The sequence below is a fragment of the Acinetobacter sp. SH20PTE14 genome, assembly GCF_021391555.1.
Classification (GTDB): domain Bacteria; phylum Pseudomonadota; class Gammaproteobacteria; order Pseudomonadales; family Moraxellaceae; genus Acinetobacter; species Acinetobacter amyesii.
On record NZ_CP090068.1, the window covers coordinates 1 to 57,671 of the forward strand.

Consider the following 57,671-nt stretch of genomic DNA (forward strand, 5'->3'; position numbering starts at 1 on the left):
TTTTCCACTCTTGCACTTAAATTCATTAAGTTATCAACATCATAAATAATTGTTTTATATATGTTTTAAATGATAATACATATATTTTATAATTAACAGTGAAAAACATTCCACCATAGTGACAAATACTCCACTTTTAAGTGACAAATACTCCACTTTACAGTGACATATATTCCACTTTTAAGTGATCATCTTTCCACTTATAGAAGACAACTCTTCCACTTTAAGATGACAAACCCTCCACCTTAAAGTTGATATGGTATTGTTTTTAAATGAAAAATACCAACTTAATTATTAATTAACTTAATTATTAATTACTATTAATTATTAAATAAGCTAGCTATATAAAACTTTAAATTTAAAATTGCTTTAGCGTTATACAAATGACTGTTTTAAATTTAAAAGGTGTAGTAACTTAGCCCAAAGTTATTTATATTAATAGTAATTGTAAATATAGAATGATTTGACAAGTATGTCTGCAAAAATTATTGCTGTTGCGAATCACAAGGGTGGTTGTGGTAAAACAACAACAGTTGTTCATTTAGCCTCTGAGCTAGCAAACTTAGGAAAAAAAGTGCTTGTGATCGATTTAGATCCTCAAGCAAATGCTAGCTTGCATATTGGTTTAAAACATCCAAGTGAAATTGGAGTAACAACCGCTGAGTTATTAGTAGGTGATGTCTCATTACTTACTGACGCTTTAGAAGAAGATACTAATTTTGATAATGTTTCACTAATTTATGGTTCTCTCAATTTAGGAAAAACTGAGGACCAATTAAAAGAAGATGCGCCAAGACCATCAGAAGAACTCACTACAAAATTAGAACTATTAAAAGATCTTTATGATTTTATTTTAATTGACTGCCCTCCAAGTTTAAAACTATTGACGAGTAATGCTTTAGCATCTTCAACACATGTAATTATCCCGATTGAATCTGGCTCACAATATGGTCTATATGGTGTTACAGACTTACTTAATCATTTAGAAAAAATAAAGCGAATCAATCCGGAGCTACAATTATTAGGTGCACTACTTATTAAGCACGATGAGAGACAAAATGTTTGTAAACTCATTCGTGATGAAGCATTTAAGCAAGTGGGTTATATTATGGAAACGACTATTCCACAAAGTACAAAAGTAAATCAAGCCGCAATTATGCAGCAGTCTTTACTTAAGCTAGACAAAAGTGGAAAGGTTAGAAAGGCTTTTGAAAGTTTAGCTAAAGAAGTTTTAGCTAAAGTTAACTGATTGAGAATTTTATGGCAACTGCAAAAGAACTTTTAGCTCAAAAGCTGAAACAAAATACTCAAAAGCATCAATTAGCTCAAAAAGATAATATCAAGGAATTAAAGGAATTTAGACGAAATGTCCCCATTGAAGACATTTCACGGAGTCCTTATCAACCGCGTAGAAAATTTGATGAGCAGGAAATCAAAGAACTGGCTGAATCGATCGATGAAGTTGGTTTGTTGCAACCCATCACTGTTCGTAAACTTGAAAATTTAAAATTTGAACTGATTGCAGGTGAACGTCGATTACGTGCGCATGAAATTCTAAAAAAATCGACCATTGAAGCAATTATTATTGATGCAAATAATGAAGAGGCTTCACTACTTACACTAGCTGAAAATTTAAAACGCCAGGATTTAACAGACTTCGAAATCTATATTGGTCTAGTAGGCTTGGATGAAAATTTAAAGAAAAATAAACAACGTTTAGCGAAGTCTTTAGGCTTAAATCGCGAAGACATGTATAAATATTTATCTTTTGAAAAGTTGCCTAAAGCCATCTTGAATGATTTGGTAAATGAGCCCCAGTTATTAGGTCGAACTGCTGCAACAGCTTTTAAAAAATTTCTTGCAGATCACGACGAAATAAAACAACGTGCTGAAAAAGCCTTGTTAACTGTTTGGACAAAAGTAAAGAATGGCCAACTTGAGCAAACTAAGGCTGTTGCACAAGCTACGAAATATCTAGTTCAAGATAATAATGACTCTCCATCAACATCGCTTGTAAAAAAAATTGAATATGCTGGGAAAGTTGCTGGAAATATTAAATTTAATGATAAGTTATTAAAGGTTTCTTTAAAAATTTCTCATTTTGATGATGCTAGTTTGGAAAAATTAGAAAATCTATTGAAAGAGTTGGTAGAGAAAAATCAAGAAGTGTAGCAACTTGCTACACTTCTTTTCTTTAAAATATGTCTGATAGTATAATCTTGGTGATACCTAGTAAAAAAATTAATGTTAATTAAAAACAATTTTTTTATAATATATATTTATAAAAGTTAGATGCTGTTGACATTTGTTGTATAAAAAATAGTGAGAAAGTAAAATTCAATCGACAAACCACATTCCTTCTTGTTATGTATTACAACAATGCTGGCGCATAATCAATGGTCTAAGTCTTTAAATTATTATCAAATGATGCAAATCTAGAATAGGTTTCTATTGATGCATCTCATATGCGAGTGCATCAACATACGACCGGAGTGAAAGACCAAGCTATTTCTAATAACGTTGGTGGAAATAGTTCTAAAATCCATTTAGTTGTGGATGCGGATGGAAATCCTACTGAATTTATTATTGGTGATAGCAAGCCCCATGTCTGATTTAAAGAATCAGGATTAAACTCTTGATTCAATATATTCTCAGCAACAGGCATCTTGTGTTTGATGCTTTGGATTTAAAAGAAACAGAAATATTGTGTGCAGATAGGAGTTATGATTCAGAATTATTTAGAGAAAAATTGAGAAAACCGAAACCAAAGCAAATATACTAAAGAAATGTAAGTCTGAATCTAGTAAGCAACATATGGATTGGTGTTTATATAAAATTAGATATTTAATGGAAAATGCATTAACAAGATTAAAAATATTTACGAGGAACTGCCAATCGGTATGACAGGCTAATGCAGAACGGCTTTGTTGCACAAATCTAACCTAGAAGGTTTATTCAGTCCTATAATTTCAAAATGAATAAATCTGCTCCTAAAACCTATCGTACAACCAACTGGTCTTCCTACAATCGTGCCCTTATTAATCGAGGAAATATTTCTATTTGGTTTGATCCAAACATTCAGTGGTATGCACAACCACAAGCCCAACAAGGTCGAAGTCAAACTTACTCAGACACCGCTATTCAATGCTGTTTAATGATCAAATCTTTATTCAGACTCTCATTACGCATGGTCACAGGTTTTGTTCAAAGCTTGATTAAACTCTCTGGATTAAATTGGATAACGCCAGATTATTCGAACATATGCAAAAGGCAAAAGTATATTGATATTGCGATTAACTATCAAAAAAGTAGTGATGGGCTACCTTGCGCAATATATTGCTCATCATAGACTCAACTGACTTGAAGTTTTTAGGTGAAGGTGAATGGAAACGTAAGAAACATGGACCTGAATATCGTCGCCAATGGCGTAAGCTTCATATTGCTATAGATGCTAAAATTCTTCAAATACGTGCAGTTCAGCTCACAACGAATAATGTCAGTGATTCGCAAGTGCTCGAAGATTTACTTGCTCAAATTTCCTTGGATGAACAAATTGATTCTGTTTATACCGATGGTGCTTATGACACAAAGCATTGCCGACAAGTCATTTTAGATCGAGATGCACATGCTGTGATTCCTCCAAGGAAGAATGCAAAGCCTTGGAAAGATCAGCAAGCGAGGTCTATAGAGCGGAACGAATTATGAAAGACAATCAAACGGCTAGGTAGATCGCTTTGGAAAAAGTGGTCTGGATATCATCATCGAAGTTTGGTGGAAACCAAGATGCATTGCATCAAATCTTACGAAGCAGTGCTTCTCAGGTGAGAAATTAACAGCAAAGAGTTTTCCGAGTCAGGTGAATGAGATCCATGCACGCATAGCCGTATTGAACAGATTTACAAAATTAGGGCGTCCTCACATCCAAGTTACTACTTAAATTCTGTTGAAATCAGCAGAGTACTGTCTTTTAAATCTTTGTGCAACAAAGCCTTTTTGACTCCCTTTTCCTGAGAAAGTGTCATGAGTTATTTCCTTATATGAAAGATATCCGCAAATGCAATAAATCAAAAAATCCATGTAAAATTCAATAAAATTTGTAAAAAATAATGTGATTTAAAAGATATCTAATGACAAAAACCAATCAAAAAGGTATGTTTTTATACTTAAAAATATGTAGAAATATACATGTAAAAGTGAATATATTCTATATGCAGGGTCACGGAGTTTGAGGTTTTAGATTTAACAATAAATCTCGCTAGGAAGAGCGCATTAAAAGTGCTGGCGGTTAAAGGTTTATCGTGAACACATCATTTCTTGTTTTGATCAAGAAAATAAAGGAAATATGACTTATGAGGAACTTGAGTCATCATACAAGGATTGCATTACATGAATAGTTCTATAAGTGATCGACCAGTAGTTGTAAATAAGAAATCGAGCGTATATGCATGGTATGTGGTTTTACTCTGTATGCTGGCCTATATCTTTTCATTTATTGATCGGCAAATTTTAGCTTTAATGATTGAACCCATTAAAGCCGATTTAAACCTCTCGGATACTCAATTTAGTTTATTGCACGGTTTAGCATTTTCATTGTTCTATGCATTTATGGGCTTGCCGTTAGCGTACTTGGCAGATCGTTTTTCACGTCCAAAAATTATTGCAGCTGGAATTATTTTTTGGAGCATTGCCACTGCACTTTGCGGCCTTAGTAAAAATTTTATTCAGCTTTTCTTTAGCCGAATGGGTGTCGGTGTTGGAGAGGCCGCTTTATCACCTGCTGCATATTCCATGTTCAGTGATATGTTCAGTAAAGACAAATTGGGTCGCGCAGTCGCAGTGTACTCGATTGGCTCTTTTGTGGGCGGCGGTATCGCATTTTTAGTCGGCGGCTATGTAATTGGTTTGCTTAAAGACCTAAGCCTAATCGAAATTCCAATTTTTGGCGCTGTAAAAGCATGGCAAATGGCCTTTATTTTGGTTGGCTTGCCAGGGATATTCATTGGCTTATTGTTTATTTTAACGGTGCGTGATCCGAAGCGTAAAGGGCAAAGTGTAAATGCTAGTGGTGAAGTTGAAAAAGTTACCATCCGTGCTGCATTTACGTTTTTGAAAAAACATCGTAAAACCTTCACTTGTCATTATTTAGGTTTTACTTTCTATGCAATGGCTTTGTATTGCTTAATCAGCTGGTCGCCTGCATTTTTTATGCGTAATTTCAGTATGACGCCGACTGAAGCTGGCTATATGTTAGGTACAGTTTTGCTGGTTGCCAATACTCTCGGTGTATTTTGTGCAGGTTGGCTAAATGATTGGTTGATTCAAAAAGGACGTAAAGATGCCCCAATGATTACTGGCGTCATTGGGATTGTCGGTTTGGTATTGCCTTTAGTCGCTTTTACTCATGTCTCTGAATATTGGTTAGCAGTGACCTTACTCGCGCCTGCAATGTTCTTTGCATCTTTCCCAATGCCGATTTCAACAACAGCAATGCAAATGTTGGCGCCAAACCAATTGCGTGCGCAAATTTCAGCAATTTTCCTGCTGATCAGCAACTTGGTGGCAGTCGGAATTGGAACCACTTTGGTTGCATTGGTAACAGATAAAATTTTTGAGAATCCGCTGATGGTTGGAACATCTTTATCCATCGTGGGCGGCATTTCCTGCATCTTGTCCTTTATTTTATTAAAGAAAGGATGCAAGGCTTTTGCAGACAGTATGCAGCGAGAACATTCTGCTTAATGTTTTTTTAAGTATTGGGTTCAAACGACGGCATTTGCCAAAAACGTGAATTGAACGCTGAAAAGCCTTAAGCGATAAAATATGCAATTGCCCATTATTAAGACATGGGCTTTTGCATTTAATCAATGCCGATAATGGAGTGAGGAGATGAATCAATTGCTGAATTTTAATCATTTGCATTATTTGGATGAGTTTTTACTTTTTAATTCAGATGATTATCAAACCATTAAAGATCAGATCAGCCATTATTTATGTCCGCACCAGTTTGATGTTGAAGCGGTTGCCAGTTTAAATACGCGCTTAAATGGCTTTAGTTTTGGCAATTCAGCACTGTATGATTTGAAATATAGTGCGCCTGTGGCGATTACCATTGATGAGGCAGCACAAAATTATTTGTTTCGCATCACCTTGGAAGGCCAGTGCAAAGTTGAGCATGCACAGCGTCAGGTATTGCAGTCAGTTGGCATTATGACCGTGACGCATCCGAACAGTAAAAACCGAATTATTACCAATCACCGTTGCCGTAATATTATTTTAAAATTAACACAGCAAGATGTTGAAGCTCAGCTCTTTAAAATGCTGGGCTATACCAGTACAGAAGCTGTGATTTTTGACAGTGGCATACCGTGTACCGATGAAGGCTTAAGCTCCATTCTTGAAACGCTGAATTATTTATGTCATGCCTATTACAATATTCAAAATTGGAGCTTTATTTCTACAAGCTTTACCCAATATTTAATTGAATTGATTTTGTTAAAAGTCCCGAATAATTACAGTCAGCGGTTGAATGAACAGCGCCAGCGTGTACTACCTGCGTATATGAAAAAAGCCCAGCAGTATATTCAGCAGCACATTAAAGACAATATTGCTTTGCCTGCTTTAAGTGAGTTTTGCGGCGTGACAGGCCGAACGCTGCAAAAGGGCTTTAACCAATATTTTCAGCAAACACCGATTGAATATATACGCGACATGCGTGTTGAACTGGTGCATCAAGCATTGCTGAATAGCCATGAAAATGAAACAGTGACGGATATTCTGCTCAACAATGGAATTCAAAGTTTTGGACATTTTTCCACGATTTACAAAAAGCGTTACGGCTGCTTGCCTTCTCAAACCTTAAAAATGCGTGCGGCCTAATGGGTATTCTATACATTTCAGTTTCGTAAATTGAATAGTACATTCGCATATGGGGAAGTGATGAGTTAAGTAATTTTCTATCATAAATTTAGTTAATCAGGAGGATTCAAAATGAAAATTACAGTACTTGGCGGCGGTCACGGATGCTATGCAGCGGCTTCAGAAATGGCGGAAAAAGGGCATGATGTGGTGCTTTGGCGCCGCGATGCAGAGGCACTTGAAGCGTTGGCTGCAACAGGCCAGCTCTTTGTCAAAGATTTTCAGGGCGAACGGTCTGTCACTGTGGGCTTTGAAAACAGCCAAATCAATTTGCAAAATAATTTAGAAAAAGCAATTACTCATGCTCAGCTGATTATTATTCCTTTACCTGCAACTACACATGTGAATCTTGCTGAACAAGCAGCACCATACTTTCAAGACGGTCAAGTAGTATATTTGCCGCCAGGTACGTTCGGAAGTTTTGTCTTTGCAAAAGCCATGAAGGATGCGGGCAATAAGGCGGGAGTGGCATTTGCGGAAACAGGCACACTGCCTTATTTGGTGCGCAAACATGACGTAAATCATATTGTGGTCAGTGGTTATGCGACCCGTTTGCCGACAGGCGTGTTTCCAAATAATTTATCTGAACATGCATTTAAAATTTTGAAACAAGCGTATCCGAGTGTAGAGCCTATCGAGGATGGATTAAGCGGTGCATTGATGAATGCAGGGCCAATTATCCACCCACCGCTGATTATGATGAATGCAGGTCCATTAGAGCATTTTGAAGCATGGGATATTCACAATGAAGGCACTCAGCCATCAATTCGTCGCGTGACCAATCAGCTTGATGCAGAACGTATGCGTGTCCGTGAAGCTTTGGGCTATCCAGCGCCGCATTTTCCGCTGGCTGATCATTACAATAAACAAGGCGAAGGTGACGAGTGGATGTATGGTCGCGGTGCGCACGGCAAACTAACGGACAGCGGTGACTGGCGCGAAGACATTAACCTGCAAGAACATCGCTATATGCTTGAAGATACACGTTTAGGTTTATCCTTAATCGTTTCTGTCGGTCGTTGGGCGGGTGTACCAACCCCTGTGGCAGAGGGATTATTAAATATTGCATCTGCGGTTACTGGTCGAGATTTATATGCTGAGGGGCGTACCTTAGAAAATTTAGGTTTGGCCCATAAATCTAAGCAGGAAATGCAAGCGGTGCTGCAAGAAGGAGTGTAATGCAATGTCCCAGATTCAACACGTTGCCATGATTGGTGCAGGACGCATGGGTAAAGCAATTGCGATTGCTTTTGCCTATGCCGGGCTTCCAGTTAAATTAATTGATGCCAAAGTACGCTCGAAACAAGAATTTATCCAATATAGGCAGCAAGTTCAGCAAGACCTTGCTCAAGAGTTAACTTTGCTCCGGACTATCCAGTTTGTTCAAGCCGAACAAATTACCGCGATTCAGGCGAATATCCAAATTTTGGCCAAATTAGAGTCGACTGAGTTTTTAACGCAGTGTGATTTAATTATGGAAGGCGTACCTGAACAAACTGAGGCCAAACAGGAAATATTCAGCTGGTTAGATCAGTATATTTCACCGCAGTGTATTGTGGCTTCGACAACCTCTACATTTTTAGTCACGGATATTGCGCAAATGCTGTCCCATCCTGAACGAGTGGTGAATGCACACTGGCTGAATCCTGCTTATTTAATTCCGTTAGTTGAGCTGAGCCGCTCAGAGCAAACTTCTGATACTGCAGTTGAACAGCTCAAATCCTTCCTCACTGCGATTGGTAAAGTTGCTGTCGTCTGTAATGCAAAAGCAGGGTATATTGTCCCGAGGATTCAAGCCTTGGCGATGAATGAAGCCGCTCTGATGGTGGAAGAGGGGGTTGCTTCGGCTGAAGATATTGATATTGCAGTCCGTACCGGCTTTGGCTTGCGTTTTTCTGTACTGGGTCTATTGGAATTTATTGATTGGGGAGGAGGTGATATTCTGTATTATGCTTCCCAATACTTACAGAAAGAACTGGGTGAGCGCTATCGTGCACCGCAGATCATCGAAGATAATATGCAGAATAAGCGTAATGGCTTGCGTGAAGGTCAAGGTTTTTATGACTATGAAAGCATGGATATCGATGCCTATAAACTGAAAGTATTAAATACCTTCAATCGCCGTATAGAAACCGCCGAATTAAAGCCAAAATTCAATGTGTTGAAAAATTAAACCGCTGCTTGTCAAGGTTCCATTATTTGAAAAAAAAATAAAAAGCTCATCTTAGGATGAGCTTTTTAGTGCTTTAAAGACTTGAGTTTGTATTCAAATTTCATCTCAAGTATCTGATTTAAAAATATTTAACTCATCGGCATTAAATCAAACATTTTCTTTAATTGAGCATTTAAGTCACTTAACTCTTGATCATCGAAAGCGTTCAAAATGCCAGATAATGTTACTTGGCTTATTTGATTGATTTGTTCAACCAGCGAATCCCCTTTTTCAGTCAACTTCACCATTGAAATCCGTTCGTCCTGATCGGATGAAAACACTTCAACAATATCATCTTCAACCAGACGGTAAACTGCTTTGGTTGCGGTGGTCAGCTTCAATGTAGAAAGATTCGCAATTTCGGTAATGCTTGCTTGGCCTAAGGCATTGGCGCTTAAAATAATTTTACGGCGAGTATTATCAATACCTAATTTTTTTATAGATTTTTCAATAAGCTGGCTGTATCTGCCATTCACTTGAGATATCCAAAAAAAAGGATAATTTTTCAAGCTGTCAGGTTCATTATTTGGCAAAAACTGTTCTAAGTGAGTAAGCATAGTCAAATTGCGACTTTATAAACAAGGTATTGGCCCATTATACAAATTATTGAAATATTTTCTTTCTTAATTTGATTAATAGTCGCTTGACAATTACACGGAATTTTACGATATTTAATTTAAGGATAAAAATACATGGAAAAGTGAATGAATATTGTGGCAAAAAATATTCAATTAGGATCAGGTAAATTAACCGTGATGGTGAAAGATTCTATAGATATTCAAGGTATTAAAACAATTTCTGGCAGCCGTGCCTTGGAAGATACTACGCCAGCAGCTCGAAATGCTGAAGTGGTCGAATATATTTTAAATGCGGACTGTACGATTACAGCGAAAACCAATTTGCATGAACTCGCTTTTGGCATAACAGGTATTAATCAGGCTTATGGCACGCCCCTAAACCCTAGGTATCCAGCGCTTATTCCTGGAGGTTCATCTAGTGGTTCAGCTGCGGCAGTGGCAGCAAATCTTGCAGATTTTACTTTAGGCACAGATACAGGCGGTTCGATTCGCATGCCCGCTGCATGTTGCGGTGTATATGGTTTAAAACCGACCTTTGGACGGGTAAGTCGAAAGGGGGTGCTTCCAGCACAAAGTTCTTTGGACTGTGTAGGACCCTTTGCTAACTCTGTTGAAATGATTGAAACCGCAATGCAAATCATTGATCCAACATTTACAGCGCAAACCTTAGAAACATCATCTAGTACAGCCCCAAAATTCGCTTGGCTCAATGTGCAGGCAAATTCTGAAGTGAGTGAATGTATTCAAGACTGTTTAAGCCAAGCAAATCTAGAGGTCGAGCAAGTCGAAGTCGAAACATTTAAAAAGGCTTTTGATGCAGGTATGCAGATTATCAATTATGAAAATTGGCAAGCCTACGGTGAGTTAACTAAAACAGGTTTGATTGGTGCAGATGTCCAAGGACGTTTATTGAAAACAGCCGAAACCACCTTGGAACAAGTGCAGCAAGCAGAACAAGTAAAATCTGAATTTACTCAAGAAATCGATGCATTACTCAATAAGTTTGACGCTTTGCTTTTGCCTACATTGCCACAAATTCCACCTAAAGTCGCAGATGCTGAAAATACAGTGGCATTTTTAAATTTAACCAGCTTAGTGCGTCCATTTAATTTATCTGGACACCCAGCAATATCGATTCCACTCGAAACAAAACAAGGTTTACCTGTCGGACTACAGATCGTTACTAAGCGCAATGCAGATGAACACTTATGTTCAATTGCTAAATTTGTCGTGAAGGCAGCACAATAAATTACAAGGAGTTAGGTAATGAATAATTTATCTAAGGTATTTAGTTCAGACAATGCGCAGACAGTTGATGTTGAAGCATTGTGTACAGAAATTCGTGAACGAGCAATCACTGGCGAATTTGATCAACAAGCGTATGTGAGCCAAGACATTATCGATAAGCTAAAAAAGCTTGGCGTATACCGCGCGCTTGTACCAAAACGCTTTGGTGGTTTGGAAGTTTCACCGCGTGAATTTTGTGAATTAATTGAAAAATTATCTATGGCTGATGGTTCAGTCGGTTGGGTCGCAAGTTTTGGTATGAGCCCTGCGTATTTGGGTAGTTTACCTGAAGATACATTGAAAATTCTTTATAAAGATTCCCCTGATATCGTTTTTGCAGGCGGTATTTTCCCTCCGCAACCTGCAGAAATCACCGATGAGGGAGTAGTGGTAAAAGGTCGTTGGAAATTTTCAAGCGGATGTATGGGCGCGGACATTGTTGGTGTAGGAATTTCTCCACGCAAGGACAATGAAGCACAAGGTCTACCACGTATGGCGGTGATGCCAGCAAAAAAAGCCAATGTAGAAATGACATGGGACACTGTTGGTCTTAAAGGCACAGGCAGTCATGACTTGGTGGTTGAAGACGTACTAGTGGCAAAAGAATGGACTTTTGTTCGTGGCGAGCCATCAAAATTGCCTGAACCCATTTTTAAATATCCATCTTTGTCTTTGGCAACACAGGTGCTCACTGTAGTAGGGATTGGTGTTGCAGCAGCAGCTTTGGAAGAGTTCAAAAAACTTGCACCAGGTAAAGCATCTATTACAGGTGGTTCAGAAATTGCAAATCGTCCAGTCACTCAATATGAGTTTTCTCAAGTAGAAGCAGAGTTTAGAGCAGCCCGTACATGGTTCTATGAAACGATGGAAGTGGTATGGAATGAAGTTCTTGCAGGTGAAAAACCAACAGATCAGCAAATCAGTGATATGCGTTTGTCATGTACCCATGCCGCACGCGTAGCTGCTCGTGTAGCACGCAAAATGCAAATGTTGGCAGGGATGACCGCCATTTATACCAACAATGTATTTAGCCGTTTTGTGAATGACACCAATGTGGTGACACAGCATGCTTTTATGGGCGATGCCACTTTACAAAATGCGGGTTCAGTAAGTTTTGGTCTAAAACCAACACCTGGCTATCTATAAGTATATTGAAAACAAACGAGTTTTTACGGTGAATGACATGGACTTGAGCGTAATTTTAAACCGCTTAGCAAAACTCGAAGCTGAAACAGCTATCCGTAATTGCATTAATCGCTATATGGAAATCTGTGATGCTTTAGATGCCAATACTGATTTAAATGAGCTTATGGGTTTGTTTGATCAGGACAGTATTTGGGAAGGCATAGGTGAGAAATACGCCAAATCTTTTGGACGCTACGATTCTTGGCAGAGCATTTACGACATGTTCAAAAGCTACACCGAAAAAGAATCTCATTTTGTTATGAATGCTCATTTTATCAGCTCAGAACAGATTTATGTAGAACAGCAACAAGCCAATGCCTCTTGGCTCATGTTGCAAACCTCAACATTTCGCGACGGTCGTAGCCACTTAAATGCAGCAAAACTGAGCGTGAAGTTTCAACAACACATTGATGGTGCGTGGAAAATTAAACATTTCCAAACTGAAAATATTTTTAGTCGCCCTGTATCACACTGGAACAGTACAGCTGAATTGCCAGTACCTCACCAGAATTAAGCCAAGGATAAGAAAGAAGGATCGTGAATATGAATAGTTTAATTCCAATGCAAGATGCAGAACGTGATTATGATGCACTGGTACAAAGTGATCGTGCACATACCTCCCTATATAAAGATCCAGCCATCTTTGAAGATGAAATGGATAAGATTTTCTATAATTCATGGGTTTGGGTTGCACACGCAAGTGAAATTCCTGATGCAGGTAGCTATAAAACCATCAATATTGGTAAGCAACCTGTGGTTGCGGTACGTGACCGTAAGAAAAAAGTACATGTGTTATTGAACCGTTGCCGTCACCGTGCTGCCACTGTATGCGAACACAAAAAAGGAAAAACCAACAGCTTTGTATGTCCATATCACGGTTGGAGCTACGCACTTGATGGAAGCTTACGTGGCGTACCATCTCCTGAAAGTTATGGCGAATGTCTTGATAAATCAGAATTTCCTCTGATCAGCTTACGTGTTGAAGAATACAACGGCATGATTTTCGCGTCATTTAATCATGATGTAGAACCGCTAGTAGATTTTCTTGGTCCTGCGAAAAAGTGGATTGATTTATTCATGAAACAAGGTGCTGGCTATCCAGTAAAAGTTTTGGGTGAGCATCGTTTTACCTTCCCTGGAAACTGGAAAATTCAGTTAGAAAACACCACGGACGCTTACCACTTCCCATTGGTACACAAATCTTTCCTAAGCTCTGTCGATGAAAAAACAGAAGAACTATTCAACTTTGATAACCAACCCGGTTTTGTTGAAGACCTAGGTAATGGTCATAGTGTCATGGTGATGATTCCTGAATTGGTCGATCTAGACGAAGAACTTATGGAGCGTCCAATTCAAGAGCGTTTTGAAGATCTTGCTCAAGCATTACGTGATGAAGGTCATGAAGAACTTGAAGTGCGCCGTATTGTTCGCGCTGTAGGTGGTTCGGGCTTTAACTTAAACTTATTCCCGAACATTGCATGTTCAATGGCATTCTTCCGTGTGATGCAACCCATTTCAGTAGACAAAACAGAAATTCACCACTCAGTGATTACCATGGATGGTGGACCACAAATCGCCAACCAATACCGTCTGCGTTTACATGAACATTTCCAAGGACCATTTGGCTTTGGCACACCAGATGATGCAGAAGCTTGGGAACGCGTACAAAAAGGTGCAAGCGCAGGCGAAGACCTGTGGATCATGCTAAACCGAGGCTTACCGGGCGAAGTTAAAACTGAAGATGGTTTAAAAAGTGACGTGAGTGCGGAAACAGGAATGCGCGCTGCATATCAGCAGTGGAAAAAGTTGATGACGGCTTAAGGAGAAGAGCGCCATGAAAATTGATATTAATCTATTAAATGAAGTCACAGCTTTTGTATGGGCTGAAGCAGACATGCTAGACCATTCAGAACACGATGCTTGGTTAAGCCTTTGGAATGAAAAAGGGGTGTATATCATTCCCATCGATCCAGCACTGACAGATTACGAAAACAATCTGAACTATGCTTATGACAATCATCACATGCGTAAATTACGCATAGAACGATTGGAAAATGGAGAGGCCATTTCCACCTCTCCAAAAGCTAACACGGTACGCAGTGTGTCACGGATCCGCATTTTGAAAGATGAAGATGGTGAAATTGTTCTACGCTGTGCGCAAAACTTGCGTGAGTTCCGCAAAGAAAATTTAAAACATTATACCGCTGACGTGACCTTCCATTTGGTTCGTGATGCAGAGCAAGGTTTTAAAATTAACCGCAAAATTATTAACTTAATTAATTCTACCGATACTTTAGCGGGTATCAGTTACATTCTCTAGGAGAAGAAAATGAAACAAGTTGTTTTAGTGACTGGTGCAGCTTCAGGTCTGGGAAATGTAATTGCAGAGTATTTTGCAAGCCAAGGTCATCAAGTCATTTTATCTGCTAGTACATTGGAAAAAGCGGAAAATGCTAAGGCTCGCAGTCCAAATGCTGACAATATGTTCCCTCTAAAATTAGATATTTCAGTAGAGGACGATTTTCGAAATGCAGTGCAATGGATTGAGGAAAAATTTTCTAAACTTGATGTTTTAATCAACAACGCAACAGTGACTAAGGCAACACCTGTTTTAGAAATTACTGCTTCAGATTTTGATTGGGTCATGCAAGTGAACCAACGCGGAACTTTCCAAGCTTGCCAAATTATTGGGAAGTACATGGCCGATCAAGGTTATGGACGAATCATTAATATGGCATCGCTTGCAGGTCAAAATGGCGGTACTGCAACTGGTGCTCACTATGCTTCAACCAAAGGTGCGATCGTCACTTTGACAAAAATATTTGCCAAAGAGTTTGCTGCCAAAGGTGTGACCGTAAATGCAATCGCACCGGGACCAATGGAATCTCCAATCGTACATAGTGTTGTTTCTGATGAGAAAATGACACAATTCTTACAAAATATTCCCGTAAAGGCATTAGGTAGCATGGAATTTATTGCAGAAACATGTGCTTTATTGGCAAGTCCGAGTGCAGCTTTTGTAACTGGCGCAACGTGGGATATTAACGGTGGATTATTTATGCGTTAAGCCTTTTGCATAACGTATAAGAGGGAGAAAAATCATGACTACACTATATAAAGTTGTTGTCAAAAACCGTCGAGTTGAAGGTGAAAATGTTGCAGTCATGGAGTTTGAATCAGCAACATCAAAAGCTTTGCCTAATATTGAGGCAGGTGCTCATATTGATGTGCATCTACCGAATGGCATGGTTCGTCAATATTCACTCTGTCAAAATCCAAGCCAACATGGGGTATTTCGATTAGGTATCCTACGTGATCCTGAGTCACGTGGTGGTTCAGTATCTGCATTTAATGATCTAAAAGATGGCATGGAAATTGAAGTCAGTGAACCTAAAAATCTATTTCCATTGGTGCAAGCGAAACATAGCGTGCTAATTGGTGGTGGTATTGGTATCACCCCTTTGATCACGATGGCTTACCAATTGGCACAAGAAGGTGCCTCATTCGAGCTGCATTATTGCGGTTCAAGTCCAGAACGATGTGCATTTGTAGATGAAATTAAAAATGGTGAATTGGAAAATTTCACAAAATTTCATTTTAAATCAGAAGGTGCAAGCCACCGTGAATTTTTTGAATCGGCAATTAAAGATATAGACCCTGAAAGTCATATCTATACTTGCGGTCCAAATGGATTTATGGACTGGGTCATTAATTTAGCCGCGACGCAAAACTTTCCAGAAAATCAAATTCATAAAGAATATTTTCAAGTTGAAATTGAAACAGGTGGTGAAGCATTTGAAGTGGTCGCACAACAAAGCGGCAAAATTATCATGGTGGATGCAGAAGAAACCATTTTACAAGCATTGGCACGTGAAGGCATTGAGATAGAAATGTCGTGCGAACAAGGTGTTTGTGGCACATGTATGTGTGATGTGATTGAAGGTGAACCAGATCACCGTGATGTGTATTTTACAGATGAAGAAAAAGCCAGTAATGAACAGATTCTAGTGTGTTGTTCACGATCAAAATCGGCACGGCTGGTCCTTGATATTTAGGCTGTTAATGTAACGATAGAGCATATCAAGTTTGTGTGGAAATAGGGAAAACAAGATTCAGGAGTGAATAAAATGAATTCATTAAAAACAATGGAAAATGTCAAAATTGACCCAATGAAATTCCGTCGTGCATTAGGGAATTTTGCGACAGGTGTGACCATCATGACCGCACAAAATGCTGATGGTGAAAAAGTGGGGGTGACAGCAAATAGCTTTAACTCAGTATCACTCGACCCTGCTTTGATTTTATGGAGTATTGATAAAAATTCTTCAAGCTATCATGTGTTTGAACAAGCGACACATTTCGCTGTAAATATTTTATCGGGTTCACAAATTGAACTTTCAAACAAATTTTCACGACGTAATATCGATAAATATGAAGGTACCAGTTATCACGAAGGTGCAGGTAAAGCTCCAATTTTAGACAATTGTTCAGCGGTATTTGAATGTGAACGCCACCAGATTTTAGAAGGTGGAGATCATTGGATTATTGTCGGGAAAGTGGTGAATTTCCATGACGAAGGACGTAGTCCTTTAGTTTATCACCAAGGTGCATATTCTGGCGTTACACCACACCCACTATTGCAAGTAAAAGATAGTATTGAAGACACTGCAGATGTCGGAGAAATGCATCAAGGGCATCTATACAGTAATGTGTGTTATCTCATGAGTCGTGCATTTAAATTTTACCAAAATGACTATATTCCAAAGCAATTAGTGACAGGTTTTAGAACCAGTGAAGCACGGTTGCTCTTGGTTTTAGGCAGTGGAACTGCATCGAATAAAAATGATTTACCACGTGATATTGCGATGCCAATGCGTGAAGTAGAGCAATCAGCTGCCATCTTAGCCAAAGATGGGTTGCTTGAAGAAAGAGATGGTTTTTATCGTTTGACTGAAAAAGGTAAAAAAACAGCGCATTATTTATTTGATATTGCGGATAGTCATCAAAACGAGGTTTTAGCAAAATACTCGAAAGATGAACAGGACTCTTTTATCAAAATACTTAAAGACATCGCAGGCGTGATCTAATTCAAAAGCTATCTATAAGTTGACAGGCATTTTCTATATTTTGTCTGCCAACTTGGCTTTGATTTACGACAACAGATTGAAATGATTTAAGCTACAAAATACAGTTTTAAATGAAAATTACAGTTAAATTTAAATGATTAAAAGAGAGACATGATATGGCACTGGAAAAACAAGCGGTAATTCAAAGTACTGTTTCTTTACACGAACTGATCCAATCCGTTTTCAATGCAAAAGAAACAGATGAGCAATTGGCTCAAATGGTTGAATACTTTAGTGAAGATTTTGAAATGGTTGGTGCAGCAGGTAAGCGCATCCAATATGCACAAGTTTTACAGCTATTTAAAAACAATCAAGGCAATCTTTCTGATCTAAAAATTGAAATTTCAGATCCGGAAGTCGTTTTACTAAAAGATGATGCAGCTTTATTAAACTATACAGAAACACATCATCGTGATGCTGGAACAACAAGCCGTAGAGCTTCGGCTTTATTGGTTGAAGAAAAAGGTAAAATGCTATGGCGCTATTTACAAGAAACATTTCTTGTTTGATGAGCCTTAATTCAAAGAAAACATAGCCTGAAGTGGTTATGTTTTCAATTATTTCGCTTCAAACAAATTAACATTTAGTTCTGTTTAAAGTCGTCTTTTTCTTGATCTTAAATCTTCATATTTATTATCTGAGAGGATTATACAAATGATCACTAGATCCAGATAAAGATGCGAAAAACTCTATTACCAAAATTCAAAGTGAAATTAGCCATATGAATGTCCTTCAAAGATTCTTTGCAACTCTTTGAAGAACAATTTTTTAATTTATTCCATAGCCTGCTTATACATATTTTAAACCACAGGTTTAGCAATTTATTTCAATACATTCAGATTAATAGCATTTGGAGAATATTAATGAACCATGATCAATGGATTTGTAAAAGTATTAGTGAATTATTAGATGTGATTGAAAAAAACGAAGTAGACTTGGAAACGATCATTGATTCTTTTTATTCTAGAATTGAACAAAGTGATCCAGATATTCAAGCATGGCAGTTTCTTATTTCAAAAAAAGAATATTTAAATCAATATTATAGTAATGAGGAATTTTATAAAAATTCGGTTTTAAAAGGATTACCTTTTGCCGTAAAAGATGTGATAGATACTGCAGGCATCGAAACCCGTATGGGTTCAAAAATTCATAATAATCGTGTTCCTAACATGGATGCTGCCGTGGTTATTGCAATTAAAAAGGCTGGCGGCATTTTGATGGGTAAAACGGTAACTACCGAATTTGCTTTTTTTAAGTCTGGCAAAACGAAAAACCCACATGATCCGAAGCGCACACCAGGCGGTTCTTCAAGTGGTTCTGCGGCGGCAGTTGCTGCACATATGACACCGTTTGCATTAGGTACTCAAACAGCAGCTTCCGTAATACGACCTGCTGCATATTGTGGTTGCATGGCATATGTAGCAAGCCATTCAGAATTTTCACTTAGAAATATTCAACCACTCGCACAATCTTTAGATAGTTTGGGCATGTTTGCAAATGATTTCTCTGACCTACTATTGATGAGACGAATCATTCAATTACGTAGTGATTTAGATTCTAAGCAAATGGCTAAAGAGAATCTAAGAGTTGGCGTTTATTCTGGTGATCAATTAGGTGAAATAGAACCTGAAATGCAATATGCAATGAAAGGGTTTATGAGTAGTGTACAGCGTGAATCCATCACATTTGTACAACTCCCAGAAGATATCGACATTAAAGCATTGGCTGATCATCATTATAAGATTATGGCATTTGAAGTGGCGCGAAATTTACAATATGAATTTCATACGGGTTTAATGGATGAATATATCACTGAACTTATTCATACTGGTCTGAATATGGCTCATGCTGATTATTTAGAACATCTTCAATCCGTTGAAAAAATCAAAACAGACTATGTAAATTGGATGAACAAGGCATCTATTGATCTCACGATTGCACCAGCTGCACCGGGTATTGCACCACTTGGTTTAGAAAAAACTGGACAACCTTTTATGAGCCGTCCATGGCAAGTCATGGGTTTACCTGTAACAACTTTCCCTATGGCGCATCAGCAAAACATGCCACTCGGTATTCAACTGGTGGGTAAATTTCATCAAGATGATGAATTGTTAGAGCACAGTGATTATCTATTTAAATTGTCGCAATCTAAAGGTTGAAATTTAAATAAATAGCGAACCTTTAAAAGTCTGAAACATGAACAAATAAGATATTACAAATATTGAATATGTAATATATGGTAGTTATTACAGCGATTAATGATTTTTTTATTTGAAAAAAATGACTATTACCAAAACAGGCAAAGATGGGCATGTAAGGGCTTTGTTGCACAAAGATTGGAAATGCAAAACGCCCCTAATTGAGCCAAATTTAAGGCGTAACTTGGGTAAGTGGTCGACCTAATTCCGTAAATCTGTTGAGGACTGCTACACGTGTATGTATCTCATTCACTTGGCTATCAAAACTCCTTGTATTGAGTTTATCTCCTAATAATTTAATGCAGTACATCTTAGTTTCAACCAAACTTCGCCGATGATAGCCTGACCATTTTTTCCATAGTGTCCTGCCTAAACGTGTAACTGTTCGAAGTAATTCATTTCGCTCTAGCGAGCTACTCTTTATATCTTTCCATGGTTTCGCATTTTTTCTAGGTGGAATCACCGCATGCGCTTGCCGATCTGCAATGACCTGACGGCATTGCTTGGTGTCATAAGCTCCATCGGTATAAACAGAGTCAATCTGCTCATCTTGTGGAATCTGATCGAGTAAATCACCAAGCACTTATGAATCACTCATATTATTTGTAGTGAGTTGAATGGCGCGTATTTGAAGGGTTTCAGCATCTATACCAATATGAAGTTTACGCCATTGGCGACGATATTCAGGTCCATGTTTCTTGCGTTTCCATTCGCCCTCACCTAGAAACTTCATGCCTGTAGAGTCCATGAGTAGATGCAGCCCATCGCTACTTTTTTGGTAGCTGATTACAATATCAATATGCTTTTGTCTTCTACAAAGCGTGGTGTAATCTGGAGCTATCCAATTTAATCCGCAAAGTTTAATCAGACTTTGCACAAAGCCAGTAGCCATACGTAAAGACAGACGAAATAAGGATTTAATCATTAAGCAGCATTGGATGGCTGCGTCGGAGTAGGTTTGATTTCGCCCTTGTTTGCCTTTTGATGGCGCATACCATTGCGTAGCAGGATCAAACCAAATGGCAATATTTCCGCGACTCATGAGTGCTCGGTTATATGCGGGCCAATTGGTTGTGCGGTAGATTTTGTGTGTAGGCTTCTTCATTTGAAAATTATATCGCTGAAAAAAGCCTTTACAGATAGGTTTGTGCAACAAAGCCTTTTTAAATCCTTAACTGAAAGCTCCTCCCTTTTTTAAAGGGAAGTTGGGAGGGATTTTAAAAAGATGATTTATTCGAAAAATCCCCCTAAATCCCCCTTTGTAAAAGGGGGACTTCCTTTTTTATTTAGATGTCCCATCCACCAATTTTGCACCAGTCATCGACTGCAACTCTTCAAAGCTCAGACCGTCTACTTTTTCAATCACGGTCATGCCTGTAGACGTTACATCAATAACGCAAAGGTCGGTATAAATACGGTCTACGCATTTCAAGCCAGTAGCAGGGTAGCTTAATTCCGCGACAATTTTTGGTTCGCCTTTTTTGGTTACATGATCTGTGGTGATAAAGACTTTTTTCGCACCTACAGCCAAGTCCATTGCGCCACCCACCGCAGGAATGGCATCGGGTGAGCCTGTATGCCAGTTGGCAAGGTCGCCATTTTCAGCCACTTGGAACGCACCGAGTACAGCAATATCTAAGTGACCACCACGCATCATGGCAAATGAGTCGCCGTGATGAAAAAATGCACCGCCAGTCAGCATGGTGACAAATTCTTTGCCCGCATTAATCAGCTCAGGGTCTTCTTGACCTTTTTCTGGTGGTGGGCCAAAAGCCAACAGACCATTTTCAGAGTGTAAAAATACGTCTTTGTCTGAAGGTAGGTAATTCGAAATTTTCGTTGGTAAACCAATGCCTAAGTTCACATAAGCACCATCTGGAATATCTTGGGCCACACGCTCAGCAATTTGATCACGGCTTAATTTGATATAACTCATTTTTAAATCTCCGTATCCAATGATTGAGCAGGTGTAACTTGAACAACGTGTTGAACAAAAATCCCTGGGGTGATGATATGTTCTGGATCTAAGCCTCCCAGTTCAACCACTTCAGATACTTGCGCAATAGTTACATCGGCAGCCATGGCCATAATTGGCCCAAAGTTACGTGCAGATTTGTTGTAAACCAAGTTGCCCCAACGGTCGCCTTGATGTGCTTTGATGAGTGCAAAGTCGGCTTTGATTGGATTTTCTAAAACAAAGTCTTTGCCTTCATAATTGAGTGTCGGTTTACCTTCAGCTAAAAGCGTACCGAAACCTGTAGGCGTATAGATTGGGCCTAAACCCATCCCCGCCGCTTGAATACGACATGCTAAATTACCTTGTGGCACAAGTTCTAATTCAATTTTTCCTGCTCGGTAAAGTTCATCAAAGACCCAAGAGTCAGACTGGCGTGGGAAAGAACAAATGATTTTACGGACAGAGTCTGCTTTAAGTAGTTTCGCAAGGCCATAATAACCATTGCCTGCATTGTTATTCACAATTACGAGGTCTTTGATGCCAAGCTTAATCAGTCCGTCAATCAATTCAGCAGGCTGACCAGCTGTCCCAAAGCCACCGATCATGACAGTTGAACCATTTTTAATTTGGGACAGTGCATCCATTAAGGATGTTGAGCTTTTATCAATCATATGCCTACTCTTATTTGTATATGCTTAAATTGCTATGCGTAAATATCATTTCAAAAATACCTATGCATAAAAATTATTGGGTTGTTATCACTGTACAATTAGGAGCTATTTCAAGCTGCGCCTTTAAAACTCCTGTAATACATCTCAGTATATAAATTATAGATAAACCACCCTAAAAATTAGAGTGGTTTAATGTTCTGATCAGCTATCATTTTCACGAACTGAAGAAGGATGGCGGTTCAACGCTGTTACTTGAATATCCATATATGGGTAGAGTGGTAAACCTTGCAAAATGTTGTGCAACTCTTCATTGCTTTCAACATCAAAAATACTGATATTTGAATATTGACCCGTAATACGCCAAATATGGCGCCATTTACCTTGGCGCTGTAAATCTTGTGAATAAGTTTTTTCAACAGCTTTAATTTCATTGGCTTTATCGCTTGGCATATCTAAAGGGATATGTACGTCCATTTTGACTTGGAAAAGCATGATGGCTCCTTAAATTATTGACAACGTAGGTTGTCGATTTTATTTTCGTCCATCTCAATACCTAAGCCTAAACCTGTAGGGATTTGTAGCTCAAAGTTTTCATATTTAAGTGGCGTTTTTAAAATTTCTTTAGTCAGTAATAATGGACCAAATAACTCAGTGCCATATGCTAAATTGCTGAAAGTTGAAAATACGTGGGCTGAAGCAACTGTGCCTACAGAGCCTTCGAGCATGGTGCCGCCATATAAGTCTATACCGGCAAGATTGGCAATCTTTCCAACTTCACAGCCCTCAAGTAAGCCACCTGATTGTGCAACTTTTACTGCAAATACAGAGGCAGCGTTTCGTTTTGCCAGTTTATAAGCACTTTGTGGGCCCATAAGTGATTCATCTGCCATGATCGCAATATCAAATTTACGGGTTAAGCGTTCCATGGCATCTATGTTATGAATGGCACAAGGCTGTTCAATCAGGTCAATGCCGCCATCTTGTAGCATTTGAATGCCTTTAATTGCGGTTAACTCTGACCATGCACGATTGACATCGACACGAATCGAAATGTCATCACCTAAGGCTTTTTTGATTGCCAATACATGTTCAACATCTTGTTCAACAGGGCGTGAACCGATTTTTAGCTTGAAAACATTATGACGCTTGCTAGCAATCATCTTTTGCGCTTCAAGAATGTCTTTTTCAGTATTACCAGAAGCCAATACCCATAACACTGGAATACTGTCTCTTAGACGACCACCTAAAACCTCACTAAGAGGCACACCCAGACGCTGTGCTTTGATATCGAGTAATGCAGTTTGAATGGCACATTTTGCAAAACGGTTACCATTAATATTGCGATTAATGACCTGCATAATTTGAGCGACATTCACATCTTTAAATGTTTTGAGTAGAGGTGCGAAATAAGTTTCAATATTGGTTTTGACGCTTTCAGGGCTTTCTTCGCCATATCCTAAGCCACCAATAGTGGTGGCTTCGCCCCAACCGATAAAACCGTCGTCTGTGCTGATTTTAACCAGTACGAGAGTCTGAGTTTGCATTGTTGCAACAGCCATCTTATGCGGACGGATCGTTGGAATCTCAACAAGCAATGTTTCTATAGTTTTATACATTGCAAAAATCTTCTATGTTTAACTATTTGTATACCCTAAGTTAATGTAATATCTTAAACTAGAGCTAAATTGGTATTTTTGAATACTTAAAAGGTATATAAATGGAATTAAGACATTTACGTTATTTTGTGACGGTTGTTGAAGAACAAAGCATTACCAAAGCTGCAGATAAACTCTGTATTGCTCAGCCTCCTTTGAGCCGACAAATTCAAAAATTAGAAGAAGAATTAGGCATTACCTTATTCGAACGAGGATCTCGCCCAGTTAAAACAACAGAGGCAGGGATGTTCTTTTATGAACATGCTGTGCAAATTTTGACGCATACAGCTCAAGCGACCTCAATGGCACAGCGAATCAATGCTGTGGATAAGACAGTTCGGATCGGCTACGTCGGTTCTTTACTTTATGCTTTGTTGCCTCAAATCATTTATTTATTTCGTCAGCGACATCCAGATACACATGTAGAATTAATCGAGTGTGGCACGCGGGATCAGATTGAAGCCCTAAAAGCAGGTAAGATTGATATTGGTTTTGGTCGATTGCGATTATCCGATCCAGCCATCAAACGTTTATTATTACGTAAAGAGCGCTTAAAACTGGCGGTACATAAAAATCACTATCTGGCAGAATTTATTGATACTGGCGTTTACCTGTCCCAAATTGTCAAAGAATCCATCTTTTCTTATCCCATTGCGCCTAAACCTAATTTTTCGACATTAATTCAGTCTATTTTTACGGAATTAGGCTTAGTCCCGAAAGAGCTTATAGAAGTTCGTGAAATTCATTTAGCACTCGGTTTAGTTTCCTCTGGCGAAGGGATTTCGATCATTCCTGAAAGTGCCAGTGAAATTGGCATGAAAAACTTAAGCTATATTCCAATTTTAGACTTAGAAGCTTATTCGCCAATTTCATTATCGGTCAGAAATATGGATCAAAGTTCATACATTCCCGATATTTTAGAATGCATCAAAGAAGTATTCGCCGAAGAGGGGAAGCCAGTTCAACTCAATGATGATTAACATAATGGTTGGTAAGCTGCACTGAAGTTTTCATTAATGTGCTTATTTAGGATAGATTCAAAAGAGTCCTCTCTTTTGACGAATCAGAACTTGGCCGTCTTAAAAAATCGGCAATGTATTTTAGTTCTTGTTCATCATTGATTAAGCCCTGTTGGATGGTCTCAATTTGCTTTTCAATGTTGCTCAGCACGTTTTGACATTGCTCAATGACATCATCCAAATAGTTGTCTATTTTCTGCAATAAATCATTCGAAATTTCAGTATATAAACGCTCATTCCCAATGGCTAAGATGTTCTCACCCTCGTCTGCATATATGACTTCGTATGCCAAATGCTCCGAAAACTCTAAATGCTCAAGCGGCATAAATTTCAACTGATAATCAACCAAATGATTTGAAATGTGTACTGCCAGTAATTGATTGGTTTGCTGTGTAAGCGTGCGATATAAATCAGGCAAGGCTTGCTGCTCGGCAAATTGTTCTAATAGGCTCGGTAAAGTGGCAATAACGCTGCGCCAAGTCTGTGTCATGATTTGAGACTTATGCTGCACAAATACATTGCTTGCATTGTTCAAATACACCTGCAATTGATTGAGCTGCGGCACAACTTCAAGTTGTAACGGCGCTAAGATTTCTTCTTGCAAATGATGAAGCAAGGCTTCAGCAGGTTTTCGCTGTTTATAGGCCAAGGCGGGTTCAATTAAATGTAAAAGAGCATCAAATAGGCTATTAAATCCAGCAGATTGCATAGCTTGATCATTAAAATCTGCATCTTTTAACATTTGCGAAGAAATCGATACTGGCGCTTGCAATAAGTCAGGAGTAACTTTCATTTCTACCAGCTGTGCCGTGGCACGCGTGTAGACGTCCTGTTCCTGCAAACTGCGTTGAACCGAATTTTTATTGCATAAGACTTGGCAAATTTCTCCATCCACCTCGTCTTCTTCAAAATAATCACTTCTGGTAATCACAGGTAGTAAGGGTTTATGTCTACGTAATTCCTGTCCCAAAGCCATGAGTTCTTTGACTTGACCGGGTGAGGATGAACTGCTTAACCATAAAACACCATCGGCACTGTCTAAAAACCGTTGAGTTAGTTCGGCATTTTGGGGAGTTACAGAATGCAGTCCAGGCGTGTCTAATAAAATTAAATTATGACCGAGGCAAACACCTTGTAAACGTGAGGTAGTCTCTGTGGCACCTTCTTTTAAAGGTTTATCACTTTCGGTGATATTTCCAGCATCGAGATAAAAATAATCAACGCTTTGTTGTCGTCTACGGAAACTTTCAGCCAAGACATTACATAATGAACTTTTACCAGCATTAAATTTGCCAAAAATCAGTAAAATGATTTTATCTTCAAAATGTTCAGCAACAGACTGTGCATCTTTGAGTCGATCTAGATGTGTTTCCCAGTAACTTAGATAATGTTCAAGTTGGGTATTTAAAGCCACAATCGCAGTAGATATTTGGCTGGATGAACTCAATCCGTTACTGTTTAAACGTCGTTCATTTAGATTGGTTGCCAGTTGCTGATGCCAAGCCTGCATTTTATTTAAATGCGGTAGAATATCTTGCTCAGGCTGATCGAAAGCATCGGAACTTTGGATCAAATGTTGAATTGGACTTTCAATCGAAGTTTGAATCAAATCAGTACTCATAATGCTCCCTCCAAAGTTTCTGTTGCTTGTTGGGCTTGTACAATGAGTTGAAGTCGTTGCTCTAGATTCTGCAGTTGGTTTTTCAATTGCATGCGATCGGCCGAGACTTCAAAATAGTGTGTGAATTCACGTCGCAAACGATCACGACCTGATTCTTCGTCAAAAATAAGTTTTAAATCCTTACGCAGTTTGACCGAAACCCCCATGACCGCAACCATCACAGTATCCAAACTACGGACATTACTTTTTTGTGTATCAGGTAAACCAATCACACCATATCGTACTAAGTGACTGTTGATTTCGATACAAGCGCGAGAATACGCTACTTGAATACGGTTACGATCTCGTTTACCCGCAGTCACTTTATACATATTGGCAAAGGAATCTGGTTCTAAAGAATCGTCTTTTCCTGAAATCTGCAGAATGGGCTGTAAATCCTCACGAACTTTGTCTAGCACTTGATTGAGATCATGTAAAAAGGATTCAGATTGCTGTTCAAGTGTTGCAGTAACTTGATGGATATTGGTTTGAATCGAATTTTGCAATTCAGATGTTTCTGATTTAAGTTCAGTAAAGATCTTATTTTTTTCAAACTGGCGTACTGTTGATACTTTTTCAATCATGCTGTTGAGCTTTTGCTTTAGTTCTGGAATACCACTGCGTTGAACTAGGAGTGGTTTAGAATTGACTAAGCCTTGGCGATGACGCGTTGCAGAAACAGGCAGAACATTGGCATCTGGCGCTTGTTTCTTAATACTGTCAATAATATGTGCTAAAACATCTGCATCTGGTGCTTGGTCGATTTGTGTCAACACGAGTACGCTTTGGCGCCGTGTTTGCTGTTCATCCTGTTTGAATTGCTGAAATAAATGTAATTCATACGGATCGAATTCACCCTCACGAACCGAATGGATCATTAAGCGGATATCCGCTTCGGTCCACATCGCATCTTGCGCATATTGGTCGTCAATGGCTGCGACATCAGCATCTAAACCTGGTGCATCTAACCAGCGAATATTATGCTTTAAATGTTCAGATAGGGTGACGGTTTCACGTTTATCTGCAACAGAGAAAATGTCATCGCCAATGAGTTCATTTAAAAGTCGGCTTTTACCGTGGTTATATTTGCCAATCACCGTCACGGTGGGAAATTGTCCTGCTAATAAGATGGCACGAAGCCGAGCCAAAGTCCTATTTCGCTCTGGAAGAATGGCTAAAATTTCATTTTGTGCTGCATCAAAAATACGAATATCCATATAATTTTCTATTTATCCATAAAGCAAATCAGGCTAGTCCATTGCTGGCAGCCTGATTACAAGATTCAAAATTAGATTTATATTTGCATCAAGCTTGCAAGCGCGGGCGGTCTACCACTTGGTTATCAACTCCATCGACAAGTCGGCTTAATTTTAGATCAAAGACCATTTCAGCAAATGGACCTTCTACGCCGTTGGCTTGACTTGTCGCAGGATCGGTATGCTCAATCGCTTCAACCACTAGGCCTTCACGAGTTGCAAAAGCGAAGTCATCGTAGGTGTACGGGTCGCCAGCAACGTTAATTTGCGTAGTTAGTTTGCGATGACCATCTGCTGACACAAAAAAGTGGATGTGCGCAGGACGGTTACCGTGCCGACCTAATTGATTTAACAATTGCTGTGTTGGACCATTTGGTGGGCAGCCATAACCTGATGGCAGAATCGTTTGTACACGATAATGGCCTTGTGCATCCGTCATAATAGTACGGCGCATATTGAACGGTGTTTGTTCGCCAGTTGGGTCAAAGTGTGAATAGAAACCTTTGGTATTGGCATGCCAAATTTCAACTTGTGCATTTGGAATCGGTTGACCATCTGCATTGTAAATTGTGCCATGCAAAATAAGCGTATGGCCATTTGGATCGCTGCCATCATCCATACGGGCAAAGCCTTGTGACACAGGCGCGCCAGCCACATAAAGTGGGCCTTCAATGGTACGTGGCGTTGGGTTATCAATACCTAAAGCGGCATCCGCGGCATCCATACGCATATCGAGGAAATGGTCAAAACCTAAACCAGGGGAAAGCAATCCAGCTTCATGACTTGTACCGAGTTGGTTTAAATATGCAATTGCCGCCCAATATTCGTCAGAAGTAATTTCTAAATCTTCGATGGTTTTAAATAAATCAGAAACTACGCGGTGGATAATTTGTTTGATACGTGGATTACCACCTTCTTGCTCAAGACCACTGAGTAGATTTATAAAATTTTGTACTTCTTCCGTGTTAAAAATTTTAACATTTGCGGCTGTCATGGCTATCTCCTTCATGTTGCCATAATGCTGGTCCACTTCATAATTATTCAATCGTTGTATGAGTTAAGCCTGCATTGATTCTTAAATTGTATATCCGTTCATATATACCTTAATTAAATGTTATAACCTTATCTAGTCTTGTTTTGGTATCTTTAAATACTTAAAAGGTATATTTAAGGAATGTAGTTCTAAAAAATTAATCTAAGCTGGATAGTTCTTATTAACATAAAGCTTAAATGATCATGAAACTAATTAAGCTCATTTGAGTGCAATGAAATGACTAAAATTAGAAAAATCGAATATTGAAACTGGTCATCTAAAAGGGGGGTGACTAATTTATATGAGCTTTGATTAAATATAGGACTATTTTATTTACATTCATTTCATATCGATAGATGTTACATATTTAAGTCTTGCTAATTGCAATAAAAGCTTCTAATAAAACATCAGAATCAAGCAAACTAACTGATCATTACAACATCTTTAATCTATTTTATCGTTTGAAAACTTCATCTCCATAAAAAATATAATGTTTTGACTTATGAATATTCCTTTCATGTGAATAATTTAGGCGATTTTACTATTTAAGGTATATAAATATACTTAAAATAACATTGAATTTTCCATGTAAATAAACAATATTGATGCTATGCAGTCATAAAAAATGGTCAGAGATGGCATGAAGTATAAAGGCTAGCTTTGTCGGGATGACTTAACTCATTGATTGGAACAGATGAGAAAAATTCAATTTGATTTGTATTGTATAAGGATATTAAATGAATAAATTACCAGCATTAGCATTATTAACCGTCTGTTGTAATGGGGCTGTGTATGCTGATTTTGTCGAAGACAGCCAAACCACACTAAATTTTAGAAATTTTTATATGGAGCGTGATAACACAACGATCCCTAATGTAGGTAGCTGGTCACAAGCACTTGGTCTAAAATTTAGTTCAGGTTATACAGATACACCAGTACAGGTGGGATTAGATGTAACATCTAGCTATGCTTTACGTCTGACTGATCACAACGCTGAAAGACCTGATACGATTCTTCCATTCGACTCAATCAAAAATAAGCAAGAACGCAGCTATAATAAATTTGGCGCGACTTTAAAGCTCAAATATAAAGACTCTGAATTATTAATCGGTGAGCTGTCGCCACGTACGCCAGTCGCTTATATTGATGAGTCACGTCAATTGGCAACGACCTATGCAGGTGTTGCATTTGAAAATAAATCAATTGATAACTTAAAATTTTCATTGGGTCGCATCACGCATATTAATGCACGTAATGATGATGAGTTTGAGAAATTAAGTTTATTTGCCCCAGGTAAACCACACATGGAAAGTGATGGTTTGAACTATGTTGGTTTTGACTATAAATTCACTCCTGCAGTTGATGGATCATATTGGTTCGGGCAACTTGAAGATATTTATCAGCAACATTTTTTAAGTGCAGCGTACAACACCACTGTGGGTGCAACTAAGCTGAAATTGGATGCGCGTTATTTCCATAACAGTGAAGATGGTGATGCATATTACGGAAATATTGATAGTCAAACCTTAGGTGTTCAAGCCAATTTAAGTAATGGTCCACATTCATTCGCAGCAGGCGTACAAAAAAATAAAGGCGAAACCAACTTCCCAACATTTGATGGATATGCACCGCAACCATTTTTACATACATGGTCAACACTAGGGTTTATTAAACCTGAAGAACTGACCTATCACGCACAATATTCGTATGATTTTAAAGATGTAGGCGTACCTGGTTTGCGTACCACACTCCGTTATTTATACGGAACAAATATTGAACGTCCGGGTCTATCAGACAATAAAGAAACCGAAGCAAACTTTATCTTAGGTTACACCGTTCCAGAAGGTAAGTTGAAAGGACTTGGCTTAGAGTGGCGCTATATCGATACCACAACCAAATACGGTGCGGGTCATAGCGCAGGAAATGATTTTGTAGAAAATCGATTCATTACGACTTACAGCATGAAATTCTAATTGGATTCAACGTGTAGGTTAAAAGAATAGCAAGGAGAGAATAATGACTTTAAGTAAACTAGTATGTGCAACCAGTGTCTTGGCAGCCTCTATTGTTTGTGCACACGCTGAAATCAAAGTAGGCGTAATTACTTCATCATCTGGCCCAATCGCTATGGTGGGTATCCCTCAAAAAAATACCATCGCTTTACTGCCTAAAAAAATTGGCAATGAGACTGTACGTTATTTTTCTCTCGATGATGCCAGTGATCCAACTGCATCAGTAAAAGCAGTTGAAAAATTAATTAAAGAAAACAATGTCGATGCCATTATTGGTCCATCAGGATCGCCAAATGCTTCAGCAGTCATTGGAACAGTGGCAAAAGCACAAGTTCCGCTATTAGCACCAGTAGGTACAGCATCTGTAGTCTTACCGATGAATGCTCAAAAAAAATGGGTATTCAAGACCACTCAAAATGACGACATTATTGCTGCAGCTCTCATCCAAGACATGGTGAAACGTAAGTTCAAAACCATCGGATTTATTGGTACAGCAGATCCTTATGGTGAAAACTGGGGCAAGGTTGTGAGTGCATTAGCTAAAAAGCATGGCATTCAAGTCGTCGCTCAGGAGTCTTTCCAGCGTCAAGATACGTCTTTGACAGGTCAAGCGCTGAAACTGATCAGTAAAAAGCCACAAGCAATTTTAATTGCCGCACCTGGCAGTGCAGCAGTTCCGCCTCAAACAGCACTATTTGACCGCGGTTACCGTGGCCAGATCTATCAAACCCATGGTGCTGCATTGGATCAGTTCTTAAAACTAGGTGGTAAGAAAGTAGAAAATACAATCTTAGCTGCGAGTTTGATGCTGGTGATTAATGAAATTCCGAGCAGCCATCCGTCTAAAGCAGTTGCTACTAAATATATGAACGCCTACAAGACGCAATATAAACAGACTCCTGCGACTTTCGGGGCGAACGTTTACGATGCTGGAATTTTGTTGGAAAAAGCAGTGCCTGTCGCTTTAAAAACAGCTAAACCGGGTACTCCGCAATTCCGTGCAGCACTACGTAATGCTTTAGAAAGCACAAAAGAAGTGGCGGGTACTCAAGGTGTTTATAACATGACGCCAACAGATCACAGCGGCTTTGATAAACGTGGTCGTGAAATGATTATTGTGAAAAATGGTCAGTGGAAGCTTTTGAAATAAAACTGATAGAGATAAAAAGTTAAATTATTCGGGTGGAGGCGTCCCTTTACTCGAATATTGACTCACCCACAGGAAAGGCGGGGAGACGTTATGGATTTAGATATTGCCTTGGTACTTGCACAGGATGGCATCACCAGTGGTGCGATTTATGCCTTATTGGCACTGTGCATTATTCTTGTATTTTCAGTGACACGAATATTATTAATTCCTCTGGGCGAATTTGCAGTTTTTGGTGCACTTACTTTGGCATCTATTCAGGCCGGTAAACCAAGTTTAATTGTTTGGTTGGTGGCTGCATTCTTTGTGGTAAATACTTTATTAGATCTATATGCCAAAGTCAGACACAACAGTATTTTTAATATCAAGCTATTTGCCGGAAGCCTAATTTATATAGGTGTTTTATTACTGGCTATGTATAAGTTGGACCTTGATCAGTTACCGATGTGGGGACAAATTATATTAACCTTAGCGGCAATTATTCCGTTGGGCCCTCAAATTTATCGCACTTTTTTCCAACCTTTGGTTAGCGCAAAACCTTTAGTTTTACTGATTGTTTCTATTGCGGTGCACGTGGTTTTGGTGGGCTTAGGTTTAGTTATATTTGGCCCTGATGGTGCGCAAACCCAATCCTTTAGTGATGCAACGTTTAATCTTGGATCTTTAACGGTCAATAGCCAAACGTTGGTGATCATCGCGGCATTCTTTATTTTGATCCTTGTATTGTGGTATTTCTTCGAGAAAACCCTTTATGGCAAGGCATTACACGCCACTGCAGTCAATCGTATTGGTGCACAGCTTATGGGAATTTCACCCATCTTTGCTGGAAAACTCACTTTTGTTATGGCGGCATTTATTGGCGCGCTTTCAGGCATTCTGATTGCTCCAATCACCACTTTATATTATGACTCTGGATTTATTCTAAGTTTAAAAGGCTTTGTTGGCGCCATTATTGGTGGTTTGATCAGCTTTCCTTTTGCGGCCATTGGCGCTGTTGTCGTCGGAGTTATTGAATCGTTCTCTATGTTTTGGGCCAGTGATTACAAGGAAATTATTGTCTTCACACTCATTATTCCATTTTTACTGTGGAAATCCCTAACGACACGCCATGTAGAGGAGGACGAAGAATGAAATCTAAATACTTAATTTTAATTTTTGCTCTAATCGTATTCATCAGTCCGCTTATTTTACCGACCTATCAAGTGACGTTACTCAATTATATTGGCTTAAATGCATTGGTTGTCCTCGGTTTAGTTCTGGTCACTGGTGTGGGTGGAATGACCACCTTTGGTCAGGCTGCACTTGTCGGAATTGGCGCATATACAACGGCCTACCTAACCGTCACTGAACAGCTGCCAAACTTTTTGGCTTGGACAGGTGGCAATCCGTGGTTTGGTCTGTTGTTCGGAATTTTAATTACCTTATGTTCTGCACTATTGGTTGGTGGACTGACACTCAAGCTTTCAGGACATTATTTACCTTTGGGCACCATTGCTTGGGGCATTTCTTTATATTATTTCTTCTCTACCATTGAGTCTTTAGGCGGACATTCAGGGATATCCAATATTCCAAATATCTCGATTGCCGGTTATGCCTTCGATTCGGGTCATAAAATGTATTACCTCATCTGGTTGGTTGTTTTTGCTGCCATTATTGTCACCAAAAACTTGCTCAATTCACGTGAAGGTCGTGCGATGCGCGCCTTAAAAGGCGGTCAGGTCATGGCAGAATCAATGGGTGTGAATACCTTCCGCTCTAAAATGATTGTATTTATGATCGCTTCGATATTTGCCTCCGTTTCAGGATGGCTATATGCGCATACACAAAGCTTCATCAACCCAACACCGTTTGGTTTACAAATGGGTATTGATTACCTATTTATGGCGTTACTGGGTGGTGTAGGCAGTATTTGGGGTGCAATTTTAGGCGCGGGTATATTTACCCTTGTTCGACAATGGTTACAAGACTTCCTGCCAATTGTTTTTGGCGCAGAAGGGCATTATGAAACCATTGTATTTGGCTTGATTATTATTCTATTAATGCAAAAAGCGCCTTCAGGTTTATGGTCATTCATCACAAAACTTGTGCCAGCAAAATTTAAACCCGTAGATATCCATCCCAAGGTAAATCCCGTTTCTCAATCCTTAGCCACGCCAAAGTTACCTGAACAAGGCAGTGTGATTTTAGAGGCTAAAAATGTCACCAAAAAATTTGGTGGTTTAGTTGCCAACAATGACATGAATTTATCGATTCATGCAGGTGAAATACTTGCACTCATTGGCCCGAATGGTGCAGGTAAAAGTACCATGTTCAACCAAATTTCGGGTGTGGATGAACCAACCAGCGGCGAAGTGATATTTAAAGGGCAAAAGATCAATGGTATTCCATCACGTGAAATTGCGCGATTAGGACTGAGCCGAACCTTCCAGCATGTCAAAATTTTGCCAGAAATGACGGTGCTAGAAAACACGGCAATTGGCACGCATTTACGCGGTGAAAAAGGTATTTTTTCTTCTATGTTCTATATGGACCGAGATGAGGAAAATATTTTACTCAATGAAGCGAAAACACAGTTGGAACGCGTTGGCTTAGGCGACTATCTGTATACCGAAGCGGGCAGTTTAGCTTTGGGACAACAACGTATCTTAGAAATTGCACGTGCATTATGCGCAAGCCCAAGTTTGTTATTGCTTGATGAGCCTGCAGCAGGTTTACGTTTTAAAGAGAAACAAGCCTTGGCCGCTTTATTGAATAAACTAAGAGCAGAAGGCATGGCAATTTTACTGGTCGAACATGACATGGATTTTGTGATGAATTTAGCAGACCGTATTGTGGTAATGGAATTTGGTCAAAAAATTGCAGAAGGCTTACCAGAGGATATTCAAAAAAATCCAGCGGTGCTTGAAGCCTATCTTGGAGGTGCTGCATGAGTGATGTCATTCAAAATGCTCAAGGAAAGGCTTTACTTGAAATTTCCAATCTCAGTGTTGCCTATGGCAAAGTTGAGGCATTAACCAATTTCAATATGCGCGTAAACGAGGGGCAGATTGTCTCTGTGGTTGGGCCAAATGGTGCAGGAAAAACCACATTACTTTCAGCCATTATGGGCTTGTTAAGTTCTAAAGGTAATGTTGAATTTGATGGTGCGGTTGAGCAATGTCCTGCAGTAGAACGTATGGTCGTCAGAGGCTTAGGACTGGTGCCTGAAAAGCGAGAGCTTTTTAGTTCAATGAGTATTGAAGATAACCTGATGCTTGGCGCTTTTCAGCGCTATCGTCAGGGGGATCGACAACTGAGTCAAACCTTAAATGAAGTGTATGATATTTTTCCTCGCCTTAAAGAACGCCATAGCCAGCAGGCTGGCACATTATCTGGCGGTGAGCGCCAAATGTTGGCGGTAGGGCGTGCACTTATGGCAAAGCCTAAACTATTAATGTTGGATGAACCGAGCTTAGGTCTTGCACCGTTAATTACCCGTGAAATCTTTAAAGTCATCGACCATTTACGTTCGCAAGGCGTGTCTATTTTATTGGTTGAACAAAATGCACGTGCCGCATTAAAGCTTGCAGATTATGCCTATGTGTTAGAAATGGGTGAACTGTCTATGCACGGTAAAGGCAGTGATCTTGTAGAAGATCCACGCATTATTGAAAGTTATTTAGGCATCAATAGCAAACATCAGGATATTTTAGCGGTGTAATTTAATACCGCTCAACAACATTGATTTGCATGGAGGCAGAAGTGAATTCAGATTCAAAAATTCTCGTCTATGGTGCAGGTGCAATTGGTTGTGTCGTGGCTGCAAGGCTTATCCTTGCAGGCCACAATGTACGTTTGCTCGCACGTGGCGAAAATTATCAGCACATTAAAGTACATGGAATTCATTTAGAGGACTTAACCGGTCAGCATCATATTTATCCTGTGCAAGTGGTCAGCGATCAAGATGATTTAAGCGATCAAGATTATATTTTTATCGCGACTAAATTTCAGGCTTTAACTGAAATTATGCCCAACTTGAAACGTATGCTGCATGAAAAGACTCAAATTATTCCTTTAATGAACGGGATTCCTTTTTGGTATTTTTATGGCATTACCGAACAACAGCCTTTAGCCACAATCAGAGCTTTAGACCCGCACAATACCCTGACTGAAAATTTTCCTCTGCAACACTTGATTGGTGCCGTAGTATTTATCACGGCACAATTGCAGGGGCTGGGGCAGGTCAAATCTACAAATCCGCATTTGCTGATTTTTGGGGAGCCGAATCATCAAATGTCAGATCGGCTACAAGATTTGGTGAACTTATTTGAAAATAGTGGCATTGAAGCACGGCCAGTCGAAAATATTCGCGATCAAATCTGGACGAAAGTGATTGCCAACCTCAGTTCAAATCCATTGTCTGTGGTCGCCAATACGACTTTAGAGCAAATCTACTCAAATACTTATTTAAGTCCAATTTCCAAATCCATTACTCAGGAAGTCAGAAGTGTAGCCGCTTGCTACAGTGCGCGGATTTCAATTGATCCAAATACCTTTATGCAGCTGGGTGCAGAAATGGGCTCAATTTATACATCGATGTGGTATGACTACCAAGACAAGAAAACACTGGAATTGGCAAATATTGCCGATGCAGTGTTTGAGTTAGCTGAGCGCTACGGCTGCGAGTTGCCTGTGACAAAAATAATTTATGAACTAAGCCATTTTTTAAGTGCTCAGTCGATAAAAAATGAGGGATCTTCAACATGAATAATAATTTTCAAAAGCCAATGGATGTCAGTCAGGAAGAATGGGATTTACGGGTAAAGCTGGCCCAATGTTACCATTTGATTGATTTTTTTGGCTGGACCGAGACAATTTTTAATCATGTTTCAGCTCGCTTACCGGGCAATGAACACTATTATTTGGTGAACCCTTTTGGTCTCAATTACACAGAAATAACCCCTGAAAACTTACTTAAGGTAGATTTGTCTGGGAATAAAGTAACGCCCTCTGAATATGATGCCAATCCTGCTGGCTTTGCTTTGCACAGCGCGGTACATGGGGCGCGACATGATATTCGCTGTTTAATCCATACGCATACTACGCCAATCAGCGCAATTGCACAGAAACAACAAGGGTTTAAAAACGATAATTTTTATGGCGCTCAATTGTTTGGCCGCGTGGCTTATCATACCTTTGAAGGGATCACATTATTTGAAGATGAAAAAAAGCGCATGATCCAGAGTTTAGGACAAAAACATATTTTGGTTCTGAGAAATCATGGTGTTGCTGTTGGTGAAAATAGTATTGAAAAAGCATTCTTTTTGCTATGGACGGTTCAGCGCGCGGCGGAAATTCAATGTTTAGCAGACTCCATGCAAAGTGTAGATGTTTTGCTAGAAGATACCATTAAACAAAAATGTGCAGATTTGACCCAGATGCTGATTCAAGATGGCGGATTTGCTGATAAATTTTTTAGGGCAATGGTTAGAAAAATGGAGGAGAGAAGGAGGATATAAAAATAGAATTTTTGAAATGGCACAAAATTATGCACTTGAAATAACAGAAGTTGATATTGAAAGGCAAGAATATGTTGATGAAAATTTCAAACCTATTCTGATGATTAAATCCTTATTCCGTCTGTCTTTACGTATGGTTACTGGATTTGTCTAAAGTCTGATTAAGCTTTGTGGATTAGATTGGACAGCGCCAGATTATTCCACACTGTGCAGAAGACAAAGGCATATCGATATTACAATTGGTTATCAAAAAAGTAGTGGTGGTCTTCATCTACTACTCGTAGACTCTACTGGGCTAAAGTTTTTAGGTGAAGGTGAATGGAAGCGTAAGAAACATAGACCTGAATATCGTCGTCAATGGCGTAAACTACATATTGGTATAGATGCTAAAACACTACACGCTATTCAGCTCACAACCAATAATTTCAGTGATTCACAGGTGCTTGATGATTTACTTAATCAGATTCCACAAGATGAGCAAATTGACTCTGTTTATACCGATGGAGCTTATGACACCAAGCAATGCCGTCAGGTCATTGCAGATTGGCAAGCGTATGCAGTGATTCCGCCAAGAAAAATGCGAAACCATGGAAAGATACAAAGAGTAGCTCGCTAGAGCGAAATGAATTACTTCGAACAATTAAACGTTTAGGCAGGACACTATGGAAAAAATGGTCAGGCTATCATCGGCGAAGTTTGGTTGAAACTAAGATGTACTGCATTAAATTATTAGGAGATAAACTCAGTACAAGGAGTTTTGATAGCCAAGTGAATGAGATACATACACGTGTAGCAGTCCTCAACAGATTTACGGAATTAGGTCGACCACTTACCCAAGTTATCACTTAAATTCTGTTCAAATGAGCAGAGTGTTGTCTTTTAAATCTTTGTGCAACAAAGCCCTTTCAAGCTAAATAATAATGGGTATAAGCATGGAAATGTTGATTCAGTATCAAACAATAATTTAATTTCGTTCTCATTAGATATCTTTTGTTCTAAATGAATACTTTTAACTTCAAACATAGTGTGAACTTCATGAACTACAATTTAGGTCAACATATCATATTTTTGCTTAGGAGTTTTATTTGTATAAGTTATTGATATTATGTAAAATAAGTACAAATATGAAGTTAATGGATGGTGTATTATATTTAACATAATCTATATTATACGAAATGCTTCTGTTAGAACCCATTTAAAGTGTCTATATTCTCACCAATAAAAATGTCTAGTTTATGATGGTTTTTATCACCATGGACTGGATATAAATATAGATGCTGATCACTATGTCTGACAAAGAAATTCAACGGCTTGCAGTTCTGCAAGACGTTCGAGATCATCGTATTACCCAGGTCCGTGCTGCTGAAATCCTAAATCTTTCCACCCGTCAAATTACCCGGTTATTGCAGAAGCTCAATCAAGATGGTGTCTCAGGTATGGCACATGCCAGTCGTGGTCAACCTGGCCATCGTCGCCATGATGACTTGTTAAAATCAAAGTGCCTTTCCATTATTGCTGAACATTTGCTGGGCTTTGGACCCACCTTGGCGCATGAGAAGCTCAGCAGCATGTTTGACCTGAATATCCCGGTAGAAACGCTTCGGCGCTGGATGACGCCAATGACCTGTGGATTCCGCGATCCAAGCGCCTGAAGCGTCCATATCAGCCACGTTATAACCGGGATTGCTTCGGTGAACTGATCCAAATTGATGGCTCATATCATGACTGGTTTGAAGGTCGAGCTGCAAAATGCTGCTTGTTGGTTTATATCGATGATGCTACTGGAAAGCTGTTGCATCTGCGCTTTTGTGAGGCTGAAACGACCTTTGACTACCTGCTTTCAACCCGAGCCTACATTGAACAATACGGCAAACCTCTAGCCTTTTATAGCGACAAGCATTCGGTATTCAGAGTTAATCAGAAATCCAGGCAAGACAGCCAGATTACGCAATTTGGGCGGATTCTGAATAATTTGAACATCGATATTATCTTTGCCAACTCACCCCAAGCCAAAGGTCGTGTGGAGCGTGCCAACAGAACCCTTCAGGACCGTCTGATCAAGGAGATGCGCCTGGAAGGCATCGGTTCGATTGCAGAGGCCAATATATGGTTACCCTGCTTTATTGAGCAGTTCAATCAGAAGTTCGCCAAATGTGCGCGAAACTCAAAGAACCTGCATCGGCCATTAAGCGAATCTGATCTTGAACTGGATGATATTTTTACCTGGCAGGAACCGCGTAAGGTCACCAAGAATCTGACCCTGACCTATGACAAGTGTATTTATATGCTTGAACCGACAGAGCTGAATCATAAGCTTGTTGGGCAATACATTTCATTTCTGGAGTACCCGGATGGTACTGTGGCAATCATGCATGAAGGACGGAAGATCAACTATAGCGTCTTCAATAAACTGGCTGGACTACAGCAGAATGATGTGGTTGAGAATAAAAGATTAGGTTCGGTCCTGGCCCATATCCAGCAGCAACATGAGGAATTGGAGAAACAGAATAAACGTTCCCGTCTCAAGAAAAGTATGCCGAGTCGTAAAGCTCAGAAAGTTGTTATTGAACAAAGAAATTTAAATCCTGTGCTTGACTCTTGTAGTTAAAAACAGGACATTTTAAATGGTTTATCGCATAGACATTTCTACTTGGGAATAACAGGTTTTGTTAGAACCCATTTAAAGTGTCTATATTCTCACCAGGCTTTGTTGCACAAAGATTTGAAATACAAAGCCCCCTAATTGAGCCAAATTTAAGGCGTAACTTGGGTAAGTGGTCGACCTAATTCCGTAAATCTGTTGAGGACTGCTACACGTGCATGAATTTCATTGACTTGGCTATCAAATTTTCTTGCACTGAGTTTATCCCCCAATAATTTGATGCAATGCATCTTAGTTTCAACCAAACTTCACCGATGATAGCCTGACCATTTTTTCCATAGTGTCCTGCTTAAACGTGTAACTGTTCGAAGTAATTCATTTCGCTCTAGCGAGCTACTCTTTGTATCTTTCCATGGTTTCGCATTTTTTCTAGGTAGAATCACCGCATGTGCTTGCCGATCTGCAATGACCTGACGGCATCGTTTTGTGTCATAAGCACCATCTGTATAGGTACAATCGATTTGTTCATCTAAAGGGATTTGAGCAATTAAATCTTCCAGTACCTGTGAATCACTGACATTATTTGCGGTGAGTTGTACAGCACGTATTTGAAGGGTTTCAGCATCGATACCAAGAATAGCAGTATCGGAGTAAGTTTGATTTCGTCCATGTTTGCCTTGTGATTGTGCATACCACTGGGTCTTTGGATCGAACCAAATAGCAATATTCCCACGATTAATGAGGGCTCTGTTATATGCGGGCCAATTGGTTGTGCGGTAGATTTTGTGTGTAGGCTTCTTCATTTGAAAATTATATCGCTGAAAAAGCCTTTACAGATAGATTTGTGCAACAAAGCCCTTAGCAATTTAAAAAAAGTTATTAAAAAATGGAGATTTAGGCTCCATTTTTTATGTTAGTTCGTATAACGTGTATTATGTTAATTTTAGTTTTTCTTTACTTTAAAATGAATGTCTAAATACACTAGAGAATGGTTCTATGAATATGAAAACTGAACCTTGGATTGAGGATAATGATCCCTTAAAGCCCTATTATGGAAAATTGAGTAATAAGGAATATACCGATATTTCTAATATATTTACTTTATGGATTAATCATAAGAATTATATTGATCCTTCAATAATTTCTAAAAATAAAAAATTAAATTTATTAGATTTTTCAAATAGATATAAAGAAAAATTTAATCAAGCCTTATATGAGCTGCTATGTGAGAGCCTAAAGCAAACAGATGGATATCTCTATTGGCTACCTATGAACAATGTAAAGAGTGAAAATATCTTTGCCGCATATTCTCCAGCAATGATTGCTAAGACCCCAATAGAAGCCAAGTATTTAGATTATACTTCTCGCTCTTTTCTGCAAATGCAAAATGGTGGATATGCCATTGTTGAAAGCAACCTAAATTTTATAGCCCTGGTTATTGATGGCTACTATATGCAGGTAGCATTACATTCAAACTTTATGAATGAGAAATTTCAAGAATATCTCGATAGTTGGAACGAGATCGAAAAAAACCTTGATGAAATTACAGCACAGTGCCTTTCACACGCTCATTCTATACAGTAGAAATTAAAGAGGAATGAAGTATGTAAGCACCCTATTTAACATAATAGCTGTTATACAAAATGAAAAAGCCTAGAGACTGGTCTAGGCTTTAAAATTTAAAAAATAAATAAAAATCAGCATCATATACTCTGTTTTAAAACTTCGTATAACGTGTATTATGTTAATTTTAGAAATATTAAAAATAAAATTTTAAAAGGAATGCAGATGGATCTTTATCATAGAAGAGTACTTTTAATTGGAGCACTTTTATTATTTTTTTTATTTTTTATTTTTAAAATTTTATTTTCTATCTTTGTATCAAAAATGGTAGATAAACAATATGAACAGGGAAACTTTAAAGTTGGAGAAATGTGTTATCTAGGTTATAAGCCCCATTCAAGAAAATCTACAGGAGCATATATCTCGATAGATAGTTATTATTTTTTAGTTGATGGTTTAAAGAGCCAGAACTTAGTTAGACCCTATTTTCCATTTAAGAAGCAATTTCCAAATTTTATAAACAAAATGGATAGAACAAAATGTTATAAAGCTGAATATATAGAAGTAAATATTTTATTCTACAAGCAGAGAATGATATATCAATTAATTGATTTTAATGACTTTGTTTTGCAGATTCATGATGAATACCCTATAACTTCTAAATGAATAATTCTATGAGTCGAGCCTTTTATCATCGATTTAACATAATGGCGATTATACGAAATTTTTAAATTTCTTTAATTATCATAAGGATAATCTCATTTTTTAAATTTCGTATAACGTGCATTATGTTAATTTTAGGGAATCTAACCGTTTCTTACTTATTTAAATTTTGGAAAAATGTAGGCTATTTATGTCATTTGACTTCGTAAAAATCTTTAAAGAAATTGATCTTCATAAAAATGATCTAGATATTGATAATTTCATGACAACGATCATCAATCATTGTCATGAAATGCAGCCAAACAAAAGTTGGGACCTATTCAAAGAATTAGATTACACAACAGAAGTTAAAAGTTTAGCAGCCCACGTAATTGACTCTTTAGAAAAAGAGGCTTCTCCCTTTATTGAGCAAGGGTTTTGGTTTGGTCTTTCTGATAATGGATATCTATATTTTGCAGTATCAGATCAATACATTGCAGAAGAGGATAACTTAGATTGGATGTCTGAAGCTAGAACATACTATCCTGAGCAAGGCACTTTTAGCTCTGAAATTTTACGATCTATTGAAGATTTAGCAGATGAAACAGAACTGGATAATTATGCTGAATATCCTTTGTTCTTAGCTTATGCACTTAAACTGGCACAAGCGTCAATGAATCATTATAAAACCGCTTACCCAGAAAGAAAGGTTGGGTACTCTATTGGATATGATTCAGGAGATTTTATTACTGGAGGATGGATCTAATCCCCCCATTTAACATAATGGCTGTTATAAGAAATGAAAAAGCCTAGACTCGGATCTAGGCTTTAAATTTTAAAAAATACATAAAAATTAAGGCGATAGTCCCAATTTTTTAGCTTCGTATAACGTGTATTATGTTAATTTTAGAAAAATTAAAAGCTAGGAGCTTTGTCTAACCAATCTTTGAAATTTTTAAACTTTACGTGATGTGGCATATCACCTAGATCAAAAACAAAAACTGATGGATCACCATCAATATCATCACCATTAAAATATGCAGTCCAATCCAATAAACGTGCAAATGGTATTAGGTTAAGACCTTCTCTTTTTCTGAATTCATATGCTAAAGACCCTGATTCTGTTTTTGCGTCATAAATCACCCAATTTTAAATATTAAAATAAAAATTAAAAAATATTATTTTTCTACAAGATCATAAATATACCTTCTTTCATAAAATAAAAAATAAACTTTTACATATTTAACCTTATAACACTTATTGCTTACATTTATTTCATCTTTAAAATAATAATACCTACTACCAAATGGTAAGACACTACTAACCAAATTAATTAAATAAAAGCTCTTTCCATCAACTTCAACCACATACCTAAAACCATCATATTTCGTATGATATTTCCCAGTAATAACCATACACCCATCAATAATATTATCCTTATCTTTAATCTTATTTTTTAAAATAAGATTATTATAAAAAACAGTATAAAAGATCATCGATAACAGCAAAAAAGAAGTTGATAAAATCAATTTCATATTAATTTCTCATACCTGCTAAAATAAAAATCAGTGAATATTTAAGTCCACTAGTATATTAATAGTTTTTTTGGCCTTACTTTCTCAATTTCACTAAATAAAGGCTTTGTTGCACAAACCTATCCATAAAAGCTTGTTTAGTAATATAGTTTCCAAATGAATAAGCCCACACCTAAAATCTATCGTACAACCAATTGGTCTACATACAACCGAGCACTCATTAATCGTGGAAATATTGCCATTTGGTTTGATCCAAACACTCAGTGGTATGCGCAATCACAAGGCAAGCAAGGTCGAAATCAAACTTATTCTGATACTGCTATACAATGCTGCTTAATGATCAAATATTTATTTCGACTCTCTTTACGCATGGTCACAGGTTTTGTTCAAAGTCTAATTAAACTGTGTGGTCTAGACTGGACAGCACCAGATTATTCCACCCTTTGCAGACGACAAAAGCATATCAATATTGCGATTAGCTATCAAAAAAGTACTGATGGGCTACATCTGTTCGTTGACTCTACTGGCTTAAAGTTTCTAGGCGAAGGTGAATGGAAGCGTAAGAAGCACCAACCAGAATATCGTCGCCAATGGCGTAAACTTCATATTGGTAAAGATGCTGAAACCCTGTAAATACGTACTATTCAACTCACTACAAATAATGTGAGTGATTCACAAGTGCTTGAAGATTTACTTGATCAGATTCCACAAGATGAGCAAATTGATTCCGTTTATACCGATGGAGCTTATGACACCAAGCAATGCCGTCAGGTCATTGCAGATCGGCAAGCGCATGCTGTGATTCCTCCAAGAAAAAATGCAAAGCCTTGGAAAGATACAAAGATCAGCTCGCAAGAGCGAAATGAATTACTTCGAACAGTTAAACGTTTAGGCAGGACACTATGGAAAAAATGGTCCGGCTATCATTGCCGAAGTTTGGTCGAAACTAAGATGCATTGCATCAAATTATTGGGGGATAAACTCAGTGCAAGAAAATTTGATAGCCAAGTCAATGAAATTCATGCACGTATAGCAGTCCTCAACAGATTTACGGAATTAGGTCGTCCTCAGACCCAAGCTGTCTCTTAAATTTGGAATACTTGGGATAGTTCAATCTCTCAAATATTTATGCAACAAAGCCTTTTGATTCTATCAAATACCTTAGAAATAGTTTCGATTTAACATAATGGCTGTTATAGGAGATGAAAAACCTAGGCACTGGCCTAGGCATTAAATTCAAAAAACACATAAAAATTAAGGTTATAGTCTCAATTTTCCAACTTTGTATAACGTGTATTATGTTAATTTTAGGGAAATTTAATAAATAGAAGACTTTCATTATGAATGCCATCAGAACTTTTATTATTTTAATACATTTTACTGCTATATGTGGATGTACTGACTCTTCAGAACCTAGGTCTAAATCTTTATCAGAAAAATCGGATATTGAATATTATAAAGATATATCAAAATCAGGGGATTTAGTGACTTGGGGGATTTCATCGGATTTAATTATAAAAACAGTTGTAGGTGGTAAAAAGAATATTGAGCAAGGCATAGTTTTAAGTAACCCTTTTCTTGGGCAGTTTCCTATTAACTTCATTCCTACAGTAGAAATACTAAATGACGATGATAAAATTGAGAACGTTGCCGATTTTCAAAAGCCTATGCAATTTAATCTACTTTTGAATAATGCTAAGAATATAAAAATTAATAACTTTTATGATAGGAGTTATCAAGATCAAGTAAAAGTGCATCTACAAAATTTCAGTACACTTGATCCCATATCTTTTAAATATAAACGAACACCAAGAGAATGGATAAACTATTTAACATCACATAAATTTGTAAAATATGAAGATTCATTTAAAAAATTTGATTTAGAATGCTATTCAATAAATTTGGATTCTGATATTTCTTATCATTGTTTAGGTCATGCATCAGATCCATACCATTCTGAATTTTTAATGACAATTAATCGTAATCTTACAGACCAAATCGTAATAACCACAAAATCTGAAACACCTCTCTATCCTAACGTGAATATTGAATGGAGAATGCCTTATGAATCATTAAAAGATTGGAAAGCTGTAGATCAAAATATTTGGCGTTTATTAAAAGCTTGGAATGCTAATCAATAGAGTAACTATCGCAAAACTTCCAGTATTTTTGAGTCTATTTAACATAATAGAGGTTATACGAAATGCTTCTTAAAATATCCTTGTTTTTCATACAGTTAAAAATTTTTCATCCCCCTGAAAAACAATAAAAAACCGACTTGGAAACAAGTCGGTTTCTTTTTGAGCAATTTTGATACTTCTTGCCAATAAAATTGATCAATATTTAATCAAATTGTCATTTTTCTCTGCGTTATCAAGCCAGCGCTGGCTTAAATTATCCCCAATTTCTGCGGACAACTCTTGGGATAAAAATCCACCAATTTTGTACGCCTGAGCGCACATGAATTTAGGGGTTTTGCGGATATTCACAATCCCTTGTATTCAATATCATGAAGTCATAAGAGAACAGGACGTTCCGCAGAATAAAAATAAATAATCGCACAAGGATCGGCGGTACGACAGGAGTCATGCCAAGCGAACCAATACGAAAAAGCCCGACAGGATGTCGGGCTTTTTTATGTCTTGAATCTAGATTTCGTATAAGAGATTTTATGTTAAATGAATATTTGGAATATTGAAGAAAAATCTAATTTAAAACTTAAATTTTTCAACTTTCTTTTTTTACAAAGTAAAGTTTGGTTTGACTAGGGCACATATACCTTTAGTTTTATATTCATACCAACAATGCTCTGCTAGTTTTCCATACAAAATATTGGAAATCCACAATAGTACGCAAACAAATATTCCGATAATAAATGATTTTATCACGCTTATTTTTTTATATGTGCAAGTATAGAAAATTGCAGGGAAAATTAAAAAGTTTGGAAGAAGTATTACCCCACAAACTATAGACACAATGAAAACTGTAATATGTGTATAAATGGAAATTTTCTTCGGTTTAAATTGAGATTTAAGCATCTAATAATTCCTAAATTATTTTTACTTATAATTTTTTGCTTTTAAATTAAGATACTGATTAGTTTAAGATAAAAAATGAGAGCTTAAGCTCCCATTTCTATTGATGATTTTTTAATTCTTTAAGCATAGCATCCCGTAAAATTTCATTCATTCGTGTTTGATAACCTTTACCTTGTGCTTTGAACCAAGCAAGCACATCAGCATCTAACCGAATAGAAGTTTGTTGCTTCACAGGGCGATAGAATTGATTATGGCGTGCAGCATTACTCCAATCAGTCATTTCAGGAATATCTGATAGATCTAGCTGATCATCAGGAACTATACCTTTAGCAAGCAAGCGTTCAATTTCAGCATCTTGCTTGTCGCTGAATTTTTCATTCAGCTCTTTGCGTGAGTATCTAACCATGCTCATATTTATCTCGCTCCGCTTTAGTTACCTGTCTTGCACTAATGATTCGTATGATTTCACAGTCATCTTCATCAAAGATGGTATGAGCTACTAAGAGCATTAGTACGCCTTTTACTTTTCCAATGGTCTGCCAACGTTCTTCGCCATCGGTATGTCTGTCCTGGATTGAGATCCGTAGTGGATCTTCAAAAACAAGGCTCGCAGTTTCGAAAGAGACATCATGCTTTTTCTGATTCTTTCGATTCTTAGCCTCATCCCATTCAAAATACTGTTCCATAAAAAACATTCAAATTTGTATATACAATAATGTATCATAAAATTGTATAACTCAATCCAGTAAGTGTAATTTTTAGTCAAAATTATTGTCAAGAAGTATCAAAACCGCTCATAAAAAATCCGACTTGTTTCAAAGTCGGCTTTTTGCTGTTTTTGAGGTCGATTAAAAATTTTTAACTATATGAAAAACAAGGATATTTTAAAAAGCATTTCGTATAACGCCCATTATGTTAAATGGGTTCAACTCTCAACAAAATTATCACTTAGTTTTAATTAAACCTAAGCCATAAAGAGGCCACTTATTATCAGTTTTAACATTGTTTACGACAGCAGCAACCAAAACTAAAGCTATAGATCCTAATAAGACAGGAAAAACAAGGAAACTCCATTCATAGTTAATGGAATTTGCTGTTAAAAGTATAACTAAAGGATTGGCTCCTGCTGGTGGATGTACACATTTAAAAACTTGCATTAATGCAATTGCACAACCTACAGATAAAGCTATGGTTAGATTAGATTCAGGGAAAAATTTCAGAAAAAATAAGCCAATAAAAGCTGAAATGAGATGACCGAATATAACATTTCTGGGTTGTGCTAATGGCGACTGTGAAACAGCATAAAGAATTACACAAGTAGCCCCGAATGGAGCCATGATATAAAGATTCCCTGTTAACTTAGTCAGTGTAAGTAGAAGGAAGATACTAATAGTTCCTCCAATTAGGCTTCTCAGAACTTCATTTTTTTTGGGAAATGTAGCTAGTTTTTCCTTTCCTTCTAAAATAGAAAACATTTTTTGCATCTCTTCAAAATATTGTTTTCAAACCATAATACATATAAAATAAAAATAGTACAGATCTGTACTATTTTTATTTGTAGGATGTCTTGGATGTCAAAATCAGCATTAAAAATTTTAGATACAGCGGAAAGATTATTTAATGAAAATAGCTTTGTTGGCGTTGGTGTTGACCTAATTCGAGATGAATCAGGCTGTTCTAAAACCACTATGTATACTTATTTCAAAAATAAAAATCAGTTGGTTAAATCTGTACTTACAGCTCGTGATGAAAAATTTAAACAAAGTCTATTTCAATACATTGGAGCAGCTAGAGGGATCTATGCAATTAATAAAATTTTTGATTGGCACATGGAATGGTTTCAACAAGATTCTTTCAAAGGGTGCTTATTTGTTCGAGCTGTAGCTGAGTCGAGTCAAAATGAGCAAGATATAATTTGCGTTTCTAAAAGGCATAAGCAATGGATAAAAGACTTAGTATCAGAACACTGCATATTCGCAGACCATCAAGATTTATCTGAGCTAATTTATACTTTAATAGAAGGGCTAATTAGTAGATTTTTGGTAGATGGATTTGATCTTAATATCGCTATTGCTCTAAAGAAAAATATAAATAATTTATTTAAGAGCTGATTAAGAATTTCTAAAATTAACATAATACACGTTATACGAATGCAAAAATGGGAGCTATAAGCTCCCATTTTTAGTCTTTAATGCGCTTTTTAGCTTCGTCATAAACTATGCTATCAGCTCGTTTCCCGACTGTGATGAGCAAGATAACTACCTGATCATCTTTAACTTGATAGACAAGTCTGACACCAGCTTTTAATAATTTAATTTTATAGCAACCTGCAAGATCGCCTCTAAGCATATTCTTTGGAATATGTGGCTGCTCTATGACTTTGGCTAGTTTCTTCTTAAATTGATCTCGTATAGCAACAGGGAGTCTTTCCCATTCTGCTGTAAAGTCCTTGTGACGTAAAAGCTTATAAGTCATCTAATGTGACTTCCTCAAACATCTCTTTAGGGTCATTAATGCGCTTACGGACAAGAGCTAATAATTCTTCGTCTTCTTCTGAAAGCAAAGCTTTTTTGACAGGTAGTTTCCCAGTCGTAGCAACATACTCAAGAATACTAGTAAAGAAATCTGTAGGTGCAATACCTTGTTCTTTAAGGATTGAATAGGATTTTTCTTTAAGGGCTTCATCGACCCTGAAGTTAACAGTAGCCATCATATCTCCCAGTTATTTAATGTACTAGGAGTACTGTAATGCAAATTGCATTACAAGTCGACTTCGTATAACAGCCATTATGTTAAATATGAGCAATTTTGTACTAGATAATTTTAATTATATTGATAAGTTAGATTTTTGAATTTCTTAAAGGCACAACTTTGAAAACAATTGGTTTATTAGGCGGAATGAGTTGGGAATCTACAGATCTTTACTATCAACAAATTAATAAAATGGTTCAAATGAAGCTAGGAAAATTACATTCTGCTAAGGTTGTTCTTATCAGCGTTGATTTTTCTGAAATTGAAGAATTACAGCATAAGGGACTCTGGGATGAAGCTGGACTTTATTTAAAAGATAAAGCTATTCAACTAGAAAAAGGAGGGGCTGATGGTATTGTACTTTGTACAAATACGATGCATAAAGTGGCTTCTTATATTGAGAATTCAACTACTATTCCATTTATTCATATTGCCGATGCAACAGCTACGGAAATTTTAAGTCAAAATATTAAAAAAATTGGTCTGCTTGGTACAGCTTTTACTATGGAACAAGATTTTTATAAGAGTAGATTAGAAGAAAAAGGACTTGAAGTAATAACGCCAAATGAAACAAATAGAAAAGTTGTGCATGATATTATTTATAATGAATTATGTTTAGGGGTTATAAACAACGAGTCTCAAAAGAAATATATCAATGTTATCGAAGATTTAATATCTTCTGGAGCAGAAGGAGTTATCTTAGGATGCACAGAGATTTGTATGCTTATCGGAGATATTAAATTTTCAGTCCCTCTCTTTGATACTACTTCTATACATGCAAAAGCAGCTGTAGATTTTGTCTTATCATGAAGTTTCTCTAAAATTAACATAATACATGTTATACGAAATGCTTGAATTTACCTATAATTATCAATATCTTAACTAAAGCCGTTCCAGTAAACAGCGCACTGGAACGGCTTTTTTGTTGAATTTTACTGTTCCACGCCTGTTCTTTAATCAAAGTTCCACATCTTTGTGTAGTTTCATTTAACCCTAAAGCAGAAAAAAATGTCCAGATAAAACAAGAATAGATGTCCAAGTATTATTGATTTTACATCAAGAGACAGGCTAGCCTAATTCTAAAGGATTAAAAATCCTATACACATATGAGCTCTATTCAAATAATTTAAGGCAAAATCGAACCCTATAAATTCAAAGGTATTCAAAAATCACTATAAAAGTTTGCTATATAGCGAACAAATTTCTAGGGTTAGAATTGATATGGCTTCAAGAGAAGAAATAGGTAAAGAAATACGTTTGGCAAGAAAAGCTCTGGGCTATACACAGAAAAATCTTTCAGAAAAAACGAACGTTAATAAAACAACAATTTCAGAGATAGAAAATGGCCACTTTACAGGCTCATTTAGCATATTTGAATCTATACTTAATGCAGTAGGCCTGCAATTTGAAGTGAATAAAAACAAGTATAAATTTCCGCACTGGGATGAAATTGAAGCAATGTTTGCGGAAGATGATGAATAAATTGTAAATCGGTACTGAATAAGGTATCAAGAAAGGCAAAGAGCTGCCCATCGACCTCATTACTCCAGACCACTTGTGTCAGATATTCCAGATTGAACTGATAGCAAATCACGGTTCCTCGCGACACCACGCGAAACTGATTGAGCTTAAAGCAAGTTGTTAGACTCTATTAGATTGTAAATGTCTAATTAGACTTCTTTAATCTAATAGGATCTAATCAGGCCAATAAAGTACCCTCCTTACCGACTAAGTCGTTTTATTTTATAACTCCATTATTTTGTGGTTTAATACACATATATAGACATAAGACCCAATATTATGGATTTAATATTCAAAAAACCTGAAGAAGTTGTTACTTTATTATGTGAAAGGCTTCGTAAGGAACGACTTTATCTGGAAATGACTCAGGCAGACGTCGCTACACGTGCTGGTATTGGTGTAAATACAGTATCTAATTTGGAAGCTGGTCGAAATGTTTCATTTGAAAATTTAGTACGCGTTGCCATGGTACTGGGTCGATTAAAAGAATTAGAGGAACTCTTTAAACCTCATTTAAACAGTGTAGATGACATTCTCCGCTATGAGAGCAATACGGCTCGCCAACGTATCAAAAGGAAATAAATCCATGCTCAAAAAACTTAATGTTTACTACAATGGATGGGGTGAATATTGGCTTTGGGGTACACTGGTCTCCTCAACCGCAATCACAGGTCGACCATTAATCGCCTTTGAATACAGTGCAGAAGCGATCAGTAAAGGTTTAGAACTTTCCTCTTACCTACTTCCGTTAAAAGGTGACCCATTAAGAACGAACTTTCCTGCACATCAAATGGGATTGCCAGGTCCTATATATGATGCCCTACCCGATGGTTGGGGCATGCTCCTTATGGATCGCTTATTTAAAAAAAATGGACTCAATCCAGCACGGATTGGGCCATTAGAAAGACTCACGTATATTAATACACATGCGATGGGGGCATTATCCTTTGAACCTTCAGCACCTGAGTTAGCATTAACTGAAAATATTCCACTGCTTAAACTCGCCCAAGAAGTCCAGGAAGTTCTCAAAGGAGAAGGTGCTGAATTTTTACAGCATTTATTAGTTATGGGTGGATCACCACAAGGTGCAAGGCCAAAAGCACTCGTCTATCGTGATCCTGTCACCAACGAATTCTCAACAGTTAGCTCACATCAACATGAAGCCTGGCTGATCAAATTTCCCGCTCAGCAAGAGCATCCTGAAGTTTGTGCAATTGAAGCTGTTTATGCAGAATGTTTACGTCATTGTGATATTGACACCCCTGATACTCAATATTTTACTCTTCCGAATGGATTAACCGCATTTGCATCAAAAAGATTTGACCACCATGATGGTATGCGTATCCCTATGCAAAGTTTAGCTGCCTTCACCGGAGCTGATTTTAAATCACCAGGGAGTTTAGACTACAGTAACTTTCTTCGCGCTGCACACTTTTGCACCAATGATGTTCGCGAAAAAGCAATTGCATTCAAGCGAGCTGTTTTCAATGTAGTCTTCAATAATCGAGATGATCATTGCAAAAACTTTTCATTTCTGATGTCCCAAAATGGGCAATGGAAACTCGCCCCTGCCTATGATGTTACTTTCTGTGAAGGGCCAGGTGGATATCATCAAATGGATATCATGGGTGAGGCACTGGATATTCCTCGACAAGCTCTTGTAAAACTTGGTACTCAGGAAGCAGAACTTTCTGCTCAAGAAGTCGATGAAATTATTGGCTCTATTTGTAAGGTTGCAATCCGATTCAGCAATATCGCTCATGATCTATTACCTGGACAAATTCAAGCAGAGACTCTCCAAATGATCCAAAATAGGATTGAGCATAATATTCATTTATTGAATTGAATATAAAACATTTTCATGAGGATTAAGAGTCATTATATTAAATTATATATTATTTTTATTTCTCATGAAAATCAGTATCAAAACATAGGTGACTTTTATAAACTAAAACGTCTAAAATAAAGTGACTAAAACAACATTAAATGATCTAAATTGATCTAAATTTTAGCCCACCAAAAACCAGATATTACCAATTAAATCATATACCTAAAAATAAAGTCATTTAATGGAATAAATCTCGGCGACCTTGCCAAGGTTGAGGTTTCAGCAACCTGCTCCTTGACGGCATCAGTCACCTTGGAAATGAGCGTTGGAGATACATCAGCATCGTACATTTCCTTAAAGGTAGCAACAATTTCACGGGTAGTCATACCTTTGGCATAAAGGGATAGAATCTGGCTATCCATTTGCGTGATACGGGTCTGATTCTTTTTAATCAGTTGTGGCTCAAATGGGCTTTGTTGCACAAAGATTTGAAATACAAAGCCCCCTAATTGAGCCAAATTTAAGGCGTAACTTGGGTAAGTGGTCGACCTAATTCCGTAAATCTGTTGAGGACTGCTACACGTGCATGAATTTCATTGACTTGGCTATCAAATTTTCTTGCACTGAGTTTATCCCCCAATAATTTGATGCAATGCATCTTAGTTTCGACCAAACTTCGGCAATGATAGCCGGACCATTTTTTCCATAATGTCCTGCCTAAACGTTTAACTGTTCGAAGTAATTCATTTCGCGCTAGCGAGCTGATCTTTGTATCTTTCCATGGTTTCGCATTTTTTCTAGGTGGAATCACCGCATGCGCTTGCCGATCTGCAATGACCTGACGGCATTGCTTGGTGTCATAAGCTCCATCGGTATAAACAGAGTCAATCTGCTCATCTTGTGGAATCTGATCGAGTAAATCACCAAGCACTTGTGAATCACTCACATTATTTGTAGTGAGTTGAATAGCGCGTATTTAAAGGGTTTCAACATCTATAGCAATATGAAGTTTACGCCATTGGCGACGATATTCAGGTCCATGTTTCTTGCGTTTCCATTCGCCCTCACCTAGAAACCTCATGCCTGTAGAGTCTATGAGTAGATGCAGCCCATCGCTACTTTTTTGGTAGCTGATTGCAATATCAATATGTTTTTGTCTTCTGCAAAGCGTACTGTAATTTGGTGCGGTCCAATTTAATCCACAAAGTTTAATCAGACTTTGCACAAAGCCAGTGACCATACGTAAAGATAGACGGAATAAGGATTTAATCATTAAGCAGCATTGGATAGCTGCGTCGGAGTAGGTTTGATTTCGCCCTTGTTTGCCTTTTGATGGAGCATACCATTGCGTAGCAGGATCAAACCAAATGGCAATATTTCCGCGACTCATGAGTGCTCGGTTATATGCGGGCCAATTGGTTGTGCGATAGATTTTGTGTGTAGGCTTCTTCATTTGAAAATTATATCGCTGAAAAAGCCTTTACAGATAGGTTTGTGCAACAAAGCCCCTGTTTATTCAAATTTGTACAAGCAATTAAGCTACATATAACAATGCTTATAGCGGAAATAAACAGAACTTTATTTTTGAGCATTATTATGCTATCTCTTATAAATTACAGAAAATTATTTGAATACTTACTGTTTTATCTTTTCTTTAGCACTTGAGATGCCTTGCTCATATGCTTTATTAAAGTAAAATTGAGATAAACTTTCATTTAACTTATTATAATCTGGAGATGAATATATGACCCCTAAGTTATAAGATGCTTGTCCTTTACTCATTTTACTAGCTAATTCAAAATACTTAATAGCTCGATCCACATCTTTAGTGATACCATTACTATTTATCAAATTAATACCCAAATTTAAAGCAGCCTCAGCATTATTTAATGATGCAGATTTTTCCCAGTAATTATTACAAATTTTATAGTCTTGTTTAACAACCACACCTTCGCAATATATCAACCCTAACTCAAATAATGAAAGAGCATCATTTTTTTCGGCTGCACTTTTTAAATAATTTAACCCTTCTTCAATATTTCCTTCTTCAATATAAATAGAGCCTATAGAGCCCATTGCATCAACATCATTCAACTTAGCAGCTTTAAGATAATATTTTTTTGCATTTTCTATACTTTTTTGAACTCCAGTTCCAGTGTAGTACTTAAAACCAGTATTATACATAGCGGAGACATTTCCATTATCTGCCGATTTTTTTGTCCACTCAAATGATTTTTTAGTATCATAAGTTCCACTCAGCGCTTTAAAATAAATATCTGCCAATATTAGTTGAGCATCACTATTCCCCTCTTTTGCCAAGTTTTCATAAATAGGTTCGAGTCTTTTATAATATTCTTTCTTTTCATCAGAGTTTGATGGTGCAGCTTCTGCTTGTGATCTTAACTGCTCAGCTTGTTCAAATGTCATATTTAAATCAGATGATGTATTTGAAGCATTACAAGCAGTAATACATATACTTACAGCTAGACTCACTAATAATTTCTTTTTCAGCATTTTGTACATAACCTCTTAAAAACTCATTTTGTTAAAAATGTCATTAATGTTGACATTATTTGGCGGAATATGTGCATGAGAGCGAGGATCATACTCAGGAATGGTTTTGGGATCGATATATGATCGAGGCTTTGGTTTAGGTACACTTTTTTCACATCTACCATTTCGACCATTACAAATGGGCCCACGTGGGTCATTTGTAAAACAAGCTTCAACCTTATAGCTAGATAAACTAGGTATAACATGTCCACTTGAAACTCCAGCACTAGCAGCGACTCCTCTATCATATGTCGACATTAAGCCATCACTAGATGCTTCACCTAAACCAGTTTTACCAAAACCTATACCTCTAAATAATACAACACTAGCACTTACATCTCCCCACCCACCATTCAATGCGTCTTTATAAACACCATCATATGGGTCATGAAAAGTTACTGATCTACTTCCTGCCGCTCCTAAAGTGCCCCCCCGCCCATATGAGCCACCACCAACAACTATTGATGCGACACCTCTTTCATTATTTAGGCATTGGGATCTTAAATCATATTTAATTCCTGTTCCGGCAAGAACACTAACTTGATAACTTGAACCAGTCCATTCAGTTAACCCCATCGGATCAACCCATTGGGTTGGATCACTTACATAAGCAGAAGTATTCATTCCTCCATTTAACCCAATTGGGTCTTTACTCACATATCTTGCACTATGCGGCTCATAATAACGGTAACGGTTATAATGTAAGCCTGTTTCACTATCGTAATATTGGCCTTGGAAACGAATATTAGTGTCTTCAAGCAATGCATTAGTGGCTTTTATTTCTATAGCTTCACCCCATGCATCCTGTTTTATTTCCCAAACACACTCACCTAATTCATTAGTTAATGTTTGCGGCGTACCCACTTGATCACAGTGATAAAAAAGCACCCGTTCCAATTCAGCTTTATTTTTTCGTGTTTCCGTTTTCCATAGCGGATCTTTATAAACCGAATAATCTTCATGCTGAAATTGAGCATAATCTGGAGTTTCTAAAAGCTTGATAAAACCTGTATAGCCCGTTTGCAGCAGCGGTACAAAACTCTGTGGTTCATAGACATAATGCTTAGTGTAGTCTTCTCCAACATTATTAGATTGCTGTGACTCCCAAATCATCAGGTCACCGTCCCAGCCGAATAAGGTCAGGGTTTGCGCATTTTGATTTTTCTTGTATAAACGCCTTCCAAATACATCATAACCATATTCAGTCGCCTGACCATTAAGCTCACTTTGGATCAAACGGTTCAGGTTATCCCACGTCAGTTTTAATGTTTTACCTGCATGGCTGCTTTCAATCACATTGCCTTGCGCATCGTATTTATAGTTTTTACCCTGATATTGAGCAATCAAATTACTTTTCACTTGAGATGCCTGCGTGGCAATCGGGTCAATCAAATTCCCCGCAGGGTCAAAAGCAAAACTTTCCGTTTTATGCACACTTTGGCTCTGTATCAAACGGCCAACCGCATCATATTGATAATTCAGCTTGCCTAAACGGCTGTCATCCACCTGAGTGAGTAGATAATTTTGATCATAATGATACTGCCGTTCCGCCTGATGCTGTACTCGCCCTAGAGTCTCTTGCTCTGGCTGAATCAGCTGCGAACTGAGTAAGCCTACATCATTATAATTTTTGCTTTGAACCAATCCATTTGCGAGCATCCGCGCCGTTTCATGGTGCAAGTCATCGCGCTGAAATGCCACCATGTCTTTTTTATTTAACGCAATGCCATAAATATGCCCTGAACCATAACTCAAATTGCTTTGAACCTGTCCATCAGGACGAATCGTTTGAGTTAAATTTCCCAGCACATCATATTCATAACGCAGCACAGCCGTCAGCGGAATTAAATGCGGCACTTTATAATGCTGATGCTCACGAACCAATTGGCCAAGCGCGTTGCGATAAAAATCGATTTGACTGTCTTTATTCCTCGCCTTACTCAACTGATGATTCAGGTTGTATTCAAATTCTTCTGTTTGACTTACACGAGTTTGTACATGAGTATAAGTTTTTGAAGCGATTGCGCCATCAGCAAAATATGCAAATTGAGTAAACACATTCGGCTGACGGATTTGGAACAGCTGACCGTTTTCATTGTAGCTATAATATTTTTCTTCGCCGTCGAAGGCCTGTTCACGTGCCAATTGACCATAACGGTTATATTCAAATAAATATTCTGCATGGTTTTGATTGATCAGCTTTTGAATACGGCCTTGCTGATCCCATTG

General features: G+C 37.8%; 50 protein-coding genes and 10 pseudogenes (1 of these 60 running past the window's edge). 38 read left to right on the plus strand and 22 right to left on the minus strand.

Translation table 11 applies throughout. From position 1 onward, the window contains the following. Window positions 1-472 precede the first annotated feature (472 nt). From LXF01_RS16500 to LXF01_RS16530, 8 genes and pseudogenes are all read left to right on the plus strand, one after another. On the plus strand, window positions 473-1,249 hold the full coding sequence (locus LXF01_RS16500) for a ParA family protein (protein ID WP_130075507.1): 777 nt from the start codon (window positions 473-475) through the stop codon (window positions 1,247-1,249). 11 nt (window positions 1,250-1,260) lie between these two features. Beyond that, window positions 1,261-2,172 (plus strand): ParB/RepB/Spo0J family partition protein, encoded by a 912-nt coding sequence (locus LXF01_RS16505; RefSeq protein ID WP_104442427.1) that lies wholly within the window; start codon window positions 1,261-1,263, stop codon window positions 2,170-2,172. 233 nt (window positions 2,173-2,405) lie between these two features. Beyond that, window positions 2,406-2,941 (plus strand): annotated as a pseudogene (locus LXF01_RS17630) (transposase); the annotation flags it as partial. A 33-nt stretch (window positions 2,942-2,974) separates the two neighbouring features. Next, window positions 2,975-3,937 (plus strand): annotated as a pseudogene (locus LXF01_RS16510) (IS5 family transposase). Between the two features lie 449 nt (window positions 3,938-4,386). Next, window positions 4,387-5,739, plus strand: a complete 1,353-nt coding sequence (locus tag LXF01_RS16515) for a spinster family MFS transporter (RefSeq protein WP_233945539.1) — start codon at window positions 4,387-4,389, stop codon at window positions 5,737-5,739. A gap of 147 nt (window positions 5,740-5,886) precedes the next feature. Then, window positions 5,887-6,876, plus strand: a complete 990-nt coding sequence (locus tag LXF01_RS16520; protein WP_233945540.1) for an AraC family transcriptional regulator — start codon at window positions 5,887-5,889, stop codon at window positions 6,874-6,876. Window positions 6,877-6,987: 111 nt separating this feature from the next. Then, window positions 6,988-8,094, plus strand: coding sequence for an NAD/NADP-dependent octopine/nopaline dehydrogenase family protein (locus LXF01_RS16525; RefSeq protein ID WP_233945541.1), 1,107 nt, complete (start codon window positions 6,988-6,990; stop codon window positions 8,092-8,094). A gap of 4 nt (window positions 8,095-8,098) precedes the next feature. Continuing rightward, window positions 8,099-9,088 carry a 3-hydroxybutyryl-CoA dehydrogenase gene (locus LXF01_RS16530; protein ID WP_233945542.1) on the plus strand — a complete coding sequence of 330 codons (990 nt, stop codon included), beginning with the start codon at window positions 8,099-8,101 and terminating at the stop codon, window positions 9,086-9,088. Window positions 9,089-9,216: 128 nt separating this feature from the next. On the opposite strand, the gene LXF01_RS16535 is transcribed toward LXF01_RS16530, so the two are convergent. After that, window positions 9,217-9,684, minus strand: coding sequence for a MarR family winged helix-turn-helix transcriptional regulator (locus tag LXF01_RS16535; RefSeq protein WP_233945543.1), 468 nt, complete (start codon window positions 9,682-9,684; stop codon window positions 9,217-9,219). Window positions 9,685-9,831: 147 nt separating this feature from the next. On the opposite strand from LXF01_RS16535, the gene LXF01_RS16540 reads away from it, so the two are divergent. The 10 genes from LXF01_RS16540 (at window position 9,832) to LXF01_RS16585 (ending at window position 19,462) form a co-directional block, all read left to right on the plus strand. Beyond that, window positions 9,832-10,953 carry an amidase gene (locus LXF01_RS16540; protein ID WP_233945544.1) on the plus strand — a complete coding sequence of 374 codons (1,122 nt, stop codon included), beginning with the start codon at window positions 9,832-9,834 and terminating at the stop codon, window positions 10,951-10,953. A gap of 18 nt (window positions 10,954-10,971) precedes the next feature. After that, entirely contained in the window at window positions 10,972-12,138 is a 1,167-nt protein-coding gene (locus tag LXF01_RS16545; RefSeq protein ID WP_233945545.1) for an acyl-CoA dehydrogenase family protein, read from the plus strand. A gap of 37 nt (window positions 12,139-12,175) precedes the next feature. Beyond that, window positions 12,176-12,691 (plus strand): nuclear transport factor 2 family protein, encoded by a 516-nt coding sequence (locus LXF01_RS16550; RefSeq protein ID WP_233945546.1) that lies wholly within the window; start codon window positions 12,176-12,178, stop codon window positions 12,689-12,691. A 29-nt stretch (window positions 12,692-12,720) separates the two neighbouring features. After that, on the plus strand, window positions 12,721-13,998 hold the full coding sequence (locus LXF01_RS16555; RefSeq protein ID WP_180024841.1) for an aromatic ring-hydroxylating oxygenase subunit alpha: 1,278 nt from the start codon (window positions 12,721-12,723) through the stop codon (window positions 13,996-13,998). Window positions 13,999-14,011: 13 nt separating this feature from the next. Then, window positions 14,012-14,497 carry an aromatic-ring-hydroxylating dioxygenase subunit beta gene (locus tag LXF01_RS16560; RefSeq protein WP_180128686.1) on the plus strand — a complete coding sequence of 162 codons (486 nt, stop codon included), beginning with the start codon at window positions 14,012-14,014 and terminating at the stop codon, window positions 14,495-14,497. Between the two features lie 9 nt (window positions 14,498-14,506). Continuing rightward, complete coding sequence (locus tag LXF01_RS16565; protein ID WP_180024839.1) at window positions 14,507-15,244, plus strand: SDR family NAD(P)-dependent oxidoreductase; 738 nt, start codon at window positions 14,507-14,509, stop codon at window positions 15,242-15,244. 34 nt (window positions 15,245-15,278) lie between these two features. Next, entirely contained in the window at window positions 15,279-16,232 is a 954-nt protein-coding gene (locus LXF01_RS16570; protein ID WP_180024838.1) for a PDR/VanB family oxidoreductase, read from the plus strand. A gap of 72 nt (window positions 16,233-16,304) precedes the next feature. Further along, entirely contained in the window at window positions 16,305-17,264 is a 960-nt protein-coding gene (locus tag LXF01_RS16575) for a p-hydroxyphenylacetate 3-hydroxylase reductase component (protein WP_019836948.1), read from the plus strand. A 155-nt stretch (window positions 17,265-17,419) separates the two neighbouring features. Then, on the plus strand, window positions 17,420-17,812 hold the full coding sequence (locus LXF01_RS16580; RefSeq protein ID WP_019836947.1) for a DUF4440 domain-containing protein: 393 nt from the start codon (window positions 17,420-17,422) through the stop codon (window positions 17,810-17,812). Window positions 17,813-18,028: 216 nt separating this feature from the next. Beyond that, entirely contained in the window at window positions 18,029-19,462 is a 1,434-nt protein-coding gene (locus LXF01_RS16585; protein WP_233945547.1) for an amidase family protein, read from the plus strand. Window positions 19,463-19,673: 211 nt separating this feature from the next. Here LXF01_RS16585 and LXF01_RS16590 read toward each other — a convergent pair. The 5 genes and pseudogenes from LXF01_RS16590 to LXF01_RS16610 all read right to left on the minus strand — a co-directional run bounded on the left by LXF01_RS16590 (window position 19,674) and on the right by LXF01_RS16610 (window position 23,745). Continuing rightward, a pseudogene (locus tag LXF01_RS16590) lies at window positions 19,674-20,606 on the minus strand (IS5 family transposase). 177 nt (window positions 20,607-20,783) lie between these two features. Then, window positions 20,784-21,437, minus strand: coding sequence for a 3-oxoacid CoA-transferase subunit B (locus tag LXF01_RS16595; protein WP_233945548.1), 654 nt, complete (start codon window positions 21,435-21,437; stop codon window positions 20,784-20,786). Window positions 21,438-21,439: 2 nt separating this feature from the next. After that, window positions 21,440-22,129: a 3-oxoacid CoA-transferase subunit A gene (locus LXF01_RS16600; RefSeq protein ID WP_233945549.1), complete on the minus strand. Its 690-nt coding sequence runs from the start codon at window positions 22,127-22,129 to the stop codon at window positions 21,440-21,442. A gap of 201 nt (window positions 22,130-22,330) precedes the next feature. Then, window positions 22,331-22,621, minus strand: coding sequence for a muconolactone Delta-isomerase (gene catC, locus LXF01_RS16605; RefSeq protein WP_233945550.1), 291 nt, complete (start codon window positions 22,619-22,621; stop codon window positions 22,331-22,333). Window positions 22,622-22,635: 14 nt separating this feature from the next. Next, complete coding sequence (locus LXF01_RS16610; protein ID WP_233945551.1) at window positions 22,636-23,745, minus strand: muconate/chloromuconate family cycloisomerase; 1,110 nt, start codon at window positions 23,743-23,745, stop codon at window positions 22,636-22,638. Window positions 23,746-23,846: 101 nt separating this feature from the next. Here LXF01_RS16610 and catM point away from each other — a divergent pair, with 101 nt between their 5' ends. After that, window positions 23,847-24,764, plus strand: coding sequence for a cis,cis-muconate-binding transcription regulator CatM (catM, locus tag LXF01_RS16615; protein ID WP_233945552.1), 918 nt, complete (start codon window positions 23,847-23,849; stop codon window positions 24,762-24,764). Window positions 24,765-24,810: 46 nt separating this feature from the next. Here the strand turns inward: catM and LXF01_RS16620 are convergent, their stop codons facing one another. From LXF01_RS16620 to catA, 3 genes are all read right to left on the minus strand, one after another. Further along, window positions 24,811-26,424, minus strand: coding sequence for a dynamin family protein (locus LXF01_RS16620; RefSeq protein WP_233945553.1), 1,614 nt, complete (start codon window positions 26,422-26,424; stop codon window positions 24,811-24,813). Further along, window positions 26,421-27,680, minus strand: a complete 1,260-nt coding sequence (locus tag LXF01_RS16625) for a GTPase (RefSeq protein ID WP_233945554.1) — start codon at window positions 27,678-27,680, stop codon at window positions 26,421-26,423. The genes LXF01_RS16620 and LXF01_RS16625 overlap by 4 nt, the downstream gene beginning before the upstream one ends. Window positions 27,681-27,768: 88 nt before the next feature. Next, window positions 27,769-28,713, minus strand: a complete 945-nt coding sequence (catA, locus tag LXF01_RS16630; protein ID WP_180024829.1) for a catechol 1,2-dioxygenase — start codon at window positions 28,711-28,713, stop codon at window positions 27,769-27,771. Window positions 28,714-29,489: 776 nt separating this feature from the next. Between catA and LXF01_RS16635 the strand changes: the two genes are divergently transcribed. From LXF01_RS16635 to LXF01_RS16670, 8 genes and pseudogenes are all read left to right on the plus strand, one after another. Beyond that, complete coding sequence (locus LXF01_RS16635; protein WP_233945555.1) at window positions 29,490-30,725, plus strand: OprD family outer membrane porin; 1,236 nt, start codon at window positions 29,490-29,492, stop codon at window positions 30,723-30,725. Between the two features lie 43 nt (window positions 30,726-30,768). Further along, window positions 30,769-31,914, plus strand: a complete 1,146-nt coding sequence (locus tag LXF01_RS16640; protein WP_180128678.1) for an ABC transporter substrate-binding protein — start codon at window positions 30,769-30,771, stop codon at window positions 31,912-31,914. A gap of 90 nt (window positions 31,915-32,004) precedes the next feature. Continuing rightward, entirely contained in the window at window positions 32,005-33,042 is a 1,038-nt protein-coding gene (locus LXF01_RS16645; protein WP_233945556.1) for a branched-chain amino acid ABC transporter permease, read from the plus strand. Continuing rightward, window positions 33,039-34,841 carry a branched-chain amino acid ABC transporter ATP-binding protein/permease gene (locus LXF01_RS16650; RefSeq protein ID WP_233945557.1) on the plus strand — a complete coding sequence of 601 codons (1,803 nt, stop codon included), beginning with the start codon at window positions 33,039-33,041 and terminating at the stop codon, window positions 34,839-34,841. Before LXF01_RS16645 ends, LXF01_RS16650 begins: the two co-directional genes overlap by 4 nt. Next, window positions 34,838-35,611 carry an ABC transporter ATP-binding protein gene (locus LXF01_RS16655; protein ID WP_233945558.1) on the plus strand — a complete coding sequence of 258 codons (774 nt, stop codon included), beginning with the start codon at window positions 34,838-34,840 and terminating at the stop codon, window positions 35,609-35,611. Before LXF01_RS16650 ends, LXF01_RS16655 begins: the two co-directional genes overlap by 4 nt. 41 nt (window positions 35,612-35,652) lie before the next feature. Continuing rightward, a complete protein-coding gene (locus LXF01_RS16660) occupies window positions 35,653-36,657 on the plus strand; it encodes a ketopantoate reductase family protein (protein ID WP_233945559.1) in 1,005 nt (334 codons plus the stop codon). Continuing rightward, the gene (locus LXF01_RS16665) at window positions 36,654-37,409 is read left to right on the plus strand and encodes a class II aldolase/adducin family protein (RefSeq protein WP_180024822.1); all 756 of its coding nucleotides are present in this window, start codon (window positions 36,654-36,656) and stop codon (window positions 37,407-37,409) included. The genes LXF01_RS16660 and LXF01_RS16665 overlap by 4 nt, the downstream gene beginning before the upstream one ends. 94 nt (window positions 37,410-37,503) lie before the next feature. Continuing rightward, window positions 37,504-38,258 (plus strand): annotated as a pseudogene (locus LXF01_RS16670) (IS5 family transposase); the annotation flags it as partial. 48 nt (window positions 38,259-38,306) lie between these two features. Here the strand turns inward: LXF01_RS16670 and LXF01_RS16675 are convergent. After that, window positions 38,307-38,432: pseudogene (locus LXF01_RS16675) on the minus strand (site-specific integrase); the annotation flags it as partial. A gap of 251 nt (window positions 38,433-38,683) precedes the next feature. Between LXF01_RS16675 and LXF01_RS16680 the strand changes: the two are divergent. After that, window positions 38,684-40,017: pseudogene (locus LXF01_RS16680) on the plus strand (ISNCY family transposase). A 146-nt stretch (window positions 40,018-40,163) separates the two neighbouring features. Here the strand turns inward: LXF01_RS16680 and LXF01_RS16685 are convergent. Next, window positions 40,164-40,814: pseudogene (locus LXF01_RS16685) on the minus strand (IS5 family transposase). Between the two features lie 199 nt (window positions 40,815-41,013). On the opposite strand from LXF01_RS16685, the gene LXF01_RS16690 reads away from it, so the two are divergent. The 3 genes from LXF01_RS16690 to LXF01_RS16700 all read left to right on the plus strand — a co-directional run bounded on the left by LXF01_RS16690 (window position 41,014) and on the right by LXF01_RS16700 (window position 42,982). Beyond that, entirely contained in the window at window positions 41,014-41,595 is a 582-nt protein-coding gene (locus LXF01_RS16690) for a hypothetical protein (protein ID WP_233945560.1), read from the plus strand. Between the two features lie 204 nt (window positions 41,596-41,799). Next, window positions 41,800-42,240: a hypothetical protein gene (locus LXF01_RS16695; protein ID WP_233945561.1), complete on the plus strand. Its 441-nt coding sequence runs from the start codon at window positions 41,800-41,802 to the stop codon at window positions 42,238-42,240. A 187-nt stretch (window positions 42,241-42,427) separates the two neighbouring features. After that, window positions 42,428-42,982, plus strand: coding sequence for a hypothetical protein (locus LXF01_RS16700; RefSeq protein WP_086044968.1), 555 nt, complete (start codon window positions 42,428-42,430; stop codon window positions 42,980-42,982). 149 nt (window positions 42,983-43,131) lie between these two features. Here the strand turns inward: LXF01_RS16700 and LXF01_RS16705 are convergent, their stop codons facing one another. Together LXF01_RS16705 and LXF01_RS16710 are read right to left on the minus strand one after the other, a co-directional pair. After that, window positions 43,132-43,359 carry a hypothetical protein gene (locus LXF01_RS16705; RefSeq protein WP_180024629.1) on the minus strand — a complete coding sequence of 76 codons (228 nt, stop codon included), beginning with the start codon at window positions 43,357-43,359 and terminating at the stop codon, window positions 43,132-43,134. A gap of 35 nt (window positions 43,360-43,394) precedes the next feature. Further along, window positions 43,395-43,751: a hypothetical protein gene (locus LXF01_RS16710; protein ID WP_180025034.1), complete on the minus strand. Its 357-nt coding sequence runs from the start codon at window positions 43,749-43,751 to the stop codon at window positions 43,395-43,397. 156 nt (window positions 43,752-43,907) lie between these two features. Between LXF01_RS16710 and LXF01_RS16715 the strand changes: the two are divergent. Then, a pseudogene (locus LXF01_RS16715) lies at window positions 43,908-44,840 on the plus strand (IS5 family transposase). Between the two features lie 251 nt (window positions 44,841-45,091). Next, on the plus strand, window positions 45,092-45,892 hold the full coding sequence (locus tag LXF01_RS16720; protein WP_151204773.1) for a hypothetical protein: 801 nt from the start codon (window positions 45,092-45,094) through the stop codon (window positions 45,890-45,892). 994 nt (window positions 45,893-46,886) lie between these two features. Here the strand turns inward: LXF01_RS16720 and LXF01_RS16725 are convergent. From LXF01_RS16725 to LXF01_RS16735, 3 genes are all read right to left on the minus strand, one after another. Beyond that, window positions 46,887-47,201 (minus strand): BrnA antitoxin family protein, encoded by a 315-nt coding sequence (locus LXF01_RS16725; protein ID WP_180102757.1) that lies wholly within the window; start codon window positions 47,199-47,201, stop codon window positions 46,887-46,889. Next, the gene (locus tag LXF01_RS16730) at window positions 47,188-47,475 is read right to left on the minus strand and encodes a BrnT family toxin (protein WP_039890878.1); all 288 of its coding nucleotides are present in this window, start codon (window positions 47,473-47,475) and stop codon (window positions 47,188-47,190) included. Before LXF01_RS16730 ends, LXF01_RS16725 begins: the two co-directional genes overlap by 14 nt. Window positions 47,476-47,733: 258 nt before the next feature. Next, on the minus strand, window positions 47,734-48,264 hold the full coding sequence (locus LXF01_RS16735) for an HPP family protein (RefSeq protein WP_148335254.1): 531 nt from the start codon (window positions 48,262-48,264) through the stop codon (window positions 47,734-47,736). 96 nt (window positions 48,265-48,360) lie between these two features. Here LXF01_RS16735 and LXF01_RS16740 point away from each other — a divergent pair, with 96 nt between their 5' ends. Further along, window positions 48,361-48,900, plus strand: coding sequence for a TetR/AcrR family transcriptional regulator (locus tag LXF01_RS16740; protein WP_233945562.1), 540 nt, complete (start codon window positions 48,361-48,363; stop codon window positions 48,898-48,900). Between the two features lie 70 nt (window positions 48,901-48,970). Here the strand turns inward: LXF01_RS16740 and LXF01_RS16745 are convergent, their stop codons facing one another. Continuing rightward, window positions 48,971-49,264, minus strand: a complete 294-nt coding sequence (locus tag LXF01_RS16745) for a type II toxin-antitoxin system RelE family toxin (RefSeq protein WP_038349496.1) — start codon at window positions 49,262-49,264, stop codon at window positions 48,971-48,973. Then, complete coding sequence (locus tag LXF01_RS16750) at window positions 49,254-49,499, minus strand: type II toxin-antitoxin system RelB/DinJ family antitoxin (protein ID WP_000246756.1); 246 nt, start codon at window positions 49,497-49,499, stop codon at window positions 49,254-49,256. Before LXF01_RS16750 ends, LXF01_RS16745 begins: the two co-directional genes overlap by 11 nt. A 161-nt stretch (window positions 49,500-49,660) precedes the next feature. Here LXF01_RS16750 and LXF01_RS16755 point away from each other — a divergent pair, with 161 nt between their 5' ends. The 4 genes from LXF01_RS16755 to LXF01_RS16770 all read left to right on the plus strand — a co-directional run bounded on the left by LXF01_RS16755 (window position 49,661) and on the right by LXF01_RS16770 (window position 52,907). After that, window positions 49,661-50,350, plus strand: a complete 690-nt coding sequence (locus tag LXF01_RS16755) for an aspartate/glutamate racemase family protein (protein ID WP_219191771.1) — start codon at window positions 49,661-49,663, stop codon at window positions 50,348-50,350. Between the two features lie 411 nt (window positions 50,351-50,761). Further along, window positions 50,762-51,022, plus strand: a complete 261-nt coding sequence (locus tag LXF01_RS16760) for a helix-turn-helix domain-containing protein (protein ID WP_180036186.1) — start codon at window positions 50,762-50,764, stop codon at window positions 51,020-51,022. A gap of 318 nt (window positions 51,023-51,340) precedes the next feature. After that, window positions 51,341-51,643: a helix-turn-helix domain-containing protein gene (locus LXF01_RS16765; protein ID WP_111886029.1), complete on the plus strand. Its 303-nt coding sequence runs from the start codon at window positions 51,341-51,343 to the stop codon at window positions 51,641-51,643. Window positions 51,644-51,647: 4 nt separating this feature from the next. After that, a complete protein-coding gene (locus tag LXF01_RS16770) occupies window positions 51,648-52,907 on the plus strand; it encodes a type II toxin-antitoxin system HipA family toxin (RefSeq protein WP_233945563.1) in 1,260 nt (419 codons plus the stop codon). Between the two features lie 260 nt (window positions 52,908-53,167). Here the strand turns inward: LXF01_RS16770 and LXF01_RS16775 are convergent. From LXF01_RS16775 to LXF01_RS16790, 4 genes and pseudogenes are all read right to left on the minus strand, one after another. Next, a pseudogene (locus LXF01_RS16775) lies at window positions 53,168-53,356 on the minus strand (transposase); the annotation flags it as partial. 53 nt (window positions 53,357-53,409) lie between these two features. Then, window positions 53,410-54,342 (minus strand): annotated as a pseudogene (locus LXF01_RS16780) (IS5 family transposase). A gap of 182 nt (window positions 54,343-54,524) precedes the next feature. Beyond that, a complete protein-coding gene (locus tag LXF01_RS16785; RefSeq protein WP_163146125.1) occupies window positions 54,525-55,403 on the minus strand; it encodes a tetratricopeptide repeat protein in 879 nt (292 codons plus the stop codon). A gap of 15 nt (window positions 55,404-55,418) precedes the next feature. Next, a protein-coding gene (locus tag LXF01_RS16790) for an RHS repeat-associated core domain-containing protein (RefSeq protein WP_233945564.1) crosses the window boundary here: on the minus strand, window positions 55,419-57,671 show its 3' end. Its footprint extends 2,535 nt past the window's final position; only the last 2,253 of its 4,788 coding nucleotides appear in the window; its start codon lies beyond the right edge, outside the window; its stop codon occupies window positions 55,419-55,421.

What these genes read in the sequence shown, in the direction of transcription:
- LXF01_RS16500 (WP_130075507.1), top strand. Translation starts at nt 473, where the DNA reads ATGTCTGCAAAAATTATTGCTGTTGCGAATCACAAGGGTGGTTGTGGT.
- LXF01_RS16505 (WP_104442427.1), top strand. Translation starts at nt 1,261, where the DNA reads ATGGCAACTGCAAAAGAACTTTTAGCTCAAAAGCTGAAACAAAATACT.
- LXF01_RS16515 (WP_233945539.1), top strand. Translation starts at nt 4,387, where the DNA reads ATGAATAGTTCTATAAGTGATCGACCAGTAGTTGTAAATAAGAAATCG.
- LXF01_RS16520 (WP_233945540.1), top strand. Translation starts at nt 5,887, where the DNA reads ATGAATCAATTGCTGAATTTTAATCATTTGCATTATTTGGATGAGTTT.
- LXF01_RS16525 (WP_233945541.1), top strand. Translation starts at nt 6,988, where the DNA reads ATGAAAATTACAGTACTTGGCGGCGGTCACGGATGCTATGCAGCGGCT.
- LXF01_RS16530 (WP_233945542.1), top strand. Translation starts at nt 8,099, where the DNA reads ATGTCCCAGATTCAACACGTTGCCATGATTGGTGCAGGACGCATGGGT.
- LXF01_RS16535 (WP_233945543.1), bottom strand. Translation starts at nt 9,684, where the DNA reads ATGCTTACTCACTTAGAACAGTTTTTGCCAAATAATGAACCTGACAGC.
- LXF01_RS16540 (WP_233945544.1), top strand. Translation starts at nt 9,832, where the DNA reads ATGAATATTGTGGCAAAAAATATTCAATTAGGATCAGGTAAATTAACC.
- LXF01_RS16545 (WP_233945545.1), top strand. Translation starts at nt 10,972, where the DNA reads ATGAATAATTTATCTAAGGTATTTAGTTCAGACAATGCGCAGACAGTT.
- LXF01_RS16550 (WP_233945546.1), top strand. Translation starts at nt 12,176, where the DNA reads ATGGACTTGAGCGTAATTTTAAACCGCTTAGCAAAACTCGAAGCTGAA.
- LXF01_RS16555 (WP_180024841.1), top strand. Translation starts at nt 12,721, where the DNA reads ATGAATAGTTTAATTCCAATGCAAGATGCAGAACGTGATTATGATGCA.
- LXF01_RS16560 (WP_180128686.1), top strand. Translation starts at nt 14,012, where the DNA reads ATGAAAATTGATATTAATCTATTAAATGAAGTCACAGCTTTTGTATGG.
- LXF01_RS16565 (WP_180024839.1), top strand. Translation starts at nt 14,507, where the DNA reads ATGAAACAAGTTGTTTTAGTGACTGGTGCAGCTTCAGGTCTGGGAAAT.
- LXF01_RS16570 (WP_180024838.1), top strand. Translation starts at nt 15,279, where the DNA reads ATGACTACACTATATAAAGTTGTTGTCAAAAACCGTCGAGTTGAAGGT.
- LXF01_RS16575 (WP_019836948.1), top strand. Translation starts at nt 16,305, where the DNA reads ATGAATTCATTAAAAACAATGGAAAATGTCAAAATTGACCCAATGAAA.
- LXF01_RS16580 (WP_019836947.1), top strand. Translation starts at nt 17,420, where the DNA reads ATGGCACTGGAAAAACAAGCGGTAATTCAAAGTACTGTTTCTTTACAC.
- LXF01_RS16585 (WP_233945547.1), top strand. Translation starts at nt 18,029, where the DNA reads ATGTCCTTCAAAGATTCTTTGCAACTCTTTGAAGAACAATTTTTTAAT.
- LXF01_RS16595 (WP_233945548.1), bottom strand. Translation starts at nt 21,437, where the DNA reads ATGAGTTATATCAAATTAAGCCGTGATCAAATTGCTGAGCGTGTGGCC.
- LXF01_RS16600 (WP_233945549.1), bottom strand. Translation starts at nt 22,129, where the DNA reads ATGATTGATAAAAGCTCAACATCCTTAATGGATGCACTGTCCCAAATT.
- catC (WP_233945550.1), bottom strand. Translation starts at nt 22,621, where the DNA reads ATGCTTTTCCAAGTCAAAATGGACGTACATATCCCTTTAGATATGCCA.
- LXF01_RS16610 (WP_233945551.1), bottom strand. Translation starts at nt 23,745, where the DNA reads ATGTATAAAACTATAGAAACATTGCTTGTTGAGATTCCAACGATCCGT.
- catM (WP_233945552.1), top strand. Translation starts at nt 23,847, where the DNA reads ATGGAATTAAGACATTTACGTTATTTTGTGACGGTTGTTGAAGAACAA.
- LXF01_RS16620 (WP_233945553.1), bottom strand. Translation starts at nt 26,424, where the DNA reads ATGAGTACTGATTTGATTCAAACTTCGATTGAAAGTCCAATTCAACAT.
- LXF01_RS16625 (WP_233945554.1), bottom strand. Translation starts at nt 27,680, where the DNA reads ATGGATATTCGTATTTTTGATGCAGCACAAAATGAAATTTTAGCCATT.
- catA (WP_180024829.1), bottom strand. Translation starts at nt 28,713, where the DNA reads ATGACAGCCGCAAATGTTAAAATTTTTAACACGGAAGAAGTACAAAAT.
- LXF01_RS16635 (WP_233945555.1), top strand. Translation starts at nt 29,490, where the DNA reads ATGAATAAATTACCAGCATTAGCATTATTAACCGTCTGTTGTAATGGG.
- LXF01_RS16640 (WP_180128678.1), top strand. Translation starts at nt 30,769, where the DNA reads ATGACTTTAAGTAAACTAGTATGTGCAACCAGTGTCTTGGCAGCCTCT.
- LXF01_RS16645 (WP_233945556.1), top strand. Translation starts at nt 32,005, where the DNA reads ATGGATTTAGATATTGCCTTGGTACTTGCACAGGATGGCATCACCAGT.
- LXF01_RS16650 (WP_233945557.1), top strand. Translation starts at nt 33,039, where the DNA reads ATGAAATCTAAATACTTAATTTTAATTTTTGCTCTAATCGTATTCATC.
- LXF01_RS16655 (WP_233945558.1), top strand. Translation starts at nt 34,838, where the DNA reads ATGAGTGATGTCATTCAAAATGCTCAAGGAAAGGCTTTACTTGAAATT.
- LXF01_RS16665 (WP_180024822.1), top strand. Translation starts at nt 36,654, where the DNA reads ATGAATAATAATTTTCAAAAGCCAATGGATGTCAGTCAGGAAGAATGG.
- LXF01_RS16690 (WP_233945560.1), top strand. Translation starts at nt 41,014, where the DNA reads ATGAAAACTGAACCTTGGATTGAGGATAATGATCCCTTAAAGCCCTAT.
- LXF01_RS16695 (WP_233945561.1), top strand. Translation starts at nt 41,800, where the DNA reads ATGGATCTTTATCATAGAAGAGTACTTTTAATTGGAGCACTTTTATTA.
- LXF01_RS16700 (WP_086044968.1), top strand. Translation starts at nt 42,428, where the DNA reads ATGTCATTTGACTTCGTAAAAATCTTTAAAGAAATTGATCTTCATAAA.
- LXF01_RS16710 (WP_180025034.1), bottom strand. Translation starts at nt 43,751, where the DNA reads ATGAAATTGATTTTATCAACTTCTTTTTTGCTGTTATCGATGATCTTT.
- LXF01_RS16720 (WP_151204773.1), top strand. Translation starts at nt 45,092, where the DNA reads ATGAATGCCATCAGAACTTTTATTATTTTAATACATTTTACTGCTATA.
- LXF01_RS16725 (WP_180102757.1), bottom strand. Translation starts at nt 47,201, where the DNA reads ATGAGCATGGTTAGATACTCACGCAAAGAGCTGAATGAAAAATTCAGC.
- LXF01_RS16730 (WP_039890878.1), bottom strand. Translation starts at nt 47,475, where the DNA reads ATGGAACAGTATTTTGAATGGGATGAGGCTAAGAATCGAAAGAATCAG.
- LXF01_RS16735 (WP_148335254.1), bottom strand. Translation starts at nt 48,264, where the DNA reads ATGTTTTCTATTTTAGAAGGAAAGGAAAAACTAGCTACATTTCCCAAA.
- LXF01_RS16740 (WP_233945562.1), top strand. Translation starts at nt 48,361, where the DNA reads ATGTCAAAATCAGCATTAAAAATTTTAGATACAGCGGAAAGATTATTT.
- LXF01_RS16745 (WP_038349496.1), bottom strand. Translation starts at nt 49,264, where the DNA reads ATGACTTATAAGCTTTTACGTCACAAGGACTTTACAGCAGAATGGGAA.
- LXF01_RS16750 (WP_000246756.1), bottom strand. Translation starts at nt 49,499, where the DNA reads ATGGCTACTGTTAACTTCAGGGTCGATGAAGCCCTTAAAGAAAAATCC.
- LXF01_RS16760 (WP_180036186.1), top strand. Translation starts at nt 50,762, where the DNA reads ATGGCTTCAAGAGAAGAAATAGGTAAAGAAATACGTTTGGCAAGAAAA.
- LXF01_RS16765 (WP_111886029.1), top strand. Translation starts at nt 51,341, where the DNA reads ATGGATTTAATATTCAAAAAACCTGAAGAAGTTGTTACTTTATTATGT.
- LXF01_RS16770 (WP_233945563.1), top strand. Translation starts at nt 51,648, where the DNA reads ATGCTCAAAAAACTTAATGTTTACTACAATGGATGGGGTGAATATTGG.
- LXF01_RS16785 (WP_163146125.1), bottom strand. Translation starts at nt 55,403, where the DNA reads ATGCTGAAAAAGAAATTATTAGTGAGTCTAGCTGTAAGTATATGTATT.